We start from the raw sequence: 57,671 nt of genomic DNA, 5'->3' as shown, positions 1-57,671 counted from the left end.
GCCGGGACAACCGTTACGCGCGATGTGGCCGAGAACGAGCTGGTGTTAAGCCGCGTTCCGCAGGTCAGCAAGCAGGGCTGGAAACGCCCGGTGAAGCAGAAGTAACGGATTTATACCCCTCACCCTAACCCTCTCCCCACAGGGGAGAGGGGATTGTTCGGTGCGGTGTTTTTCTCCCTCGCCCCTTTGGGGAGAGGGCCGGGGTGAGGGGATAACATAATCCTCCCCCCACAAGCAGTACCCATAAAAATAACCCCACTCTCTACAAGGCTCGGGGCGCCCGGAAAGGGCAAATACAGGTCAGCGACAACGCATGGCATAACGCCATAATCAGGAAATATAACTATGTGTGGAATTGTTGGCGCAGTTGCGCAGCGTGATATTGCTGAAATCCTTCTCGAAGGTTTACGTCGTCTGGAATACCGTGGTTACGACTCAGCCGGGCTGGCTGTCGTTGATGCAGAAGGTCATATGACCCGTCTGCGCCGTCTCGGTAAAGTGCAGATGCTGGCCCAGGCTGCGGAAGAACATCCGCTGCACGGTGGCACCGGTATTGCGCATACCCGCTGGGCGACCCACGGTGAGCCATCTGAAGGCAACGCACACCCGCATGTGTCTGAACACATCGTGGTCGTGCATAACGGCATTATCGAAAACCACGAACCGCTGCGTGAAGAACTGAAAGCGCGCGGCTATACCTTCGTCTCTGAAACCGACACCGAAGTGATTGCTCACCTGGTGCACTGGGAGCTGGCAAAGGGCGGTACACTGCGTGATGCGGTGCTGCGCGCTATCCCTCAGCTACGTGGTGCTTACGGTACGGTGATCATGGATTCCCGCGACCCGTCCACGCTGCTGGCCGCGCGTTCCGGTAGTCCGATGGTGATTGGTCTGGGCATGGGTGAAAACTTTATCGCTTCCGACCAGCTGGCGCTGCTGCCGGTTACCCGTCGCTTTATCTTCCTGGAAGAGGGAGACATTGCCGAGGTGACACGTCGCAGCGTGACCGTATTCGACACAAAAGGCGAGCAGGTTAAGCGTCAGGAGATCGAATCAAACCTGCAATACGACGCGGGCGACAAAGGCGCTTACCGTCACTACATGCAGAAAGAGATCTACGAACAGCCAAACGCCATTAAAAACACCCTGACTGGTCGCATCAGCCATGGTGAAGTGGATCTGAGCGAGCTGGGCGCCAATGCCAACGAACTGCTGAGCAAAGTCGAGCACATTCAGATCGTGGCCTGCGGTACCTCTTACAACTCCGGTATGGTCTCGCGCTACTGGTTTGAATCCCTGGCGGGTGTGCCGTGTGATGTGGAAATCGCCTCTGAGTTCCGCTATCGCAAATCTGCGGTGCGTCGTAACAGCCTGATGATCACCCTTTCTCAGTCTGGCGAAACGGCCGATACCCTGGCGGCGCTGCGTCTGTCTAAAGAACTGGGTTACCTCGGCTCGCTGGCCATTTGTAACGTGCCGGGCTCTTCGCTGGTACGTGAATCCGATCTGGCGCTGATGACCAAAGCGGGTACCGAAATCGGCGTGGCTTCCACCAAAGCGTTTACTACTCAGCTGACCGTTCTGCTGATGCTGGTGGCGAAACTGGCGCGTCTGAAAGGCCAGGATACTTCCGTTGAGCATGATATCGTTCACGGTCTCCAGGCGCTGCCAAGCCGTATTGAACAGATGCTCTCTCAGGACAAACGCATTGAAGCCCTGGCGGAGGATTTCTCCGACAAGCATCACGCTCTGTTCCTGGGGCGCGGCGATCAGTATCCGATCGCGCTGGAAGGGGCGCTGAAGCTCAAAGAGATCTCTTATATTCACGCTGAAGCCTATGCGGCAGGCGAGCTGAAGCATGGCCCGCTGGCGCTGATCGATGCGGATATGCCAGTTATCGTGGTGGCACCTAACAACGAACTGCTGGAAAAACTGAAATCTAACATCGAAGAAGTGCGCGCCCGTGGTGGTGTTCTGTACGTCTTTGCGGATAAAGATGCCGGTTTCGCCAGCAGCGACAACATGCACATCATCGAGATGCCGCATGTGGAAGAGGTGATTGCGCCGATCTTCTACACCGTACCGCTGCAACTGCTGGCTTATCACGTCGCGCTGATCAAAGGCACCGACGTAGACCAGCCACGTAACCTGGCGAAGTCCGTCACCGTAGAATAATCTCCAGCCTACCCGAGGCTGCCAGTATTCTGGCAGCCTCATAGCCCTCCCCTCAGCGATTATTTCTTTTTATCGCAACCTGTTTCTTTTTTCATTTTTTCTTACATTTTTGCTCTATCTGCTCATTTCACCTATGTCTGCTTAAAAAAGAATCTGATTTAGCTATGACAAAGAAAAGATATTGATAAATTCTTAAAAAAATAGAGAAGAGATATCAATAGCATTTTTTAATTATGTTTTGTTCTTATTTTTAAGGGTTTTTTTATTTTTAATTTTTATTGTTCCATTTTAAAGATATTTCATGTGGGAAAACATATTTGTCATAGAGCAGGAATGAACTGTACTATCGCCACGCTTTAAAGGATGGTGTGTTTTATTTGAATGTATAAATGAGACGCATACAAATAATGTAAATTATGGAGAGTTTCATGAAATTAAACGTTATAGCCACTTCACTGGTTTTATCTTCCGTCCTGTTTTCAGGTGCGACATTAGCGGCTGACGGTACTGTTCATTTCCGTGGCGAGGTGATTGATTCTACTTGTACAGTCACGACTGATACCAGTAATCAGACTGTTAATATTGGTCGTGTATCGGTAAAAACCTTCGCGGGTATTGATTCCACCGCGTCTGTTAAAGATTTCCACATCCGTCTGGAAGGCTGCCCGGCAACCTATACTCAGGCGGCGGTACGCTTTGACGGGACGGAAGATAAAGATACCATCGGTAAAGGTTATCTTTCAATCGGTACGCCGGTGAACGAAGACGGTACGGACGGTGAGTTCACTGGCAGCGGCGACGCCATTGCGGCGACGGGCGTGGCGATAAAACTGTTCAACCTGAGCGATGATACCGCGATCCCTTTGTATAACAATTCTAAATACGTTGCCATTGCAGATGGTAAAGCGGATATGGGATTCAAGGCGAAATTCGTCCAGACTCTGGCAACAGTGACGCCGGGTACTGCGAATGCTGACTCTCAGTTTACTATTGAATACCTGAAATAATCAGCGGTTATGGATTCGGAGCCTGTTAAGAACTTATTTACAGGCTCCTTTATATATAAGGACATTGGATTATGCCAGGGCGTATAGTGAATGTATTATTAGCGTGTTGTCTTACGGGTATTTCTACAATGGCATCGGCAGGTGTGGTTATCGGTGGCACACGAGTGGTTTATTCGAGTGATAAATCCGACGCAACCATTACTGTCAAAAATAACGAAGCGGCTATCCCTTATCTTATTCAAACATGGGTTGACCCCTTCAGTAATACAGGGACCGCGAAAAAACCACCGTTTACCGTCATTCCACCGGTATCTCGTCTGGAGGCTGGGCAGGAAAAAATTCTGCGCATTATGAAAACCGAGGGCAATTTACCGCAGGATCGGGAGTCGGTGTTCTGGCTGAACATCAAAAATATTCCCCCGGCGAGCAATAAGCCGAACGCGATGGAAATCGCCATTAAGACACGTATCAAGCTGATCTGGCGTCCGGCCTCGTTGAACATTACCCCGGAGCGCGCCGCCACGCAGGTGAAGTGGCACAGAGAAAATCGGCAGCTGGTAGTTGAAAATCCCACGCCGCTAAATATCAACGTTATGAATGTGACAGTGGACGGCAAAGATGTGCCGCTCAATATCGTCCATCCCTTTGAAACCCTGCGTTTACCCTTACCGGAAGGCGTGAATGGCCATGCGCTGGTTTGGCGGTATGTGAATGATTTCGGTGCGATTAGTCAGGATTTAAAAGCAGCGCTTTAAGCAAAGGATGGTTTATTTATGGAGTGTTACCGTATTTTCATCGCGCTTGCTTCCGGGATGGTGCTTGGTTTATCCGGCGAGGTGGTCGCGAGGGATATGTTTAACCCTGCGCTGCTTGAAATCGATCATCCGGTGGACGTGGATATCCACCAGTTTAATCGCGCGAACAGTCTGCCTGCCGGGAACTATAAGGTCAGCATCTATGTAAACGGCGAATATGTTGACCGCCGGGAGGTGACCTTTGTCGAAGATACTGCCACCAGCAACCTGCATCCTTGCTTCTCAGACATCAAAACCGTGCTCGCTGAGCTTGGGGTCAAAGTGGCGGCTATCAAGGCCCTTAACGACATAGATGACAAAGCCTGTCTGGACCCCGCGCCGCTCGTTCCTGGCTCAACCTGGACGTTTGATACGGATAAACTCCAGCTTAACGTCACGTTGCCGCAAATCTATATTGATGTATCGGCGCGCGGCTATATCAATCCCTCACGCTGGGATGAGGGCATCAATGCGCTGATGGTGAACTACGATTTTTCCGGCTCCAGCACGGTGCATTCGAACGAGGATGATAACAACGATTTTTATTATCTGAACCTGCGCAACGGTGCCAACCTGGGGGCATGGCGTTTACGTAACTACAGTACGCTAAACGTGACCGATGGCGAGTCTTCGTATCATTCGATCAATACCTATTTACAGCGCGATATCGCCGCTTTACGCAGCCAAATTATGCTGGGGGATACATGGACCGCAAGCGACGTGTTTGACAGCACGCAACTGCGAGGGATGCGTCTCTACACGGATGATGACATGCTGCCTTCGAGCCTGACGGGGTTTGCGCCAGTGGTTCGCGGCGTGGCGAAAAGCAATGCGACCGTGATTGTGCGGCAAAACGGTTACATCATTTACCAGTCTGCCGTACCGCAGGGAGCGTTTGCGCTCAAGGATTTAAACACCACCAATTCGGGTGGCGATCTGGATGTTACCATCAAAGAAGAGGATGGCAGCGAGCAACATTTTACCCAGCCTTACGCCTCACTGGCGATCCTGAAGCGTGAAGACCAAACCGATGTCGATATCAGCGCGGGTGAACTGCGCGATCAAAACGATTTTCAGCCGACCGTTTTTCAGGCGCAGGTGTTACACGGTTTTCCTGCGGGTATTACCCTCTACGGGGGCGTGCAGGGAACCAGCGATTACACCTCCGCCGCGCTTGGCGTGGGGAAAGATATGGGTTCGCTGGGCGCCCTTTCGCTGGACGTAACGCATGCCCGCTCGCGGTTTGAGGACGATGACGAAAGCGGGCAATCTTACCGTTTTCTCTATTCCAAACGTTTTGATGAAACGAACACAACGTTTCGGCTGGTGGGCTACCGCTACTCCACAGAGGGCTACTACACCCTGAACGAATGGGCGTCCCGGCAGAATAACGAGAGCGACTTCTGGACGACAGGTAACCGCCGTAGCCGTCTGGAGGGAACATGGACGCAGACCTTTGGCGACGGGATGGGAAATATTTATCTTACCCTTAGCCGCCAGCAGTACTGGAAGACGGATGAAGTCGAGCGGCTGGTGCAGCTGGGCTACAGCAATAGCTGGCGCGCTATTTCCTGGAACGTCTCCTGGAACTACACCGATTCACTCACCTCGGCCCAAAATAGCACCGACACTGACGTCAGCGACAGTCAGGGCAGCGAACAGATTTTTATGCTCTCCCTCTCCATACCGTTGTCAGGCTGGCTGCATGACAGCTACGTCAACTATGGGTACACCCAAAACAACCACGGAAAAGGGATGCACCAGGTGGGGCTGAGCGGTAACGCGCTGGATGCGCACAACCTCTCCTGGAACGTTCAGCAGTCTTACGATGCGGATAACGAAGATTACAACAACAGCGCAGGGGTGGGCTATGACGGCACCTATGGTTCGGTAAACGCCAGTTACGACTATACCCAGGACAACCAGCGCCTCAACTATGGAATGAAGGGCGGGATTCTGGCCCACAGCGATGGCATAACTTTCTCTCAGGAACTGGGGGAAACCGTCGCGCTGGTTAAAGCCCCGGGAGCTTCCGGCCTGGCGCTGGAGAATGGTACGGGTAAGGCGACGGACTGGCGCGGCTATACGGTACAGACGCAGCTCAACGCCTACGATGAAAACAGAGTGGAGATCGACAGCGATTACTTTGCGAAGGCCAACGTCGAAATCGACAACAGTATCCTCAGCGTTATCCCGACGCGCGGCGCGGTGGTACGGGCGGAGTTTGTCACTCACGTGGGCTATCGCGTCCTGTTCAATGTGCGGCAGAAGAGTGGCAAACCGGTGCCGTTTGGCGCCATGGCCTCGGCTGATTTACCCCACGGCAGCGTAACCGGCATTGTGGGCGAAAATGGCGAGCTTTATCTGTCCGGCATGCCGGAAGAGGGGGCGTTTGTCCTGAAGTGGGGCGCAGATAACACGATGACCTGCCCGGTTAACTACCACTTTACCCCGCCAGAAGGCGTCGAACTGATACAAATATCGGCAGTATGCCAATAGGGAAATAAGATGAAATTCAGGACACCTCTGTTTTTAAGCGCGTTGATAATATTTATGACGCCAGTATGCAAAGCGTACACCACGGGCGACGGGATTTGTCACTCCGAAGGTGGCGCTTATATCTATAACCTTAATCTGAACGGGCAGTCGATCCCGGCGGATAAAAATAAAGCAGGTACAGAGATCAGGGATCTGGAAACGCTCAGTTCATCTGCGAGTTACAAAGCGCAATGCAACTGTCTTACGCATTACTCTACGGGCTTTCGCCAAATCTACTACACCGCACGATCGTCGTTAAGTGAAGATGTGGTAAAGAACGGGTATACCTATTTTACCCTTAATAACAACCTCAGCATCGCCACGTCGATACTTGTGCTCGGCAGAGATTATATACCGGTACCTTTCAGCGCAGAACCAAACGTAATGTCTCATAGCTCCTATTGTTATGCGCCTGGTGAGGAAGGGAGCGAACCAACACTCAATACCGGTTCAAAAATAAAAATATCATTCTTAATTAACAAGCCGTTTATTGGCCGGGTGAGTGTGCCAGGTACGATAGTCGCCGATCTTTATGGCGGGCTGGATGCGGCCTCCTCGACCTCCAGCACCGAAAAAATGGCAGAGATCAAAATCGCTGGCGATATCGTCGTGCCGCAAAATTGCGAGATAGCGCCCGGGCAGACGCTTGAGATAGATTTTGGCAAAATCCCGGCCCCGGAATTTTCCGCTACCAAAGGCACCGCCGTGACGAGTCACAAGGTAAAAAAGACGATTCAGGTACAGTGCACAGGCATGCTGGATGAGAATATTGTCTACTCCACTTTCCATGGAGACCCTGTCGACGCCGATGCCACGATGATGAAAGTCAACGGCAATGATGATGTAGGCATTGTGGTATACGACAAGTGGGATCGTCAGGTCAGCGTCAACGGCGGCAGGATGGACATGGATAGGGGAGAAAACAATAACGGCGCCGAAAACAATTCGCTTACCTTTTCCGCTGCGCCTGCAAGCGCAACGGGGGCGCAGCCAAAACCTGGAACGTTTGAAGCGTACGCAACGGTCACGCTGGAAATTGAACATTAATCACCCAACGGCTGTTTATGACAGCCGTTGTCATTTTTCCTCTTTTGCACCAGGCTTATCCCTTTCTATATGACAACTCTATGATGCTCCCCTGAACAAATAATCATTAATATCAGTGGCTTATTTTACACTCTCTCATTGTCATAAAACTGTCATATTTCGTACATTTATCTGTCACCTGTTTGTCCTATTTTGCTCATCGTAGCCACTTAAACAATGATTTACGAAATCCTTGCAGGAGACATTATGAAAGTTATGCGTACCACTGTCGCAACTGTTGTCGCCGCGACCTTATCGATGAGCGCTTTCTCTGCCTTCGCAGCAGCAAGCCTGACTGGCGCTGGTGCAACCTTCCCTGCGCCGGTGTATGCCAAATGGGCGGATACCTACCAGAAAGAGACCGGTAACAAGGTCAACTATCAGGGTATCGGCTCCTCCGGTGGCGTAAAACAAATTACCGCGAATACCGTTGATTTCGGCGCATCCGACGCTCCGCTGTCTGATGAGAAACTGAATCAGGAAGGCCTGTTCCAGTTCCCGACCGTGATTGGCGGCGTTGTGCTGGCTGTTAACATCCCTGGCCTGAAATCAGGCGAGCTGGTGCTGGACGGCAAAACCCTGGGTGACATCTACCTGGGCAAAATCAAAAAATGGGATGACGAAGCCATCACTAAGCTGAACCCAGGCGTTAAGCTGCCTTCGCAGAATATCGCGGTGGTTCGTCGTGCTGACGGCTCTGGTACCTCTTTCGTGTTCACCAGCTACCTGGCGAAAGTGAACGAAGAGTGGAAATCTAAAGTCGGTTCCGGCTCTACCGTTAACTGGCCAACCGGTCTGGGCGGTAAAGGCAACGACGGTATCGCAGCCTTCGTACAGCGTCTGCCTGGCTCTATCGGCTACGTAGAGTACGCCTACGCTAAGCAGAACAATCTGGCCTACACCAAACTGGTTTCTGCCGACGGCAAACCGGTTAGCCCGACCGAAGAGAACTTCGCCAACGCCGCCAAAGGCGCTGACTGGAGCAAATCCTTCGCTCAGGACCTGACTAACCAGAAAGGTGAAGACGCGTGGCCAATCACCTCTACCACCTTCATTCTGGTTCACAAAGAGCAGAAGAAACCAGAGCAGGGTGCAGAAGTGCTGAAGTTCTTCGACTGGGCATACAAAAACGGCGGCAAACAGGCTAATGACCTGGATTACGCCAGCCTGCCAGACAGCGTGGTTGAGCAGATTCGTGCTGCATGGAAAACCAACGTGAAAGACAGCAGCGGTAAAGCGCTGTACTAACAGGATATTTTTAACGAAGATGGCGGGTGGCGCGCAGCGATCCCGCCCTACGGTTTACTCTGTAGGCCCGGTAAGCGTCAGCGCCACCGGGCATATTCGTAAGACGTCTCATAAAGAAGAGTAATTTATGGCTGCAACCAAGCCTGCATTTAACCCTCCGGGTAAAAAAGGTGACATGATTTTCAGTGCGCTGGTGAAACTGGCTGCGCTGATTGTGCTATTGCTGCTGGGCGGCATTATCGTGTCCCTGATTTTCTCCTCCTGGCCGAGCATTCAAAAATTTGGTTTCGCCTTCCTGTGGACCAAAGAGTGGGATGCGCCGAACGATATTTACGGTGCGCTGGTGCCGATTTACGGCACGCTGGTGACCTCTTTTATCGCCCTGCTAATTGCGGTTCCGGTGAGCTTCGGTATTGCCTTGTTCCTGACGGAACTGGCGCCAGGCTGGCTGCGGCGTCCGCTGGGTATCGCCATTGAACTGCTGGCGGCCATCCCAAGTATCGTTTACGGCATGTGGGGCCTGTTTATTTTTGCTCCGCTGTTTGCAACGTACTTCCAGGAGCCGGTCGGTAACGTGCTTTCTGCCGTTCCGTTTGTGGGGGCGCTGTTCTCCGGCCCGGCATTCGGTATCGGCATTCTGGCGGCGGGTGTGATCCTCGCCATCATGATTATTCCGTACATTGCGGCGGTCATGCGCGATGTCTTCGAACAAACCCCGGTGATGATGAAAGAGTCCGCCTACGGCATCGGCTGCACCACCTGGGAAGTTATCTGGCGCATCGTCCTTCCGTTCACCAAAAATGGAGTGATTGGCGGCATTATGCTGGGCTTAGGTCGCGCGCTCGGTGAAACCATGGCGGTCACCTTTATCATCGGCAACACCTACCAGCTCGATAGCGCTTCGCTCTATATGCCGGGGAACAGTATTACTTCTGCGCTGGCGAACGAATTTGCCGAAGCGGAATCCGGGCTGCACGTCGCGGCGCTGATGGAACTGGGCCTGATCCTGTTTGTTATCACCTTTATTGTGCTGGCTATCTCCAAGCTGATGATTATGCGTCTGGCTAAAAACGAGGGGGCACGCTAATGGCGACTCTCGATATGCAAAATACCGCTCAGCTTGCGGAATCCCGTCGCAAAATGCAGTCAAAGCGCCGGATTAAAAACCGCATTGCGCTGACGCTTTCCATGGCGACGATGGCGTTTGGCCTGTTCTGGCTGATCTGGATCCTGATGTCAACCATCACCCGCGGCATCGATGGAATGTCCCTGGCGCTGTTCACGGAAATGACGCCGCCGCCGAACACGGCGGGCGGTGGTCTGGCAAACGCCCTGGCGGGTAGCGGCCTGCTGATCCTGTGGGCGACCGTTTTCGGTACACCGTTGGGCATTATGGCGGGTATCTATCTGGCGGAGTATGGGCGCAAGTCCTGGATCGCTGAAGTCATCCGCTTTATTAACGACATTCTGCTTTCTGCCCCGTCGATTGTCGTGGGTCTGTTTGTTTACACCATCGTAGTGGCGCAAATGGAACACTTCTCCGGCTGGGCGGGTGTGATTGCGCTGGCGCTGTTGCAGGTGCCTATCGTTATTCGTACTACTGAAAACATGCTGAAACTGGTGCCGGACAGCCTGCGTGAAGCGGCTTACGCGCTGGGCACGCCGAAATGGAAAATGATTTCGGCGATCACCCTGAAAGCGTCCGTCTCGGGGATCATGACCGGTATCCTGCTGGCTATCGCCCGTATCGCCGGTGAAACCGCACCGCTGCTGTTTACCGCCCTCTCCAACCAGTTCTGGAGCACGGACATGATGCAGCCGATCGCCAACCTGCCGGTGACGATCTTTAAATTTGCGATGAGCCCATTCGCGGAATGGCAGCAGCTGGCCTGGGCCGGGGTGCTGATCATCACCCTTTGCGTACTGTTGCTGAACATTCTGGCGCGCGTCATTTTCGCGAAGAAGAAACACGGTTAAATTTTTACGGCGCGGCAGCTCGCGGCGCCGAATGAGGAAATGAGTCAATGAGTATGGTTGATACTGCCCCGGGTAAGATTCAGGTTCGTGATTTGAACTTCTACTACGGCAAATTCCATGCCCTGAAGAATATCAATCTGGATATCGCGAAGAACCAGGTAACGGCATTCATCGGTCCGTCCGGCTGTGGTAAATCCACGCTGCTGCGCACCTTTAACAAAATGTATTCGCTCTATCCGGAGCAGCGCGCAGAAGGTGAAATTCTGCTGGACGGTGACAACATCCTGACCAATACCCAGGATATCGCCCTGCTGCGTGCGAAAGTGGGGATGGTATTCCAGAAACCCACGCCGTTCCCGATGTCGATCTATGACAACATCGCCTTTGGTGTGCGTCTGTTTGAGAAGCTCTCCCGTGCGGATATGGACGAGCGCGTGCAGTGGGCATTGACCAAGGCCGCATTATGGAACGAAACCAAAGATAAACTTCACCAGAGTGGGTACTCTCTCTCCGGTGGTCAGCAGCAGCGTCTGTGCATTGCGCGCGGTATCGCCATTCGCCCGGAAGTCTTGCTGCTGGATGAGCCGTGCTCAGCCCTGGACCCGATCTCAACCGGGCGTATCGAAGAGCTGATCACCGAGCTGAAGCAGGATTACACCGTGGTGATCGTGACCCACAACATGCAGCAGGCTGCACGTTGTTCTGACCACACGGCGTTTATGTACCTGGGCGAGTTGATTGAGTTCAGCGATACGGATGCGCTGTTCACCCGTCCGGCGAAGAAACAAACCGAAGATTATATTACTGGCCGCTACGGTTGATTTGCCTTAGTGCATGTGGAGAAACCATGGACAACCTCAATCTTAATAAACACATTTCCGGCCAGTTTAACGCAGAGCTGGAAAGCATTCGCACCCAGGTGATGACCATGGGCGGCATGGTCGAGCAGCAGCTTTCTGATGCGATCACGGCGATGCACAACCAGGACAGCGAGCTGGCGAAGCGCGTTATTGAAGGCGACCACAACGTCAATATGATGGAAGTCGCCATCGACGAAGCCTGCGTGCGCATCATTGCGAAGCGTCAGCCGACGGCGAGCGACCTGCGTCTGGTGATGGCGATCATCAAAACTATCGCCGAGCTGGAGCGTATTGGTGACGTGGCGGATAAAATCTGCCGCACCGCGCTGGAGAAATTCTCCCAGCAGCACCAGCCGCTGCTGGTGAGTCTGGAGTCTCTCGGTCGCCACACCGTGCAGATGCTGCACGACGTGCTGGACGCTTTCGCGCGCATGGATCTGGACGAAGCGGTCCGTATCTACCGTGAAGACAAGAAAGTTGACCAGGAATACGAAGGCATAGTGCGTCAGCTGATGACCTACATGATGGAAGATTCCCGTACCATTCCAAGCGTACTCACCGCGCTGTTCTGCGCGCGCTCAATCGAGCGTATCGGTGACCGCTGCCAGAATATTTGTGAATACATCTTCTACTTCGTTAAGGGTCAGGATTTCCGACACGTGGGCGGCGACGAGCTGGACAAGCTGCTGGCGGGTAAAGATCCGAAAGAGTGATTTTTACCCTCACCCTAACCCTCTCCCACAGGGTGAGGGGACCATTCGGTTTTCTCCCTCTCCCTGTGGGAGAGGGCCGGGGTGAGGGGAAAACTCAGCGAGTAATATCCCACCCGCGCGCCTTCCACAACGCTGGCAGTTGCGCCAGATCGGTAAAGGTCGTCACTTTTGGATGATCGATCGGCTTGTTGTGCGGATCGGCGCAGAAGTAAAACACCTCCATCCCCGCATCAATCCCTGACTGCGCGCCCGCAGACGAGTCATCCACCAGGATGCAGTTCTCCACGTTGACGTTCATCGCCTTCGCCGCGTGGAACATCAATGCCGGATCCGGCTTCCAGCGCTGGATATCGTAGCCACTGAACAGTTTTTCCGGGAAGTGGTGCAACATATTCAGCTTGCCGAGCGAGTGCTGCATTTTGCTGACCGGGCCGTTAGAGACCACGCAGATCGGCACCGTCATCGCATCCAGCAGCGTGTTAGCGCCAGCGATAACTTCCAGCTCGGCGTCGAAGAGGCGTGCGACCTCGGCGCGGTACACCGGTTCCAGATCCGCTTTCGCCAGATCCACCCCGTGCTCTTCGTTAATGATGTCGATGATCTCGTACAGCTTCACGCCCTTAAAGCGTTTAAACACCTCTTCGAGATCGAGCGTAATACCAAATTCCTGGAACATGGCGACATACGCGCGGGAACAAATGACCTCACTGTCGACCAGCGTACCGTCACAGTCGAAAAATACCGCTTCAATTCCGGACATGCCTTTCCCTTTTAACAAGTTTAACGTTTTCGTACGGCAGTTCACCGGGACGCAATCGTTGCCGTATAAGCAAAATCAATGAAAAAAGTATCCCGTAACCGCCACTATTGTCGCATTTTGGTATAGGATAGCGACGAATTTTCCCTCCTTGTTCGGAAATTGATGATGAGTCAACAACACACTACCCAGACGTCTGGTCAGGGGCTGCTTGAGCGCGTGTTCAAACTGCGCGAGCACGGCACAACGGCACGCACCGAAGTGATCGCCGGTTTTACTACCTTCCTGACGATGGTCTATATCGTTTTCGTTAACCCGCAAATTCTGGGCGTGGCTGGCATGGACACCAGCGCCGTCTTCGTGACCACCTGTCTGATCGCGGCGCTTGGCAGCATCCTGATGGGCGTTTTCGCTAATCTGCCCGTGGCGCTGGCCCCGGCAATGGGTCTGAATGCGTTCTTTGCGTTCGTGGTGGTTCAGGCGATGGGCCTGCCGTGGCAGGTCGGGATGGGCGCTATTTTCTGGGGCGCGGTCGGCCTGCTGCTGCTGACCATCTTCCGCGTGCGCTACTGGATGATTGCGAACATTCCCGTGAGCCTGCGCGTGGGTATCACCAGCGGTATCGGTCTGTTTATCGGCATGATGGGGCTGAAAAACGCTGGCGTTATCGTGGCGAACCCGGAAACGCTGGTGAGCATTGGTAACCTGACCTCTCACAGCGTGCTGCTGGGCGTGCTGGGCTTCTTTATCATCGCGATCCTGGCGTCGCGCAACATCCATGCTGCGGTGCTGGTCTCTATCATTGTGACCACGCTGCTGGGCTGGATGCTGGGTGACGTACATTACAACGGTATCGTCTCTGCGCCACCAAGCGTCTCTACCGTGATTGGCCACGTTGATCTGGCGGGCTCGCTGAACCTGGGTCTGGCCGGGGTGATTTTCTCCTTCATGCTGGTCAACCTGTTTGACTCCTCCGGTACGCTGATTGGCGTGACCGACAAAGCGGGTCTGGCGGATGAAAAAGGCAAATTCCCGCGCATGAAGCAGGCGCTGTATGTGGATAGCATCTCGTCCGTCGCTGGCTCTTTCATCGGCACCTCGTCTGTTACCGCTTACATTGAATCCTCTTCCGGTGTGTCCGTGGGCGGTCGTACTGGCCTGACGGCGGTAGTTGTGGGTCTGCTGTTCCTGCTAGTGATCTTCCTCTCTCCGCTGGCGGGGATGGTGCCACCATACGCGGCAGCTGGCGCGCTGATTTACGTCGGCGTGCTGATGACCTCAAGCCTGGCGCGCGTGAAGTGGGAAGATTTGACGGAAGCCGTTCCGGCGTTTATTACCGCGGTGATGATGCCGTTCAGCTTCTCGATCACCGAAGGTATCGCGCTGGGCTTTATCTCTTACTGCGTGATGAAGATCGGTACCGGCCGCTTCCGCGAACTCAGCCCGTGCGTGATTATTGTTGCGCTGCTGTTTGTGTTGAAGATTGTGTTTATTGATTCACACTAAAATGCTGGTGGTGTCAGGTGGCGCTTCGCTTACCTGACCTACGGGCAAAGTTCCCTCTCCCTGTGGGAGAGGGTTAGGGTGAAGGCTTACGCCTTCACCCGCTTAATATAATCCCCAAACGCGGTCAGCTGGCCAGAGAGATGGTCACGCGTACTCTGATCCACCACTTCACCCGTCTGCGGGTCGACCTTGTTCTGAATCACGCCGCCCATAAATTCCGGCTTGTTCATCACCATCGCATCCAGGAACACCAGGATCTGACGCAGGTGATACTGGCAGCGCGCGCCGCCAATGGCGCCCATTGAGCTGGTCTGGATCAGCACAGGTTTACCAGACAGCGGCTGCTCCGGTAAACGGGACAGCCAGTCAATGGCGTTCTTCAGACCACCCGGCACCGAGTAGTTATACTCAGGCGTCACAATCACCACGCCGTCAGCCTGACGGATCTGCTCGGCTATCGCTTCCACGCTTTGCGGGAACCCTTCTTCCTGCTGAACGTCAGCATCATAAAGCGGGATGTCGCCAATGGACGGCAGGGCACTGATCTCCATTCCCGCAGGCGCCAGCTGCGGCAGCGTACGGGCAACCATCCCGTTAAAAGAACCTTTGCGCAGGCTTCCCAGTAACGTAACAACTTTCAACGTATCAGACATGATTACTCCTGTTTCATCATGATGACCCTGGACGGATCAGCTATGGGTGTATGCTTTTTCTGCCGGTAAACTGGTTAATCGCATCAGGCGCGCGGCGGGCTCGTTGGCGCGCTCAGGGACATCCGGAAGACTACGCCAACCGCGAATACTGTCAAATTCCCAGATTTTCAGCCGTTCGATGGCGGGGCTCACCGCAACGGACCAGATCAGTACGTCCTCAGCGTCGCTGAGCGCCTCTACCAGCGAGGCTTTTGTCGCGCGCAGGCGTCCGGAGCCGGGGAGCAGCTGCAACAGGCTGGCGTCGTCTGACGCCGCGCCGTTCAGTTTTCGGATGCTCTGGCGAAGGGTGATGAGCTGCGCTCTGGCTTCAACAGGGTCGTTCTGGTTACGTATCCACAGCTTTTCATTGCTGGAGAGCGGGTATTCATCGAGCGCGTTAGCACCATGGAAGCTACGCGTGACGCGTTGCAGCTCCATATCCAGGCCACAATCACCTTCAGTCGTCAGCGCGACGCCAACAATGTTGCCGGTGTACGCAATGGAAAAATGGGGGAGTGCCGGGTCCGCAAAAACCGGGCGACCTTCTGGCTGGGTGAGTATGTCCGGTAGTTCGCTAGTGCCGTAGAGCATAAAAAGCAGTTCTGCGAGGAGCGCTCTGGAAGCTAAAAACCGCGTCCTGCGGTGTTCAGGTAGTTTGAGCGCCTCACTGTGACAGGCTGAAGAAAGTCTGGCCGATACGAGATGCCCTTCCGTTAATGTTCCTCGTGCAAAGTGCGTAGCCATTTTTCGCTCCTTGATAATGGTCGTAGTCGGTTAAACGGTTACATGATTATCGCTTAACTTAGCTTCTGTTTTAATCAGTAAATGGAAATAAGAGAAGCCTGAGCACCGAACTTTACATTATCTTAGGCAAAAACCTGATCTGGTGCGGTATACAGCGCTTTAATCGTCTCACGCAGCCAGAGGATTTTCGGATTATGGCTGTTCCGTTTATGCCAGATCAGCGTGAAGGGTACGGTGAGCTTTTCTGCCTGCGCCTCATCGATGGGAATGGGCAGACACACCAGATTACGCTGGTGGAGTTGGTTGTAGTGATGGCAGTAGTGCGGCGCAGTGGCTATGTAGTTGTGATCCGGCTGGGCCGCCATAAACATCGACTGTTCAAAACCGGGCAAACTCATGGCGATGTTACGCTCCCGGCCCATCTCCCTTAGCACCTCGTCGAGCGCCCAGGTGTCACTGCGTTCCCAGAAGATGCTGATATGCGGGTAGCGCAGAAACGTCTCCAGATCCCACGCTTCCTGGAGCGCGGGATGATCCTCGCGCAAATACACGCACGGACGGTCACTGAACAGGATTTCGTAGTCGATAAACCACGGCATCAGCTTTAGCAGTTCGCGCGAGCGAGGGTGCGTTTCACGCCCGGTGAAGCCCAGATCCACTTCTCCGCGCGTAATGGCGTCCAGCGAATCGTAATCCCATTGCCGCAGTTTCACCGTCGCCTGTGGGTAGCGCTCGTTCACCTGCTCCAGCAGGGTATTAAAGCGGATCAGCATCAGCGGTGTTTCGGCGGCGAGCACAAACTTAAGCCCGCCTGGAGAGCTATGGTGGAATTTATCGAGGATCTGGTTGCCAATCTGCATCCAGTCGGCCAAATCCTGTTCCAGACTCACCGTCAGCGGCGTGGGTAGTAGCCCTAAAGGCGTTTTCACAAACAGCGGATCGTCGAACCAGTCGCGCAGCTTCGCCAGCGATTTACTCACCGCGGACGGCGTCACGTTCATCCGCTTCGCGGCTTTGGTGACGCTGCGCTCCTGCAACAAAAGTTGCAGGCAAAGTAAAAGATTAAGATCGAGACTGCTGATGGGCTTCTTCATAGTGCGCCGCGGGCTGGATGACCATAAGTAAGGTAATGCAGAGTATGCTACAGCCAATCAGAACCCCGATCAGCATATTCAGCGCGTTAAGGCCGATCACCGCCGCCAGCCAAATCCATAGCGAAGAACCGCAAACCTGCGCAATGCCCAGCACCGAGCTGGCCACGCCTGCCCGCAGCGAGAAGGGGCCAAGCGCCTGACTCATCGCCACACCAAAGCCGACGGAGAATCCGGCGCAGATCAGAGTAATGCCCACCAGCATTACAGCGTGTGAGGTGGCGGTCGCCAGGATCACGCCTGCGGCGAGAAACAGCGTCTGTGAGGTGAGCATCAGCGTGCGCTGGCGGAAGATGTTGAGCGCAAAGGGCGTTGAGAATGAAACCGCCATGCTCACCATCGCGGTTAGCGCCATCACCGTCGAATACTCACCGCGATCGAAGCCCATCGTCTCCATCAGCAACACCGGGGAAACGTTTACATAGGTGAGGATCACCGCCACGCTAAGCGTGGTGATTGCCAGCCGACTCAGGAAAAAGCGATTCACCAGCTTTTCAGCCGGATGGAGGGTTGCGGTGTGATATGGCTGTTGCGAACCGGGATGGGTCTCTTTCAGCACCGTCACGGACAGGATAAAGACGATGGCGCCCATGGCTGCCATGGTCCAGAAAAGACTCTGCCACGGAAATTTAAGCATAATCAGGTAGCCTACAACCGGTGCCAGCACCGGGATGATGCAGGTAATGCCGTTCAGCATCGACAGCACCTTGGCGCGGCGCTGGGCGCTCAAGGTATCGCGCAGAATGGCAAAGGCCACCACGTAACAGCCGCCTGCGCCAATGCCCTGGATAAAACGTCCTGACAGGAACATTGTGCTTTCCTGAGCCACTGAACAGAGTACTGATGCCAGCGCAAAGATAACTGCACCCGTAATCGCGACGGGCTGGCGGCCTGCTTTATCCGCGATTTTCCCGGCAAATACCATCGACGACGCCATTCCCGCGAGGTAGGCCGAAAACGCGATGTGCAGTTGCGCCTCGCTGGCACCCAGATCGCGGGCAATATGCGGTAGCCCTACCAGATACATATCAATGCCGGACGGATAAAGCAGAACTAATGCGAAACTACAAAACAGAAAACGCGCCATACACCCCCCATAGATGCAGGCATGCAGGATAGGGGGTGAAAGGGGATTAGGCGAGTTGCCATTTGGACAATGGTGATTTCCCTGGAGGAAATCACCCTGTATTAACGTGAATTACTTACCGATACAGAAAGTGAAAAAACATTAATTATCAATTAATTATAATTAAATTGGCGTGCATTTGGGGTAATTTCGGTTATTCACCTAAGTACGGTTACTTTGTACTGCCAGAACATATTATATTAAAAAATGCGTTCTGCGTCAGTGTTCAAGGTATTGAGGAACCAATATGCCAACCTATGCAAAATCGTTAGTAACTTCTAAGAAAGGTATTAACTACGTAAGAGGAGTTATCGAGGGAGTTGGCTGCTTGTTTCAAAAGATTGAGCAGGAAAATGATCTTGGGATAGATGCGATTTGCGAGTTGATAAACTCAAATGGTCAGCCAGAAAACCACCTTTTTGCTTTGCAGATCAAGTCTGGTGACTCTTACTATGATAGTTCTAAAAACTCCTGTTCATTTAGGATAGGAACTCATAGGGATTACTGGACAAATTATAAGGTCCCCCTTTTTGCTGTTGTTTACATACCATCTCTCGACACGGCTTATTGGACAGATATTAAGAAATTTCTGAAGAGTAACGTTCACGCTAGCTCCATTAGTTTCGATTTGAGTCGTGCCAATCACTTTGATGAAGAGAAGTTCATTTCTTACTTTAAGCCCTTGGTTACTGGGAGAGGGCCAAATATTTCTCTGGAAGACAGTTTAAGACTTGTTAGAAGCAGTAATGATGACGAGGCTTGGCTTGGTTTAACAACGTTATTTAGGCGATTTCCTAATACATACCAAACCTGGGATGAGTTGGTTAGAGCTTTCAAAATAAGAAGTATTGCCAAAATTCCTAGATTACTCATTTATCTTCTAGCCCATATCCCTTGGCATGGCGATATTTCATACAGTGGCGAAGATATAAAGTCAGAGATTAGATGTTATGCCGCTGACTTGTTTAATTCGTTTGATGAAGGTGACATACGTAAGTTACTGTCCATGATCGATGACAACGGAATACAGAGGGGAGCTATCGGGCAATCGGTCGAAGCTGTAATTAACTGTGTAGGTAGTGCATCACAGTATCTAATCAGAATTATCAGGAATGGCTGCGACAGTATGGAACTAAGAGAATCAGCAGCGTTCATTTTGGCCGTCGATAAAGGTGTTGAGGCTATACCGTACCTTCGAGAGTTAGCATCTAGTGGCAGCGAGATATCCAGTTTGATTATTCAGGATATCGCTGAACATGGTGGGTTTTACCCATACTCTTAATGCTTTTGATTTTCACCTCAACGATACCCATCTAATCTATCAATAATTAAGTGCAAAAAGTCCGCAACCCAAATTGGATGCGGACTTTTTTTTGTCCAGAAAACCACCGTTTATTGAACAGTTAGAACACTTACCTATGGTGTCATTTTCAGAAGACGACTGCACCAATTGACGGGGCGTAACGCCAGATGTGCAGGCGACTCCTGACAACGCAATATCAGAAGTCATCTGCACCAATCTCGACTATGCTCAATACTCGTGTGCACCAAAGCGAGGTGTGAGCATGGCGTCAGACACATCATTGATTGCCGAGCAAGGCGTGGCCACCCTGCCCGATGCGGCTTGGGCGCAGGCCCGGCAACGGGCGGAAATCATCGGGCCGCTGGCAGCGCTTGATGTGGTCGGGCATGAAGCCGCCGATGCCGCTGCTCACGCGCTTGGCCTGTCCAGGCGGCAGGTGTATGTCCTAATCCGCCGTGCCCGGCAAGGTGCTGGGCTTGTGACGGACCTGGCTCGCAGCCGATCCGGCGGCGGAAAAGGCAAGGGACGCTTGCCGGAATCAGTTGAGCGCATCATCCGCGAGTTGCTGCAAAAGCGCTTCCTGACCAAGCAGAAGCGTAGCCTGGCAGCGTTCCACCGCGAGGTCGCGCAGGCTTGCAAAGCGCAAAAGCTGCGGGCGCCGGCGCGCAACACCGTGGCTCTGCGGATCGCCGGCCTCGATCCGCTCAAGGCCACTCGCCGCCGGGAAGGTCAGGATGCGTCCCGCAGCCTGCAAGGTGTCGGTGGTGAGCCTCCCGCCGTGACCGCGCCACTGGAACAAGTGCAGATTGATCACACGGTCATCGACCTGATCGTGGTGGACGAGCGCGACCGGCAACCGATTGGCCGTCCGTATCTGACCATCGCCATCGACGTGTTTACCCGCTGCGTGCTCGGCATGGTCGTCACGCTGGAAGCGCCGTCATCTGTTTCGGTCGGCCTGTGCCTTGTGCATGTCGCCTGCGACAAGCGTCCCTGGCTGGAGGGTCTGAACATAGAAATGGAGTGGCCGATGAGCGGCAAGCCCAGGCTGCTCTACCTGGACAACGCGGCCGAGTTCAAGAGCGAAGCGCTACGCCGAGGCTGCGAGCAGCATGGCATCCGGCTTGACTATCGCCCGCTCGGGCAGCCGCACTACGGCGGCATCGTGGAACGGATCATCGGCACGGCGATGCAGATGATCCACGACGAATTGCCAGGGACGACCTTCTCCAACCCTGACCAGCGCGGCGACTACGATTCCGAAAACAAGGCCGCCCTGACGCTGCGTGAGCTGGAGCGCTGGCTCACATTGGCGGTCGGCATCTACCACGGCTCCGTGCACAACGGCCTGCTCCAGCCGCCGGCAGCGCGCTGGGCCGAAGCTATCGCGCGGACCGGCGTGCCAACCGTCATCACTCGCACCACGGCTTTTCTGGTCGATTTTCTGCCCATCATCCGCCGCACGCTGACCCGCACCGGCTTCGTCATCGACCACATCCATTACTACGCCGATGCGCTCAAGCCGTGGATAGCTCGGCGCGACCGCTTGCCTGCGTTCCTGATCCGGCGCGACCCGCGCGACATCAGCCGCATTTGGGTGCTGGAGCCGGAGGGGCAGCACTATCTGGAAATTCCATACCGCACCTTGTCGCACCCGGCTGTCACCCTCTGGGAACAACGACAGGCGCTGGCGAAATTGCGGCAGCAAGGGCGCGAACAGGTGGATGAGTCGGCGCTGTTTCGCATGATCGGCCAGATGCGCGAAATCGTGTCCACCGCGCAGAAAGCTACGCGCAAGGCGCGGCGCGACGCGGATCGACGCCAGCATCTCAAGGCAACGGCAGTTCTTTTCAAAACCACGCCACCACCGGACGCGGACATGGCTGACCCGCAGGCAGACAACCAGCCACCTGCCAAACCGTTCGACCAGATTGAGGAGTGGTAGCCGTGGAAGAATATCCCATCATCGACTTGTCCCACCTGATGCCGGTGGCCCAGGGCTTGGCCCGTCTTCCGGCGGACGAACGCATCCATCGCCTTCGCGCTGACCGCTGGATCGGCTATCCGCGAGCAGTCGAGGCGCTGAATCGGCTGGAAGCCCTGTATGCGTGGCCGAACAAACAACGCATGCCCAACCTGCTGTTGGTCGGTCCAACCAACAACGGCAAGTCGATGATCGTCGAGAAATTCCGCCGCACCCACCCGGCCAGCTCCGACGCCGACCAGGAGCACATTCCGGTACTGGTCGTGCAGATGCCATCCGAACCGTCGGTAATCCGCTTCTACGTCGCGCTACTTGCCGCGATGGGCGCGCCATTGCGCCCGCGCCCACGGCTGCCGGAAATGGAGCAATTGGCGCTGGCACTGCTACGCAAGGTCGGCGTGCGCATGCTGGTGATCGACGAATTGCACAACGTCCTGGCCGGCAACAGCGTCAACCGCCGGGAATTCCTCAACCTGCTGCGTTTCCTCGGCAACGAGCTGCGCATCCCGCTGGTCGGGGTCGGCACACGCGATGCCTACTTGGCGATCCGCTCGGACGACCAGTTGGAAAACCGCTTCGAGCCGATGATGCTGCCGGTGTGGGAGGCCAACGACGATTGCTGCTCACTGCTGGCCAGCTTCGCGGCTTCGCTCCCGCTGCGGCGACCCTCGTCGATTGCCACGCTGGATATGGCCCGCTACCTGCTCACGCGCAGCGAGGGCACCATCGGCGAGCTGGCGCACCTGTTGATGGCGGCGGCCGTCGCTGCCGTGGAGAGCGGTGAGGAAGCGATCAACCATCGCACGCTCAGCATGGCCGATTACACCGGTCCCAGCGAGCGGCGGCGGCAATTCGAGCGGGAACTGATGTGAAGCCAGCGCCACACTGGCCACTGCATCCGGCTCCCAGGGAAGGCGAAGCCTTGTCTTCGTGGCTCAACCGCGTGGCCCTTTGCTATCACATGGAGGTGTCCGAGCTGCTGGAGCACGATCTTGGTCACGGCCAGGTTGATGACCTGGACACCGCGCCACCACTGGCGCTGCTGGCGATGCTCTCCCAGCGGAGCGGCATCGAGCCGGACCGGCTGCGTTGCATGAGTTTCGCCGGCTGGGTGCCTTGGCTACTGGACAGCCTTGATGATCAGATTCCAGACGCATTGGAAACCTATGCGTTCCAGCTCTCGGTGCTGCTGCCGAAACTCCGCCGTAGGACGCGATCCATCACGAGCTGGCGTGCCTGGCTGCCCAGCCAGCCGATACATCGCGCCTGCCCGCTCTGTCTGAACGACCCGGCAAACCAAGCCGTACTGCTTGCATGGAAGCTGCCCCTGATGCTGAGCTGCCCGCTGCATGGCTGCTGGCTGGAATCCTATTGGGGCGTGCCTGGGCGGTTTCTCGGCTGGGAGAACGCCGACACTGCGCCGCGCACCGCCAGCGACGCGATTGCGGTGATGGACCGGCGCACCTGGCAGGCACTGACGACCGGCCATGTGGAGCTGCCGCGCCGACGCATCCACGCTGGATTGTGGTTTCGGCTACTACGCACGCTGCTCGATGAGCTGAACACCCCGCTTTCGACGTGCGGAACCTGCGCGGGGTATCTCCGCCAAGTCTGGGAAGGCTGCGGGCATCCGCTGCGTGCTGGGCAAAGTCTGTGGCGACCGTATGAAACCCTGAACCCGGCAGTACGGTTGCAGATGCTGGAGGCGGCGGCAACGGCAATCAGCTTGATTGAGATGAGGGATATAAGCCCGCCGGGCGAGCATGCAAAGCTGTTCTGGTCCGAACCCCAAACCGGTTTCACCAGTGGCCTGTCGGCGAAAACGCCGAAGCCCGAACCCGTCGATCACTGGCAACGGGCAGTCCAGGCCATCGATGAGGCCATCATTGAAGCGCGGCACGACCCCGAGACGGCACGCTCGCTGTTCGCGTTGGCTTCCTATGGTCGGCGCGACCCCGCTTCCCTGGAACAGTTGCGCGCCACCTTCGCAAAGGAAGGCATCCCCCCGGAATTCCTGTCACATTACGTGCCTGATGGACCCTTTGCATGTCTTAGACAGAATGACGGGTTAAGTGACAAATTTTGACGACCAGAACTTTCCGGTGCACACTGTCACATAATCGAACGTATATGTGACAGGTATGACATGCTAATCGGCTACATGCGGGTATCGAAGGCGGATGGCTCCCAGGCCACTGACTTGCAGCGCGACGCGCTGATCGCCGCCGATGTCGACCCGGCGCATCTTTACGAAGACCAGGCATCCGGCAAGCGCGAGGATCGTCCCGGCTTGGCGAGCTGTTTGAAGGCGTTGCGTTCAGGGGATACCTTGGTCGTATGGAAGCTCGACCGGCTCGGGCGCGACCTTCGGCACCTGATCAACACCGTGCACGATCTGACTGGGCGTGGCGTCGGTCTCAAGGTGCTGAGCGGCCACGGTGCGGCCATCGACACGACGACCGCTGCTGGCAAACTGGTCTTCGGCATCTTCGCCGCACTGGCCGAATTCGAGCGCGAGTTGATCGCGGAGCGCACGATTGCCGGCCTAGCCTCGGCCCGCGCGCGCGGGCGGAAAGGCGGCCGGCCGTTCAAGATGACCGCCGCCAAGCTGCGGCTGGCGATGGCGGCAATGGGTCAGCCAGAGACCAAGGTCGGCGACCTGTGCCAGGAACTTGGCGTCACGCGGCAGACCCTGTATCGGCATGTTTCACCCAAGGGTGAGCTACGTCCAGATGGCGAGAAGCTACTCAGCCGAATTTGATGCCGGCATGAGGCAACGTAGCGACAGCGTGGTTTGTCTCAATGGGAAGCGCTCATGATCGATCTTTGAAGGCCCGCAGCAGTCGTGTCACAGACAGGACGAACAAACCGGTCAGCGTGAGGGCTGCGATACCCCAGTACTCTCCGATGAACGCGCCGGCCGTCGTGCCGGCCAGCACAATGGCGAGAATCGGCAAATGGCAGGGACAGGTGAGCACGGCCAGCGCGCCCCACAGGTAGCCGTTGATCGGTTTGTGCGTCTCGGACGGCAAGCGCTCGGGGCTGTTCATGGCAGACTCTCCGCGTGCTGTGCCGGCTCGGTCGGCATGGTGGCCAACTGCACCTCCAGATCGGCCAACGCTTCGCGCCGACGCTCGACGAACTGGCGCAGAACGGCAAGCTGCGCGGCCGCTTCATCGCCGTCCGCAGCATCCAGCGCCCGGCACAGCCGCGCCAGCGCGTCCAGGCCGATGCCCGCCTCGAAGGCCGCCCGCACGAAGCACAGCAGTTGCAAGGCGGCATCATCGAACAGGCCATAGCCGCCCGGGGTGCACGCCACCGGACGCAGCAATCCGCGCAGCAGGTAGTCGCGCACGATATGCACGCTCACCCCGGCATCAAGGGCCAGCCGGGACACGGTGTAGGCGCTCATTGAAAACCTCTTTTTTTATCCAGCGCAGCAGGAAAGCTGCTTCACGTCCTTGTTGAAGGTCTGCGCCGCAAGCTTCAACCCCTCGACCATTGTCAGGTAGGGGAACAACTGGTCGGCCAGTTCCTGCACCGTCATGCGGTTGCGGATGGCGAGCACCGCCGTCTGGATCAGTTCGCCCGCTTCCGGGGCCACCGCCTGCACGCCGATGAGCCGTCCGCTACCTTCCTCGATGACCAGCTTGATGAAGCCGCGTGTGTCGAAGTTGGCAAGCGCTCGCGGAACGTTGTCGAGTGTCAGCGTGCGACTGTCGGTCTCGATGCCATCGTGGTGCGCTTCCGCCTCGCTGTAGCCCACGGTGGCGACTTGCGGGTCGGTGAACACCACTGCCGGCATCGCGGTCAGATTGAGGGCTGCGTCGCCGCCGGTCATGTTGATCGCGGCACGGGTGCCGGCGGCCGCTGCCACGTAGACGAACTGCGGCTGGTCGGTGCAGTCGCCGGCCGCGTAGATGTTCGGGTTGCTCGTGCGCATGCCTTGGTCGATAACGATGGCCCCTTGCGCATTGACAGTGACCCCCGCCGCGTCCAGCGCGAGGCTGCGCGTATTCGGTGCCCGACCGGTGGCAACCAGCAACTTGTCAGCGCGCAATTCACCGTGTCCGGTGGTCAGCACGAATTCGCCGTTCACATGGGCGACCTGGCTGGCTTGCGTGTGCTCCAGCACCTCGATGCCCTCGGCGCGGAAAGCGGCTGTCACGGCCTCGCCGATGGCCGGGTCTTCCCGGAAGAACAAGGTGCTGCGTGCCAGGATCGTGACCTGGCTGCCGAGCCGGGCAAAGGCTTGCGCCAGTTCCAACGCCACCACCGACGAACCGATCACGGCCAGGCGTGCGGGAATGGTGTCGCTGACAAGCGCTTCGGTGGAAGTCCAGTAGGGTGACTCTTTCAGGCCCGGAATCGGCGGCACGGCCGGACTGGCACCGGTGGCGACCAGGCAGCGGTCGAACGTTACCTCGCGCTCGCCACCCTCGTTCAAACGGACGACCAGGCTCTGGTCATCCTTGAAACGCGCTTCACCGTGCAAAACGGTGATGGCTGGATTGCCGTCCAGGATGCCTTCGTATTTGGCGTGCCGCAGTTCATCGACACGGGCCTGCTGCTGGGCCAGCAGTTTGCTGCGGTCAATCGCAGGCACAGTTGCCGCAATACCGCCGTCGAACGGACTTTCCCGGCGCAGATGGGCAATATGGGCAGCGCGGATCATGATCTTGGACGGCACACAGCCGATATTGACGCAGGTGCCGCCGATGGTGCCGCGTTCGATCAGCGTGACCGTCGCGCCTTGCTCGACGGCCTTCAGCGCCGCCGCCATCGCGGCCCCGCCGCTGCCAATGATGGCGATATGCAAACCGGCGCCCTCAAGTGCATCACGGATTTTTGGTTCATCTTTGAAATCACCAACCCGGATCGAGCCTTGATAACCCAATGCGGCGATGGCGGCCAGCAGTTGGTTGTGGCTCACGGCGGTGTCTGCCATGACTTGCGCGCGGCTTTCTAGATAGGACACCACAGCGGCATTCACGCCGGGAATCTTTTCCAAAGCATCTTTGACATGGGTGGCGCAGGATGTGCAGGTCATGCCATTCACGGTGATTTCGGTCATTTTTTTACTCCATTGAATTTCGGGGTGCAGCAGGCATCGGCTTGGCGTTTTCGTTGGATGGCGTAGATGGTCAAGCCGATGAAAATCGCCAGCGCAGGCAGCAGCACATAGTCCAGATAGCCGGTCAGCGCGGACAAGCCGACCACACCGAGCAAAATGACCAGAACAGGGGTGAAGCAACACAGCGCCACGAGGGTTGTGCCAATGATGCTGACCCGCAGCAGTGTCTTCTGGTCTTTCATGATCAGTTCTTGACTGATGATGGGTAGCCCGCATCCTCGGTAGCCTTGGTCAGTTTCTGCACGCTGGTCTTGGCATCATCGAAGGTGACCACCGCTTCGCGCGTCTCGAAGGTCACGTCAACTTTACTGACGCCATCGACCTTGGAAATCGCCTTCTTGACAGTGATCGGACAGGCCGAGCAGGTCATGCCCGGTACGGACAGCGTAACGGTCTGGGTGGCGGCCCACACGGGGGCAACAACGGCAGCGAGGGCAAGGGCGGAAAGCAGCTTTTTCATGGTGAACTCCTGTGATCAATAGAAAAATGGCACGACGTAGGGAAATCCGAGCGCGACCAAAACCAGCACGGCCACGCCCCAGAAAATGAGCTTGTAAGTAGCTCGCACTTGGGGAATCGCGCAAACCTCACCCGGTTTGCAGGCGGCTGACGGCCGGTAGATGCGCCGCCAGGCGAAGAACAACGCCACCAGCGCCACGCCGATAAAGATGGGGCGATAGGGTTCCAACACCGTCAAGTTGCCGATCCAAGCGCCGCTGAACCCCAAGGCGATCAGAACCAGCGGCCCGAGGCAGCAAGCCGAGGCGAGGATGGCGGCCAGCCCGCCAGTGAAGAGCGCGCCGCGCCCGTTTTGAGGTTCAGACATATGTTTGTCCTTTCGAATCTGAATTGGATAGCTTAAGCTTACTTCCGTAGTTATGTACGGAGTCAAGCGATATGGAAAACAATTTGGAGAACCTGACCATTGGCGTTTTCGCTAGGACGGCCGGGGTCAATGTGGAGACCATCCGGTTCTATCAGCGCAAGGGCTTGCTCCCGGAACCGGACAAGCCTTACGGCAGCATTCGCCGCTATGGCGAGACGGATGTAACGCGGGTGCGCTTCGTGAAATCAGCCCAGCGGTTGGGCTTCAGCCTGGATGAGATCGCCGAGCTGCTGCGGCTGGAGGATGGCACCCATTGCGAGGAAGCCAGCAGCCTGGCCGAGCACAAGCTCAAGGACGTGCGCGAGAGGATGGCTGACCTGGCGCGCATGGAGGCCGTGCTGTCTGATTTGGTGTGCGCCTGCCATGCGCGGAAGGGGAACGTTTCCTGCCCGCTGATTGCGTCACTGCAAGGGAAGAAAGAACCGCGCAGTGCGGACGCGGTGTAGCCCGAGGGAACTACGCCTTAGCGTGCTTTATTTAATGAGATGGTCACTCCCTCCTTCCCAGTACTATGCTGAGGACAGGCTTTCATTCGGAGAACCATCATGGAAAACATTGCGCTTATTGGTATCGATCTGGGTAAGAACTCTTTCCATATTCATTGTCAGGATCATCGTGGGAAGGCCGTTTACCGTAAAAAATTCACCCGACCAAAGCTAATCGAATTTCTGGCGACATGCCCAGCAACAACCATCGCGATGGAAGCCTGTGGCGGTTCTCACTTTATGGCACGCAAGCTGGCAGAGTTAGGGCATTTTCCAAAGCTGATATCACCGCAATTTGTCCGCCCATTCGTTAAAAGCAACAAAAATGACTTCGTTGATGCTGAAGCTATCTGTGAAGCAGCATCACGTCCATCTATGCGTTTCGTGCAGCCCAGAACCGAATCTCAGCAGGCAATGCGAGCTCTGCATCGTGTCCGTGAATCCCTGGTTCAGGATAAGGTGAAAACAACTAATCAGATGCATGCTTTTCTGCTGGAATTTGGTATCAGCGTTCCGCGAGGTGCTGCCGTTATTAGTCGACTGAGTACCCTTCTTGAGGACAGTAGTTTGCCTCTTTATCTCAGCCAGTTACTGCTGAAATTACAACAGCATTATCACTATCTTGTTGAGCAGATTAAAGATCTGGAATCTCAGTTGAAACGAAAGTTGGACGAAGATGAGGTTGGACAGCGCTTGCTGAGTATTCCCTGCGTTGGAACGCTGACTGCCAGTACTATTTCAACTGAGATTGGCGACGGGAAGCAGTACGCCAGCAGCCGTGACTTTGCGGCGGCAACAGGGCTGGTACCCCGACAGTACAGCACGGGAGGTCGGACGACATTGTTAGGGATTAGCAAGCGGGGCAACAAAAAGATCCGAACTTTGTTGGTTCAGTGTGCCAGGGTATTCATACAAAAACTGGAACACCAGTCTGGCAAGTTGGCCGACTGGGTCAGGGAGTTGTTGTGTCGGAAAAGCAACTTTGTCGTCACCTGTGCTCTGGCAAACAAGCTGGCCAGAATAGCCTGGGCACTGACGGCGCGACAGCAAACTTACGAAGCATAAAGGCAGAAATACACCAGTTTAAACAATCATTCATCTGGTTTTGCGAATACTGATATTGATGATACAAACGGCCCACCGGCCTGTTGAGGAACCTGTAAAACGGAAAGGCTCGCTGAAGCCGTATATTTTCTGGAGGTTCATCAGGCGCGGAACTCATCGAGGCGCGGGAATAAAATCCCATTCAGACGCCGGATAGATTCAAGCAAGCCAACTTATCGTCAAAATCGGTGTTGCAAAAACGGGAGTGACCATAGATTCCGTTTTCTGAGGCGACTCCAACGTCAGAAAAGACCGTGCGGTCGACTTTTGATATTTCGTGCTGTCGCCTTCTGAAAGTGACACCTAATATCATCTGCGCCAGATCATAAACCTGTCAGCATATTAGATTGTGATGAATTTCAGTTAGAGGGGGTTGTTATATTTTCTGTACGATGCCATCGAAAGCCGGTTGAACTCCTATCATGTATGCTCTAGTCGATGCCGTTTCGTTCTACGCCTCCGCTGAAAAAGCCTATGATCCGAGTATTCGTCGTGCGCCAGTAGTTGTGTTAACGAATAATGATGGTTGTGTATGTGCAATATGCCCTATTGCACGAAAACTCAAAATTCCTAAATTTGAGGCGTATTTTAAGATCAAGGATTATTTATCACAGCACAATGTTGTTGTTCGCTCATCAAATTATGAGTTATACGCATCCTTGTCAGGTAAAATGATGAATATAATTGGCCGCTTTTGTGACGATCAATACATATATAGTATCGATGAAAGTTTTCTGAAATTTAAGCATATAGATAATGACTGGCAAGGGCTTGGTGAGCAAATTCGACTTGCTGTTTGGCGCGAAGCTAAATTGCCTGTTGGGGTTGGCTTTGGTGCGACACTCACTTTGGCTAAAGTAGCTAACCATGCTGCTAAAAAGTTGCAAGGCTTTAATGGCGTAGCTGTGATTGAAAATGAGGCTCAGGCTGAGCAAATTCTTAAACAAATGAAATTAAATGACGTTTGGGGTGTGGGATCAAGGTTATCTAAAAGATTAGAGCTAGTGGGTTTAAAAAATGCTTATGAGTTATCCCGGCAAGACCCTAAAAGCATGAGAAAATTCCACAATGTACTGCTGGAAAAAACGGTCAGAGAATTAAATTTTGAGGCTTGTTTAACTTGGGATGAAACCAGACAATTAAAAAAAGAAATATTTTCAACCCGATCTTTTGGTCAGAAAGTCACAGATATAAATGCACTATTATCCGCATTTAGTACACATGCAGATATAGTTGGAAGAAAATTGAGGAAACAAGGTTCAACGGTCAAAAAGCTACTAATATTTGCTCAAAATTCCCGGTTTGATACAGAATATAAAAATTGCTCAATAATTTATGATTTTCCTATTGCGACAGCTGACACTAGAGTTATCGCGTCAGCCGTAACTGAGATTATCCATAAATTATTTATACCGGGACTTAAATATGCTAAATGTGGGTTAGGTGCAATTGATCTTGGCTCTGCTGCTTATACTCAATTTGGGTTGTTTGATCCTGTAAAGGATAATTCTGAGTTGATGAAATGCTATGACCAGATAAATACCAGATTTGGCAGAGGTATTTTTTTAGCTAGTTCCGAAATAAGTAAAGATTGGAAAATGAGAAGATCTATGATGTCACCAAGATATACGACCCATTGGCCAGATATTCCTAAAATATATTGTGATTAAGGAAATTAAATGAACAATAAACATATTATCAGCTTGATTATTTTGGCTATATTTTCAAGTAGCGCTATTTCGAGTGAGTTTATTATATGTAATAAAGGGAAAATAGAGGTAGGTGATCATTATGATAAATTTATTCAATATTGTGGTCAGCCTAAAAATTTCAGTGGAGGGATGACGAAATTGGGTAAAAACGGTATCGTAATGTCGTTTAAAAAAATACAACAAAAATATGATGATGGCAGTAGTGCAAGCTATATTTTTTTAGATGATATACTTGCATTTATAACTTCTGAATAAATCTGAATTAAAGAAATGCACTGACAACAGAATCTAATCTTTTTGTTTTGTATGCCAAATAGACTTCTTGAAAACCATCATTCAAATAATTATCCCTGATAACTTAATATTCTTAAGGGTATTTGACTGTTTCGTCGATTCCATTTAAAACGTTTTATGTACAAAAAATGTCTGGTCATCAATATCAAAGATGAGCGAAGCAGACGGTCGGATAAAACACGTTTTTGCCCCAAAATGAGTTTAGTCGAGCGTCGAAAATGAGCGATAAGCGGAAACTCGCTCAAACACGTTTTTGGACAGAAACACGTTAGAGTATTTATTCGGTAACGCCTGGCACAGCGGATCGCAAACCTGGCGCGGCTTTTGGTACAAAAGGCGTGACAGGTTTGCGAATCCGTTGCTGCCACTTGTTAACCCTTTTGCCAGATTTGGTAACTATAATTTATGTTAGAGGCGAAGTCTTGGGTAAAAACTGGCCTAAAATTGCTGGGGATTTCAGGAAAGTAAACATCACCTTCCGGCTCGATGTCTATTGTAGATATATGTAGTGTATCTACTTGATCGATCAGGCTTTTGTATATCTCCCCACCACCTGAAACAATGACATGATCCGTTATTTTCTTTAGGTTGGTTAAAGCATCTTTAATTGATGGAAAGATCAATACGTTCTCATTGTCAGATGTAAAACTTGAACGTGTTACGACCGCATACTTTCGGTTGGGTAATGCTCCCATTGATTCAAAAGTCTTGCGTCCAACCAACAGCCATTGGTTATAGGTAATAGCTTTAAACAGGAGCTGTTCACCTTTGGCACTCCATGGAATATCAGGGCCATTCCCGATAACTCCATTCTTCGATATAGCTACCATTAGTGATAGTTTCACAATTCTTCCTCAGAGGTTAACAGCTTAATCATCAGAAGTGTGTATAGAACTTTTCAATATTGAGTCTAACAACATCATTCCAATAAGCTTTAAATTAATCATTTCATGAACTTAAGCCTAGATTAACTAAAATGCAACAATAATTTTAGGGCAGAAACCAAGCCAATCGTCAAAGCGAGCCTAATATAGGGTCGTTATGTAAACTTATTATTATAAAAATCAAATAAAATCAGACTGTTAATTTACATCATCTCCATGAAACCAATACCTTGTTAAAAACAAAGCGAGAAATAATTTGAGTTTTTGGCGTATCGTTATTATAACTGTATAAATAAACAGCAATCAAAGTTGAAGGATTTATTGATGGCTAAATCTCAATTTATCGAGTCAATGAGAACTGAGCTCAGAACCAAGCATTATAGTTATGCAACCGAAAAATCTTATTTGCACTGGGTTCGTACTTTTATTCGTTTTAACGATTATAAACATCCAAAGGATATGGGAAATTCAGAAATTGAGCGCTTTTTAAATCATCTTGCGGTCAATCGGCAAGTCAGTGCTGCGACTCAAAATCAAGCGCTTTGTGCAATCATATTTATGTACAGAAATGTGATTAAAAGAGAAATTAACGATCTTGCATATTCGTTTACCAAAAGACAAAAAACTATCCCAACAGTATTAAGTACCCAAGAAGCAATGTTAATTATTTCCAATTTGTCGGGTAAGTATCGAATCATAGCCAGTTTGTTATTTGGTGCTGGTTTAAGAATAAATGAGGCTCTAAAATTAAGAATTAAAGACATTGATTTTCACAATAAAAGTATTTTTATCTTCCGCGGTAAAGGGAATAAAGATCGCTGTACATTGTTGCCCGAAAATTTAATTGTCTTTTTACAGGCTCAAATTGAAAAAGCTAAACAGTTACATCAACAAGACATAAGAGATGGTTTTGGCCTTACCTCAATGCCTATCAGTTTGATCAAAAAATACAAGTCTGCGGCCAAAGATACTGCTTGGCAATATATCTTCCCATCAAGTGTTCGCTGCGCACATCCACAAGACGGCTATATTTGTCGTCATCATATTCACGAAACTGCATTTCGAAAACAACTCAGACTCGCAGTCAAGAATTCGGGAATACATAAACGGGTAACGGCTCATACTTTTAGACATTCATTTGCAACTGAGCTACTGCGTTCTGGCGCTGACATTAGGACGGTTCAAGAACTACTTGGTCACAATGATGTAAAAACAACTGAGATTTACACGCATGTCATTGGCTCTAAATTTGGCTATGCTCGCAGTCCGCTTGATCTGGCGTACTGAAGTCTTAAATCTTCTAATAGTAAATCCGTTGTCTGTTTTTAGTCTGAGAGCCAACGTTCAATAAAAAGCGAACTAAGATCTGTTATTCGCTCATTTTTGAAATTGATGACCAGATATTTTTTGTACATAAAACATTTTAAATGGAATCTACGAAACATTCAAAATACGAAATTAATACATATAAAAAAGATTAATATCATAATGTTAAGGCTAGTATTAAATCCAAATCCGGTAACTCCGCCTTTTTGCCCTTTGTGTACAATACTTGTTCCATTTGGAGAGGTGTGCTTCACACCTCTTAACGAAGTTTTATATAGTGAAAAAATATTTGCACTTTTTACTGTAAAACTAAGGTATAGCCTAGTTTTACATTTCGTAAATATCATTAAAGTGTAAATTTAGAGTCTATTTTTTGATTTATTGACAGTTGTAAATAAAAGTCTAGTGTCATTTTCAGAAGACGACTGCACCAGTTGATTGGGCGTAATGGCTGTTGTGCAGCCAGCTCCTGACAGTTCAATATCAGAAGTGATCTGCACCAATCTCGACTATGCTCAATACTCGTGTGCACCAAAGCGAGGTGAGCATGGCGACGGAGGCTCTGTTGCAAAGATTGGCGGCAGTCAGAGGTAGGCTGTCGCTCTGCGCCGATCAGGCGGCTGCTGCGAAATGGTGGTTGAGCATGCCCATGGCCTCCGTCAGCGCCGAGGGCCCAATGCCAAAAGCTCTCTCCACAAGGCGCACCTCGCCCCTGATGCCGGGCTGCAGGCACCAGGGGCGAGCCTGTCCTTTGCGCAGGGCTCGCATGACTTCGAATCCCTTGATCGTGGCATAGGCCGTGGGGATCGATTTGAAACCGCGCACCGGCTTGATCAGTATCTTGAGCTTTCCGTGATCGGCCTCGATCACGTTATTGAGATACTTCACCTGCCGGTGGGCCGTCTCCCGGTCCAGCTTTCCTTCGCGCTTCAATTCGGTGATCGCTGCACCATAGCTCGGCGCTTTGTCGGTATTGAGCGTGGCAGGCTTTTCCCAGTGCTTCAGGCCTCGCAGGGCCTTGCCCAGGAACCGCTTCGCTGCCTTGGCGCTGCGGGTCGGCGACAGGTAGAAATCGATCGTGTCGCCCCGCTTGTCGACTGCCCGGTACAGGTAGGTCCACTTGCCCCGCACCTTGACGTAGGTTTCATCCAGGCGCCAGCTCGGATCAAAGCCACGCCGCCAGAACCAGCGCAGCCGCTTCTCCATCTCCGGGGCGTAGCACTGGACCCAGCGATAGATCGTCGTATGGTCGACCGAAATGCCGCGTTCCGCCAGCATTTCCTCAAGGTCGCGATAGCTGATCGGATAGCGACAATACCAGCGCACCGCCCACAGGATCACATCACCCTGGAAATGGCGCCACTTGAAATCCGTCATCGTTCCGTCCGTCCAATCTCCGCCAAGCATGCTCAAGCTTCACGATTTTTGCAACAGAGCCCACACGAGTATTGAGCATAGTCGAGATTGGTGCAGATCACTTCTGATATTGAACTGTCAGGAGCTGGCTGCACAACAGCCATTACGCCCAATCAACTGGTGCAGTCGTCTTCTGAAAATGACATTTGGTATCTCTCATAAACGGATGTTTTTGAGAGAACTATCTTCGGCCTTCACACGCACGAAAGGCGGCGAAGCTCCGCCGTTAATCCGTCCGCCGGAGATCTCGCCCAGGCAGGCTGAAGGCCGAGCAAGCCTGACAGGCCCGAAAAGCCCGGCACGGGCGTCGGCGGCGATGACGGCGGCGGCATTATCCAGGGTTGATGATGGAAGTGGAGGATATCGACAACCTCTCGCGCAACCAAGACATCGCGGTCGGACTGCAAGTGATCTTGAAGCCACGGGCCCGTCCCACCCCGACATGGACCTCGATGCCCGAACGGACGTTAGATTTCGAGTTCTAGGCGTTCTGCGATGAAGGTTGGATCCCAGCCGGGATTGAAAGTGTCGACGTGGGTGAATCCGAGCCGCTCGTATAGGCCACGCAGGTTCGGGTGGCAGTCGAGCCGCAGCTTGGCGCACCCCTGCGTTCGCGCGGCATGGCGGCAAGCCTCGATCAGCGCGGAGCTGACACCCCGGCCCGCATGTGTCCGTCGCACCGCGAGCTTGTGCAGATATGCGGCCTCCCCCTTGAGGGCGTCGGGCCAGAACTCGGGATCCTCGGCCGACAAGGTGCAACAGCCGACGATGCCGTCGCTGCAACTCGCGACTAGGAGCTCGGATCTCAGGACGAAGGTCTCCGCGAATGTCCGGTCGATCCGCGCGACGTCCCAGGCGGGCGTTCCCTTGGCGGACATCCACGCCGCAGCGTCGTGCATCAGCCGCACAACCTCGTCGATATCACCCGAGCAGGCGACCCGAACGTTCGGAGGCTCCTCGCTGTCCATTCGCTCCCCTGGCGCGGTATGAACCGCCGCCTCATAGTGCAGTTTGATCCTGACGAGCCCAGCATGTCTGCGCCCACCTTCGCGGAACCTGACCAGGGTCCGCTAGCGGGCGGCCGGAAGGTGAATGCTAGGCATGATCTAACCCTCGGTCTCTGGCGTCGCGACTGCGAAATTTCGCGAGGGTTTCCGAGAAGGTGATTGCGCTTCGCAGATCTCCAGGCGCGTGGGTGCGGACGTAGTCAGCGCCATTGCCGATCGCGTGAAGTTCCGCCGCAAGGCTCGCTGGACCCAGATCCTTTACAGGAAGGCCAACGGTGGCGCCCAAGAAGGATTTCCGCGACACCGAGACCAATAGCGGAAGCCCCAACGCCGACTTCAGCTTTTGAAGGTTCGACAGCACGTGCAGCGATGTTTCCGGTGCGGGGCTCAAGAAAAATCCCATCCCCGGATCGAGGATGAGCCGGTCGGCAGCGACCCCGCTCCGTCGCAAGGCGGAAACCCGCGCCTCGAAGAACCGCACAATCTCGTCGAGCGCGTCTTCGGGTCGAAGGTGACCGGTGCGGGTGGCGATGCCATCCCGCTGCGCTGAGTGCATAACCACCAGCCTGCAGTCCGCCTCAGCAATATCGGGATAGAGCGCAGGGTCAGGAAATCCTTGGATATCGTTCAGGTAGCCCACGCCGCGCTTGAGCGCATAGCGCTGGGTTTCCGGTTGGAAGCTGTCGATTGAAACACGGTGCATCTGATCGGACAGGGCGTCTAAGAGCGGCGCAATACGTCTGATCTCATCGGCCGGCGATACAGGCCTCGCGTCCGGATGGCTGGCGGCCGGTCCGACATCCACGACGTCTGATCCGACTCGCAGCATTTCGATCGCCGCGGTGACAGCGCCGGCGGGGTCTAGCCGCCGGCTCTCATCGAAGAAGGAGTCCTCGGTGAGATTCAGAATGCCGAACACCGTCACCATGGCGTCGGCCTCCGCAGCGACTTCCACGATGGGGATCGGGCGAGCAAAAAGGCAGCAATTATGAGCCCCATACCTACAAAGCCCCACGCATCAAGCTTTTGCCCATGAAGCAACCAGGCAATGGCTGTAATTATGACGACGCCGAGTCCCGACCAGACTGCATAAGCAACACCGACAGGGATGGATTTCAGAACCAGAGAAAGAAAATAAAATGCGATGCCATAACCGATTATGACAACGGCGGAAGGGGCAAGCTTAGTAAAGCCCTCGCTAGATTTTAATGCGGATGTTGCGATTACTTCGCCAACTATTGCGATAACAAGAAAAAGCCAGCCTTTCATGATATATCTCCCAATTTGTGTAGGGCTTATTATGCACGCTTAAAAATAATAAAAGCAGACTTGACCTGATAGTTTGGCTGTGAGCAATTATGTGCTTAGTGCATCTAACGCTTGAGTTAAGCCGCGCCGCGAAGCGGCGTCGGCTTGAACGAATTGTTAGACATTATTTGCCGACTACCTTGGTGATCTCGCCTTTCACGTAGTGAACAAATTCTTCCAACTGATCTGCGCGCGAGGCCAAGCGATCTTCTTCTTGTCCAAGATAAGCCTGTCTAGCTTCAAGTATGACGGGCTGATACTGGGCCGGCAGGCGCTCCATTGCCCAGTCGGCAGCGACATCCTTCGGCGCGATTTTGCCGGTTACTGCGCTGTACCAAATGCGGGACAACGTAAGCACTACATTTCGCTCATCGCCAGCCCAGTCGGGCGGCGAGTTCCATAGCGTTAAGGTTTCATTTAGCGCCTCAAATAGATCCTGTTCAGGAACCGGATCAAAGAGTTCCTCCGCCGCTGGACCTACCAAGGCAACGCTATGTTCTCTTGCTTTTGTCAGCAAGATAGCCAGATCAATGTCGATCGTGGCTGGCTCGAAGATACCTGCAAGAATGTCATTGCGCTGCCATTCTCCAAATTGCAGTTCGCGCTTAGCTGGATAACGCCACGGAATGATGTCGTCGTGCACAACAATGGTGACTTCTACAGCGCGGAGAATCTCGCTCTCTCCAGGGGAAGCCGAAGTTTCCAAAAGGTCGTTGATCAAAGCTCGCCGCGTTGTTTCATCAAGCCTTACGGTCACCGTAACCAGCAAATCAATATCACTGTGTGGCTTCAGGCCGCCATCCACTGCGGAGCCGTACAAATGTACGGCCAGCAACGTCGGTTCGAGATGGCGCTCGATGACGCCAACTACCTCTGATAGTTGAGTCGATACTTCGGCGATCACCACTTCCCTCATGATGTTTAACTTTGTTTTAGGGCGACTGCCCTGCTGCGTAACATCGTTGCTGCTCCATAACATCAAACATCGACCCACGGCGTAACGCGCTTGCTGCTTGGATGCCCGAGGCATAGACTGTACAAAAAAACAGTCATAACAAGCCATGAAAACCGCCACTGCGCCGTTACCACCGCTGCGTTCGGTCAAGGTTCTGGACCAGTTGCGTGAGCGCATACGCTACTTGCATTACAGCTTACCAACCGAACAGGCTTATGTCCACTGGGTTCGTGCCTTCATCCGTTTCCACGGTGTGCGTCACCCGGCAACCTTGGGCAGCAGCGAAGTCGAGGCATTTCTGTCCTGGCTGGCGAACGAGCGCAAGGTTTCGGTCTCCACGCATCGTCAGGCATTGGCGGCCTTGCTGTTCTTCTACGGCAAGGTGCTGTGCACGGATCTGCCCTGGCTTCAGGAGATCGGAAGACCTCGGCCGTCGCGGCGCTTGCCGGTGGTGCTGACCCCGGATGAAGTGGTTCGCATCCTCGGTTTTCTGGAAGGCGAGCATCGTTTGTTCGCCCAGCTTCTGTATGGAACGGGCATGCGGATCAGTGAGGGTTTGCAACTGCGGGTCAAGGATCTGGATTTCGATCACGGCACGATCATCGTGCGGGAGGGCAAGGGCTCCAAGGATCGGGCCTTGATGTTACCCGAGAGCTTGGCACCCAGCCTGCGCGAGCAGCTGTCGCGTGCACGGGCATGGTGGCTGAAGGACCAGGCCGAGGGCCGCAGCGGCGTTGCGCTTCCCGACGCCCTTGAGCGGAAGTATCCGCGCGCCGGGCATTCCTGGCCGTGGTTCTGGGTTTTTGCGCAGCACACGCATTCGACCGATCCACGGAGCGGTGTCGTGCGTCGCCATCACATGTATGACCAGACCTTTCAGCGCGCCTTCAAACGTGCCGTAGAACAAGCAGGCATCACGAAGCCCGCCACACCGCACACCCTCCGCCACTCGTTCGCGACGGCCTTGCTCCGCAGCGGTTACGACATTCGAACCGTGCAGGATCTGCTCGGCCATTCCGACGTCTCTACGACGATGATTTACACGCATGTGCTGAAAGTTGGCGGTGCCGGAGTGCGCTCACCGCTTGATGCGCTGCCGCCCCTCACTAGTGAGAGGTAGGGCAGCGCAAGTCAATCCTGGCGGATTCACTACCCCTGCGCGAAGGCCATCGGTGCCGCATCGAACGGCCGGTTGCGGAAAGTCCTCCCTGCGTCCGCTGATGGCCGGCAGCAGCCCGTCGTTGCCTGATGGATCCAACCCCTCCGCTGCTATAGTGCAGTCGGCTTCTGACGTTCAGTGCAGCCGTCTTCTGAAAACGACACCCGTGACAACTCCTCTTCCTAAATACGCAATGTCAAAAGCATTTGCAGCTCTGTTCAATGTAGATTTAATTGGGGATGATTTAGAGGCTTTAATTCGTAGCTGGCAGAACTCTCATCTTAATGCTGCCGCTTTAAGTCGAATTCGATTACTTGGTGCGCATGCCACTGCCGCAGCATCAGATCAGATAACCGCGACATTACCTAATTCTGGGTTAGTAATGCTTGAGTCTGGTCCGTCAGGCGTAATAGGTAAGGCGGTGATCGAACAATTCGCTCGGAAGTTTTTAAAGACGCCAGCCGTATTATGGTTGTCTCAGTCAGGGGAAAAGGTTGGTATTGATCTTGCGAGTAGGTTAAAGCTCAAAATTGACCCTTCAAAAACGTTACCTGACGTTATTTTAGTTGATCTTGGGACCAAGACTGACGGTAGTGACATGTTATTTGTTTTTATTGAAATTGTTGCTTCAGATGGTCCAATTAACTCTATGCGTAAACAGAAGCTAACTGAGATAGCTATTGAAGCTGGCTTCTCTGCCCAGAATCTTGCTTTTGTAACTGCATTTCAAGATCGTTCAGCCGCTCCATTCAAAAAAGCAATGTCAGAACTCGCGTGGGGAACTTATGCGTGGTTTTGTTCTGAGCCAGATAATTTAATTGAGCTAAGAGATGGCAGTTCTATAATCTTGTCAGAGCTTTTATGATTTTTAATACAGAACAGTATAATACCTCTATACTGTTCTTAGTTATCTAATATAATACTGAATCTTTTTAATATCATTAGAAATGTTATCATTGTAGAAATAAATAATGAATAGCAAAAAAATGAACATGTAATAAAAAAGTAGTAACTAAACCCAGTGTTGATTTTCGAATCGTAGAAGGAAATTACTGCTGAAAGTATTACAATTAGTATTGATGTAAGGATTGCATAGCAAATGTTGTGACATAATTCTTTGTAAAGATTTATGTGCTTCAAGTAAGAGGTTATTTTATCTGCGATAGTCTCATTATCTTTTTTATCTATGAGCTTACTCTTTTGATCATAAACCATTACGACAGCACTCATTAATAATGCTGTTGTTATAGCTCCGAAATTAACCATTATGCCAACTACTGAGCTCGGCATTACTTTGAATAAAAAGCATATTGTTCCAGAAGCTATGATTGGGAATATAAGATGAAAGAAAATATCTGATTTAGATAAACTATCTGAATCTTCATTTTTAAAACTGGAGATGTGATTCTTTATCAAGAAAAATATATTTATTTTATTCATATACAATATCCTTTGCCGTATATTTCACAAATATAATCATTTATCTCTTCTTTTACACAGTTATGTAGGTCGGCTTGATTAGGTTCGTTGGTTATTGGATTTATATTCAGACTTGCATCATCCAACGTTACAGATACGCCTTTTGCTATTATATTTCTTAAATCATAAATTTTATTTTTTCCATTCACCTGTGCTGTTATTTTTATTTTATCACTATTTGGCTCTAAAATATCTATTAACTTATTTTGTGAAGGAGATTTTCCGAGATAATCATTGATATAGCCCATTGAATAACCTTTGTTTTTTATTACAAAGTCGGCGGTCATTCTGTCACCAATTAATCGCATGGCATCTGCGGTGTCTTTACTTGTTTTATAGCCAATAGCTTTTATTTCTATTACAGGGGAGTCTTTAATAGTTTGAGGTATATCTTTGTGTAGTAATGGTAGTATTCTCGCTTCCAATGAAGGATTGTGCGCTTTAAACCCAAGTTCTACTGTGCTTTTTATTGGAGTTCTTGCATTTAATCGAGATGTTTCATGGAATGCAAAAATTCCAGTATCTAAGCTATCCGGTAGATAGATAAAAATATATCTTTTTTTCTCAGTGACTTCATCATGAGTTACTTTTTTATGATTTGTTGATGATAGAGTCTTCTGTCTAACAGTGTAGTTTTCTCCATAACGGCCCGCATTTACATAGCCATATATAATTCTTTTTGAATCATCAAAAGTTAAGTTTCCTGTTGGTATAGATACAATTAGTTTTGAATCTTGATCTTCCAGAGGGATGTTAACTTTGCTTTGGAGTATTTTTTTTGTAATTTCATAGGCGCTCAGTTTGTTATCACCATTTAACTCTCCAAGCTTGTATGATTTTCTTGATCTTTGCTTAGTTAAAACTCTGAATGATGACATGTGTACTGAGTGCATTATTATACCTTTTATTACTGATTCTCATTACTGTTTGTGAGTTGTGTGTTAAATATTTTTCGCACCTATAACTTAGGTTGGTGCTTGTAACTTCGATACTTCAGTTGGCGGTTGATTGTTTAAATTAGATTGATCTAAATAACCAAAACGCCACCGAAAAGCAGCTTGCTGATAAAAAATGTTGAGCTTTACATTCATAAGCAATCGAAAAACAATCTAAAAGCCACTTCTCAAGCAAACTTCATGGTTACTATATCTGTACTGCATCAAAAAGCCATCCAAAAACGACCTAAAGGTTATCAAATTACGATGTTATGCTCGACTTGACTACTGTATCCATTTGATTAGTATATAAAGTGTTTTTGGTAGCTGGCCTTCAAACAGCATTCTGCAAAACTAAGGCGATTGCCTTCATTTCTTAACCCTCAGGGGGACTGTCCCCTATGGGCATTCCTCCATCTGTAACAATCTCCCCGGAGGAAGACTCGATGTTTATCATCTTTATACTTGCAGCGTTATGCTGCTGCCTGTGCTTGTGTATTGCACAAGTTAAAAGGCTTCCATACCGCGATTTTGCTCAAAGCAATATCGTGTCCTTGGTACTCGATTCCGAGCTGCCAAACCAAAGAGGACCACCCTCAAAATCAGGACGAGTGTTGGAATACCCAACTTGCTCGATGCTCCACCCCGTCTCTGTCGCCGTAGGCGTAAACAGAGACGGGGGTAGAGCCCCCGACGGAAGCCTTGAGCCTCAAGGGCTCTAGGCTTTCGCACCGCGCACGAATGTGCGCGAATTATACCGCCTTCGGCGGTTGGCGCGCTTCGCGCTTTCCTTTCCAAAGAATGACACGACAGTACCAGCCGGATCTGCTGGCAGTTTGTTCCGTCGGAACAGACCAGCCAATGGAATGAGCAGTTCGCTCCATAGCAGTACAGTTCGTAATTAATGACCGTGGACATCGGGTTTAACTGTCCTGTGTTTGGGCAAGATCCCAACGTTGGCCTTAGCATGCAGAGCTAATTAAAAAACTGCGTTTCACTTACCACTGGATACGGACGGGCCAACAAAATAACAATTTTGATTAACAGAGTTAGGGGGAACAATGCGTTCAGAGCGGACTAATCCGGATTCACGGAATTTTGGCCTTCGTAGCCGAGATATAAACAAGGCTGCCCTGAACGCTCTCAAGGAGGGGATGAAGAGTTTTCAGTCCATAGCCACTATTCATGACCGATGGAGCGTTTTTAGCGCTTGGATTAAGTCCGAACAGGGCATAAAGGACATGCGGGATATAGAAAAGGCTCATTTGGTCGCTTATGCGGCGCACCTTAATGATCGCTACGAGCGGGGAGAAATTGCGCCATCCACGGCGCAGAACTACCTGAGCGCAGTGAATCGGGTGATGGAGATTGCGCGTGGCGACCGACAGGTACGTGTAGATCCTGTCTCCGAGGGGGGACTTCCAAAGCGCTCAGGTATCGCCACTGGCGACCGAAGTGTTTCGGAAGCTTCCCATAATGCCGCAATGGGGGCAGCCTCCGAGCGCCTTGGGGCTTTGCTGGAACTACAGCGTAATTTCGGTCTGCGGTTCGAGGAATCGGCCAAGCTGGATGCAGCCAGAGCACTAAGAGAGGCCGAGAAAACTGGCTCCGTGAGCATAAAAGATGGCACCAAGGGTGGCCGGGCGCGCACTGTTCCGATCACCAGTGATGCTCAAATTACGGCACTCCAGCGAGCCGCCGCCATACAGGATGGCCGCAGCATGATCCCCGCCGAGAAGAATTATCGTGAGTTTCGGCAAGAAGCCTACCGGGAGATCGGCCGCCATCCGGTGAACTTCCACGGCGAACGGCACCACTACGCTCAAACGCGCTACAAAACTTTGATGCGTGCTGATTGCCCGGTAAAAGCAGGTGTTAAACATGGGCGAGAGCACTATGAATATTTAGCCAAAGAACTTGGAGTATCAATAGCTCACGCCAAAATGCTGGACAAAGAAATCAGAACTGAAGTGGCTTTGGAATTGGGTCACGGTCGCATCGATGTGACAAATAGTTATTTGGGGTAATTGATGGAAAAATGGGTAAGAGAAAGAAGCCATGTTTATGTGCGGCACGGAGGGAAGACTGCTCGGCGAGCGATGGTAAAAAGGCTAATTGCGGCTTTAAATGATATCGCTGCCAATGAAAAAGGGGTCAACGCACCATCACAAATCGGAAGAGCTCATATCCATCGGTATTACACTAGGCATCAAGGATTGAGTTCCACGACATTACGGGATCATTTTTATGCGTTCCGACTCTTGTGGGAATTACTTAACCGTCCTGGAGAACCTCCACGCCCAAAAAACACCGGCTCTGCTGATTAAAAGCCATCTATGCCTATGTCATATTCCTTAATCAGACCTTCCGTTCGCCGCATTACCGTTTGTAATTACCGTATTATCATAATTATCGTAATTACGATAAAAAGCAGGTGGAATGGGGGCTTCTGCATAATAAAAATAGTTCCTGCATTGTTTAATTGTGCCCAAAAAGGGCCAATACAGCGCGTGTCGATTCAGAACTGAGCTGTTAAATTTGAATTAACTTCAGCCCCGTGCTGAGTATGTGCGATAGCTGGTCGCCAAAAACAAACAGCATTTTATCAATTTATCCCGCAACCGGGGTTCACCGGTTCTGCGGTGTAACCCCTTCAATTCCATCTAATTGGAGGTGTTTATGTACTTTTCTACGTTCGTTTTGATCATGATTGTTACCGTGGGCGTCATTGCTTTCGGGGCTAACATTGTCGCCAAATTACTAAATAAGGCTTCGATTCTTGCATATCGATCATTGAGAAAAACGCGGCCCGTACGGGTCGTCAGTCCATTGGTAATTAATAGCAGTTCATTGTGTGGTGAATGGTTGAAAGCTGCCTCCGGTAGCAATCAACCTGGTGTCTCCGATGCTGTCGAATGCGCTCCGCTTGAGGGTGAGCTGGTTGCAGAACGCGCTGTAATAGGTTCCACCAGGAAATTATTGTCAGCTCAAAGTTGAGGGAGATTTAATGTATCGACTGATTCTAGTAAACAAAAAAAAGCGAACGCGAGAGTATCAGCCTTCTGATGCTGGTTATAGGGCAGCTCTCAAAGCCACGCGCAAGTTTTTGGAACAAAATCCCCAGGGAAATGCGGTGCTTTACGGGCATGGTGTTTGTGAGTCCTTCACTATACGCAACATGCCTGAAGCCTAATCCCTAATTAAATAACCCAACCGGGTACTTTGCCCGGTTGGGCTAAGTCCCGGCTATTAAACTTTCGGAGAATTAATATGTTGGGACAAAATCAAACAGAGATCCATCAATTCGATGTGTGTGGCCGCGTGTATTATCGTGGGGTTAACTACACTGAAAAAGAAGGTGAGTTGGCTGTTGAAACGGTAGAAGCTACTTCTCATGATGAAGCTGAAGCGATGTTTAAAAGCCTGCAGGTTGAGTATGCTTGTGAGTGTAATCGGACTGTTGAGCGAATCGATATCACTTTCACTATTGACTTGACGATAGCTGAAAGCGACAACGATGAACCGTACTTAGTGATGTAATTACTAAGAAAAGCAAAGGGCCAGCTTGTCTGGCCCTTTGCTACATATGGTGATAGGAATCTACTGAATCGGTTTCATGAGCCTGCTTGGCCGTTTGCTCATCCAAGAGGTGGAGTATCTCTGATGCCTTGCGTCTGGCCTCGGCTACAATTTCTGGCTTCTCCTGCTCCAAGATCTGGTCTAGTGTTTTTGCCACTGGTAAATCTCGCTAGTTTAGTTAGACTCTAAGTATATAAGGTTTTACAAGAGAGGTTCAGTTCCGTGGATGCCTTTACTATTGCAATGTTAAGTTTGCTCGCATTTTTTACCATTGTGACGTTCGGAAGTTTGTATTTATACAACAAACACAATCAAAACCGCTCTGATCAATAAATATATGTGTATTAAACGGCCCTGTTATCAATGCTGAATAATTCAGCAACAAACTGGTATTTTTACTTTCTCAATTAGATGATCGGACATAGCGTTAATTTCCTCATCGTCTAGCTTCGGGGCAAACAGGGGCGTTCCCCAGAATTGAACCTGTGGATAGTCTGAAAGCCTAAATACTCCATACGGCCATCGGTCCTCGTCACCCAACCACCGGCGTAAAGTCAGATCTATACCCCATCCATCCTTTAGCTCTATCCAGCAATGCGGATTGATTTGTGTCTTGCTATGTACTGTTTCAACAAACCCTACTCTGCACTGATGTGGAATGTCTGATTTGGCTAGAATGTTGCTGATCACGTAAGTCATCACATCACAACTGGCTTTTGAATCCTCCAGATTTAGCAAAGCCAGTTCCAGTTCTTCATGCCACAGACTCATTGTGCCTTCCTAAATAGCAATTGCTGGCCTTTTTCATAGATAACTGGATATGGTAAAGCTTTGCCATCCTGGAACACACTACTGGGCGGGAAATACATGACTGCCCATTCCGGCAGCGCTCGGCTCGTACTTTTGTAAAAATCGTCCATTGGAAATGATTTCACGTCGCTGACCTGGGTGAAAATCAATCGAGAATATTTGGTTGTGTTATTAGCGGCCAGATTAAAGCTATCAATATTACCATTGCCCACAAAGGCTGGTGTTTTCCAAGGATTCGGCATTGTAACGTTGTATGCAATTACGCAGTTTGAGCCATCACAGCCAAATTGCGGAGCCATTACTGCCCACATAATTAAGGGGTTTCCATCAATCTTAGGCGCTGTACTTTCCACTATTTTAGTTAAATCCAGGTTCATAGATTTCGCGGCTACCGCAACGGCATTATCAATTAGGTTTATATAGTTGCTATAAGCATCTTCTGAGGATTTAGCCATTGATGCAGGCATCCATGCCATCAAACTTGGCCTAGCGGATGGGTTATCCGGTGATGTAAGAATGCTTGCAGTGTTAAACATGAGAGTTTGCTGACCGTTCAATCCTCTTAATGGAGCATCAAGCGATGAGGCCAAGCTTGTGACATTTAGCGCTTTCATCAATAGAGACTGTTTATATGAGTTCCGCCCATCTTCTGAGTCTCTCAGATCTTGGTCATAAATACCCCCAGCTCTTGCCAAGTTTAGCGCTCTGGACATCTCTGGATTATAGGATTTTGGGGTTGTAGCACAGCCTGCGAGCATAATGGCGGCGAACAAGGCTGTAGCTGAACTTACGGAAGTTGACATATTCATTTTCATTTAAAGCTCCTCTTTTAGAAATAGAGTGCCATTGGTTTGTGAAAATGCAACAAGGGTTAAGTAAAACTTTTTAAAAATCATAAGTTTGTACGGACGTGACAAAGTTGCCGACATTATTCAATGATTAACTTTCACATGTGAAAGTTTTATTTGGACTGCCCAAATTGGACAGTTTGGCAGTTCGGTTTGTACTCATTTGCTCGGTAGGCTTTCGGGTGACACGAAACCTATTGGAGCAACAGTATGAGAGTCTCTCCCCCTTACATTAGAACACTATCTGCCTCTTGTTTAATCATCTTCTCTGTCGTCGCCACTCATGCCTCGGCTGAAGGGCTTCAGTCCGAGATGGATAGACTATTCAACGAAATGAGTAATACAACCAGACCGGGTATTCATCAGACACAACGCCGTGGAGTTATTGCGGGTGGGCGTGTGACCACCAAAGCGCGTATTTTTGATGAAAACCTAGTTAGCTTTGTCCCTCCATCCTGGAAAGCTGGGTGTGGTGGCGTTGATCTATTCGGTGGTTCTTTATCGTTTGTGAATGCAGATCAGATTGTTCAACTGATGCGAGCTGTGGCAGCAAATGCAAAGGGCTATGCTTTTCAACTAGCTCTGGATAATGTTTTTCCTGATGGTGCCAAATGGATAGAAAACTTTCAGAAGAAAGTTCAGGCTTTGAACCAGCATTTAGGCAATTCTTGTCAGTTAGCTCAGGGTATTGTTAACGATTCACTAAGTGCTTTTGACACAAAACTAAAGAACGATACTCGTACAAAAGCATCGACCAAAGGCTTATTTGAAGACATGTTTTCTGCAACGCAGGAAACGGATGGACAAACGGCAATCAAGACGCTGAAAGACAACTCGCAACAGGCCTACCAAGAGATGATAGGTAATATTGTCTGGAAGCAACTCAAAAAGAATAGTGTAAGCTCATGGTTCCTGTACGGGGATAACAGCCTGCTTGAAGCCATGATGTCTATAACTGGTGCCGTTGTCATTGGTGATTTAATTAATGATCCAAATCTTGCTGGAGCAGACAACAGTACTAATCCCATCGTCACCTTACCGGGGAATCGAATTACCCTTGGAGATCTCATTTCAGGTGGCTCTGTTAAAGTTTATTCATGTGACAGTGATACGGTTAACTGTATTTCTGCTGGTTCTGAGCTGAAGAGTGTTCAGCTCAGGGGTATTGGCAATCAAATGTCAGATTTACTTCTTGGTTCTGATTCTTCACCTGGATTGATTTATAAATATGCAAACAATGTTGGGGCGTTAAGTTCTGCCGAGATAGCTTTTGTATCAAATCTCCCCAGTAGCTTTGGCTCACTCTTCCGAAATCTTGCTGCTGTTTCCAGTGATACAGCAGAGCAGTTTGCTCAGCAAGCACAGACCATCATAGCGCTAGATATAACCTACAGGTTTATTGAGGAGATATACCGGGCAACAACTATTGCGTTAGCTAACAGTGATAATGCCTATCAACAAAAAGCTGTTGATGTACTTGATGCTTCTCGGGCTGTTGTCAGACAAGAGTATGACCAATTAATTGTGAGACACGGGAAGCTAAGTGATCTGATGGGGTATTACAACAGCTTACTTGATGTCACAAAGAAGCAGCGGCTTTTACTTGCGGCCCAAGCATCAGGGAAAAAGGAGTAACTAATGGATTTTAGTATTTATTCCGTCGGTGATGCCGCATTTCTAGAGCAAATAATGATTGCTGTGGCGATGGCTACTGGCACCGGTGATTTTGAACGCATGGTAAGTATTGGCCTTTTAATTGGCGCTCTTGTCATCTCATTTCAGTCGTTATTCCAGGGAGCTAAATCCTGGGATTTACATCAAGTTTTTGCTTGTTGGCTCGTGTATGCCATTTCCTTTGGATCCGGCGTTACGGTAACTATTGAGGACGCGTACAACGGACAAGTGCGAGTAGTGGATAACGTACCTGTTGGTCCAGCCGCCGCTGGTTCTATAATCTCAAGCGTTGGATTTGGTCTCACAAAATTATTTGAGGTTGCATATAGTCCTGTCGCGAGTGTGACTGAATCAAAGTTCATGGATTCTTTAGAGCTATTATCAAAGCTCAGAAATCACGAAATGGAGTCAGCACTATGGACTGTCTGGAATGATTCCCTAGGAGGCGGTGCTGTTGATATGAAGAAAAGCCTGACTAACTACATATCGGAATGCACAGCAATTAAATTTTCATTAGGTGAGTCAAATGAGGATCAAATCAACACAGAGAATTGGCGTACAGCTCTCAGATTTGATTCACAAATATATGGGACCCGATTGTTCCTGTCTCCATCAGGCCCGACAGATCCCAGTTGTACAGATGGCTGGATTCAGTTGAGCCAATCCTTTGAAACTGCATTCAATTCTGGCCTTTCGCAACAAGCCCTTGGCTATTTGCTGTCTACCACTGATGCTTTGAATGCTACATCTGACGCTTTGTATCGCCTGCAGGTTACGAATGTGGCCGCAGGTGATTTTATAAAAGCCAATTTTCTGCAACCTATCGTACAGCGTGGCTTTGCTCAGTACTACAGTGATATGAATGATCCGTACGCACAAATCATGCTCACTCAAGCTGAGTCTCAGCGAAATACGCAATATGCAGCCGAACAGTCTTTGTTTGTAAAATCGATTCAACCTCTTATGACCTTGGTAGAGGGGTTTGCCTATGCGATTACGCCCATAGCCGCATTTGTGATGGTGCTAGGTTCTAAAGGTTTGCTATTGGTTGGTAAGTATCTTCAAATGCTTATATGGGTACAACTTTGGTTGCCAATTATGTCGGTAATCAATCTATTCATTTACATAATGGGGCAGCAGGCGCTCGCAAAATATACCACAGGGAACTTATCCTCATTTGAAGGCGTTGCATATGCTGGGGCCGAAATTGAGCGTTGGATAGGGATAGGTGGAATGATGGCCGCAGCAACGCCAGTCCTATCGTTGATGTTAGTAACTGGCTCAGTATATGCCTTCAATAGTCTCGCCCAACGAGTGGGTGCGAGTGATACAGTCAATGAAAAACTAATGTCTCCAGACTTAGTGGACCGTGGTTCTGTTTTGAGCCAACAACCACAATTTAATCAATCCCGAATTGCTGGAACAATGACCTCTGGAGGTGAGTCGTTAGTTGATAGTATTAACTTAGGAAGTACCGTAAGTAATGCCCTTAGCAGTAGTTCTGCTGCTACTGCACAGGCCCAGAAAGGCTTTGCTAGCCAATTAAGTAATAGTGTGTTTTCTGGACATGGTTCAGAACAGACTTATTCACAACTACAATCATTAGGACAAACCCTGAGAGCGTCCGATTCAACTCAGGCTAAAAGTATTTTGTCCGCGGCGCAGAACTACGTTACTGATCGTGGGATAAATGCTTCTCACACGGATGCTGTGGCAGGAGCTATTGCTATGCGTGCTAGCGCTGGAGTGGATGCCGGAAAACTTGCTGCTGCTTTTACAGGACCGGTTGGTGCCGCTGTAAATGCCGCTAATCCGGTATCTATGAACGGTAGTTTAGATGTATCTGCGCAATCGCAGAGTCAGGATAGTAGACAGCAGCTTAGTTCTGATATTGACTCTTTATCTCGCGGACTCGGTTTTACAAAAGATGACAGTTCAGCATTAACGAGTGATTTGGCACGGCAAGTGTCTACTGATAAAGGTCAACGTTTTACCCAGAGTTTAGGTGAAGAGCAGAGAAAGCAGCTCATGCAATCCAGTTCTGATCTTTTGTCTTCGCAACAAACCTACCAAGAGTTATCTCAGGCTCAGCAAACTATCGGGACTACTAGCAACAATAATATTAGCGCGTTAGCTGACAAAGTTCTGAACAACTGGTCAGCCGGTAAGTCATTGTCAGATGGTGTTAGACAGTCATCGCCAGAGACAAGAGATTTTGCGCAAAGAAAAGCCCAGCATTACCAAGATTTAGGTATTGATTCCCAGAGGGCAATAGTTGGAGGGCAGTTGTTTGCTATGCTCAATTCCAACTCTCCATCTGAACAAGCAATTGCAGCCAGTGCAATAGCAAAGGCCACTGGTGGCAACAGTGGTATTGACTTTAATCAACCTGGTCAAAGTGCAATGTTGGTAAAGGATGCTCCGCGCTATGTCTCGCCAGTTGAAAATTCGAGCGCACTTTCGGCACCGGAAAGAATGAGCAATGAACAAAAGCTTTTAGCTGAATCAGGCAGTATTGGATCTGAAAATTCTGTTCGTGACGCTCATGAAAAGGGTATCCAGCAACTTGAGCAGAGTTATGGGACAAGCAGAAATGAATATCTTAATGACCGCTTGCCTGCGTTAAGAGCACAGATCATGGCATCCGATTTGGCCCCGTCAACATCCAGTGCTTTGTTTGCAGGTGCTGAGGGCGCAGGTCGTTTTGTACAGCAAGTTGTGGGTGGCGCAGGAGCCGCCAAAGAAGGGTTCGCAGAGAGTTTTGGGCAATCGATGTCTAAGTTAGCCCAGATGACTCCGGAACAACGAGATCAGTTTATTGAGGACACAAAGAAAGGGGACGATTACGTCAAGCAAGAGTATGGTCTTGGAGGCTTCCTGGCTGTAGGTGCTGCAAATCTGGGTAGGGATATCATTGGTGTGGGGATCAGTGGATTTGAAGCCGGTAAAGAATGGTTAACCGGTAAGTCAGATCTTTCAGAGGCAGCACAGGGAATGTCTGTTAGAGAAAGAGGGATGTTTTTTGCTTCTGCATTAGCAAGTGCAAGCGAGGCTGGAGCTGGAAAGGCTGCTGAGTTTGTTCAGCAATATGGTGACGAATTCAGGCAGATAGCAATGGATACTGCAAGATATGATTATGGTTTGAATAGTCAGGCAGGAGCAGAATTGTTTGCTGCATCGTTGATGGGCGGCGATTCATCGCGCTCTGGAGAACTAAGAGAAAATCTCAGAGAAGAGGTTGGTGATAACGCATTGGCAGATAAAATGGCTGCGATTATTGAAAGTTCTGCGGGGGCAGGTAAAGACCAAGCGGGCGGATATTTAGCGCCTGTTTCAAGATACTTATCTGTAGCCAAAGGAGGCCGTTAATGAGCAGACGAGCTGAATATAGACGCGCCATTAAAGAGCTTAAAGTGATGATATTACTGGGGGAAGGGAGATGGCTAAACGAAAAGCCAATCTCCTGTGGAAATAAAAAATTTATCGTCGATGGTTCGGTGTTGAACAATGTAATCAGAGAGCATCCGGAACTTAATAAACACATTTTGATAGGTTTTTTTTCGTCGCCTCAACGGTATCCGTTATTAAGATATAAAGATAGGCAGTTAACGTTAAGTCTATAATTAATAGAAACAAAGGCTCTCAGGAGCCTTTGTTTTTATTCAATCCATAGAAGCTTCCGGATACATCTACGTCACTTACCATTGGAGATCCTGTGGCAGGGTTGTATGTGACGTCTGCAAACAGATCTCGCCCAGATAATGTGTTCGTTTTACTCCCGGAACTACTGATTAGATTGGCTCTTTTACCAATCTTTAAAGATGCCAGCAGAGAAACTCCGACTACAAAAAATATGAGCGACCATAGGGCAAGAAGTTTGTACGAATAGAACAAACTTACGATTAAAAACAAAGAGAATAGCGCCTTTTTCATTTACGCCTCCTGATTAATATGTAACCGATTATAGATTATCGTTCAGAAATGCAAATCTTCATAGCACCATAAAATGATACTGTAAAAAAATACAGTATTTGGCGTTGCATTATCAAAAAGTCATGGTATTTATGATTGATGACAAAGTTAATCAGTGAATAAAGTAAGGAGGACTACTGATGTATGCCTTAGAGCCGTTAGAACGTGATGTTATTGGTAGCTTTGACAAGTTTGCCGTTCAATTGAGTGAAGAGAAGCCAGACCAAGATATTTTTGAGTTTGATTTGACTCTGTGGACACTACTGAAGCTTTTATCAGCCAATGCGCCATCCCAGGTTAGCAATCATTTTTCTCTTCCAGAAGATCTTGTTAATAAATTGGCGTCAACTCCTGACAGTTATCTTTCACAATTAGCGAGTGGAGTTCTTCTTAGCTTTAAACTTGAAACAGATCAAATGGAAGTGATCGATACTCTTGCCGGTAGCTACGATTCTGTCATATGCCTTAAAAATGTTGTGGACGACTTTGACGCAGCGTACTGGCTATTGCTTAATAAGTTAGCTAGTAGAAACTTGGACATGGCGATGCAAAGTTTTGGTGTATCTTCTGGTCTTGCTTCCTCAGTCGCCGCCTCCTCAAACAGCCAGTTAAGGTCGTTATCGCATAGGGTCGTTATTAGATTTTCATTGAGATTTGATATTGGCGTACTCGATCAATTCTTATCAGCAGCTCTTGCCGATACAACGCCGATTTTATTAAAAAAGATTCAGCAATCTTTGGTGTGGAGATAATCATGAGTGAATGTTTTACATCTGGTTCGTTATCTCGCTGGGTAAAGGCAAGGCACATGGCATTGGCGGGTTATATCACAAAGATAATTATCCTAGAGACTGGTTTGACTTATAAGCAAGTTCGCAGGCTGTACGCTGAGCTTGAATATTGCAGATATGATGTGAAGGATAAGAAATCCAGGACATTCCGTGGTGGAGCGACGCTGATCCACAGTCAGACATCTAAAATTCAAGCATCGCTTTTAATGCAGCTCTATTCAAATCTTGGAGGGGAAAAGGTTAAGCGTTCTGTAGATATTAGCGCTCTGAATAAAGCGTTTAGGATGTATCACGCTATCCGTAAAGAAGTACCAGGTATGAAGGGAGGAAAATGGGAGCCCTTCGACATTACAGATGCCTGGTGTCTTGCCTCTGAACTGCGCAATGGAGAGGCAATGATAGAGCATTGCGAGCAATGCCAATGCACTTTTTTTACGTCAATTAATCAGCGAACATGTGTTGAATGCCCATTCTGCCGGGTCTCAAAAGCTGCCTGAATACATCCGCGTATGCCGCAAAAGGGCAAATAGCGATGCTAATTTTTATGAGAGAGCGACATAGCATTATCCAAACTAAAAAGCTGGAGAAATGCTATGTCCACTATGCCGCCCATCATGACGAGGTTTGTTGCCTCGCTCCTATGTTTAACCATCTCAGTTCTTCCGATACATTCTTATGCTGGTAATCAGGAACCTAACATCGGAGCTGTTGGTCGTGATGCCAAACAATTTGGTTTATCTATTGCGAACGGAGTTAAGCAAAACTCTGCTCAGATTCAAGATGGTAAAATTTCTCTACCAGTCGGTAATGGTCAATCAACATCCATAAACATAAATGAACTGTTTCCTGGAGTTCAACCTGGTCAAAATACCGCAGAGTATTTCCCTGATGCAGCATCTCCAGAGGAGCTAGAACAGATATTTAGTGATGCTGATGCTATGGATCAGTTTGGTAATGAGGCAAAAGCCAATTTATTCCAAGACGCCAACAGCTCCAATCCCTCAATATCAGGTTCTGCATATCAAGTTCTCATGGATGCGGCCAATCGCTCACGCCCTGATTTCAGTAATGACCCGGTATTAAATCTAAGCAAAAAGACCTATGAGGATATGGACCTCATCGCAGGTGGCTTTGGGGATTGTTCTGCCGAAACAACCATTAATCAGAATACTATCAACGCCCACATTCCAGAGTATGAACGGTGTCAGCGTGTTGTAGATCAAAGCGCGGACTGTGAGGTTGTCCATGACTACGACGCCTCAGTTGTGAAGCACTATGATGGTCCATATAACCTCAAATCTTGAGGAGATGGCTGTACTGAGTTGTGGATTGGCCGAGTGGGTAACGACTACTGGAGTGGCAACTGTTCGATTTATGAGGAATACACGCGGGTCCAAGTCAGTAATCCAGACGCCATAGTGTCTGCAACGCTTGAGTACGCCAAGTGGGATGACTACATGCAAGTTTGGGTTGGTAAATCAGGTCAGGAAACTAAAGTATGGTCCGGCCCTGACGGCAATTTCCCTCCAGAAACGGCTGGCCGATGTGAATTGTCAACAAGTTGGGAGCGAAACCCTAATGTTGATGTCACTCCCTATTTCAAGAATGTGAAAGATGGTGATGTTGTTACGTTTAAGATCCGCGTTTCAGTAACTGGCGCAGGTGAGGGTTTTGGCCGCATAAAGCTACACTATGACCCATCAAAAGCCATTACCAAGGATGAGTGGGCTCCACAGAGCTGCATGGATTCAGCCAAAGGGGTTGTAGATGGTTTTGCGGAAGGCGAGATCACTTGTATAGATGACCCGACTGATGCTACAGGCTGCACAGTCATCAACGGGATCAAAGTTTGCGAATCCCAACTGAAACCGTCACCTTTCCCTGGCATTCCAAAGCTGTGCAAAAAGGTTCGAGTTAAAGCCGACTATGACTTTTATAAGGGGCAAATGGACTGCTGGACAGATCCTCAAGGTGAAACACACTGCCCTGTAAATACTGGTGGAAATCTAAACAGTTGCCAGATGTACGAGGATAATCCTCAGTGTGGATTTATTAGTTCTGAATGTATTGATGGAGCAGAGGGTTCCTCGGGTAAGTGTTATGTGTTTAAAGATACCTACGACTGCGGAACGGACATATCAATACCTACTTTAGAGAAAGAAACGACGTATCAATGTGGTGGACCCATTAGGTGTATGGGGGATGATTGTCTCGATATAACAAAGTCACAAAGCACTGATTTCGCTCGTGCATCTGCATTGTTGAATGCAGCTCAGTTCATGACTCAGGATATGAGTTGTACTGGTCAAAATGATGATGATAACCCCACTGGTGAAGAAAATGTGATGTGTTCAGCTTTTGCCGGTGAGGCTGGGGAATGCAAGATTGCTGTGGGTGGTGTCTCAGATTGTTGTGAAAAGCCGACGAATATTTCGTTTGCTGATTATCTCAATTTGATTATGGCCGTGCCTAAGCTAGACGGTGCCGTTATGGGACTCTCTGATGGCAGTGCCGTGAAAGGAGCATACCAAGTATTAAGAGACCCCGTAATGTCTGGCTGGACCGAAATAACACAGCCTTTTGCAAGTTATATAGAAAATATTAGTGGAGCGGTTGATAGTTTTCTCCAGCCTGTTCAACAGTTTGCCCAAGATACTATTGGCGCATTAAAGGAGCAAATTACCAAGCTGACTTCTGAAGCTCTAGGGAATGCTTCTGCGACGGGGGCCGCAGGCGTACCTGCCGGGGCTCCTGAATCAATGACTGAACAAATCCTCGGCCAACAAGGTGCCGCCATGCTAAGCACCGTTATGACTGTTTACACTGTCTATGTAGTGTCGATGGTCATGATCCAAATGATTTGGAAGTGTGAGGAAAAGGAATTCACTATGAATGCTAAACGAGCACTGAATAGCTGCACATACGTTGGATCTTACTGCAAGTCCAAAGTGCTGGGAGCATGTGTGGAGGAGAGAGAGTCCTATTGCTGTTTCAACTCGCCACTATCCAGAATTATCCAGGAGCAAGTTCGGCCACAATTGGGTCTTAACTTTGGTGATGTGCGCGCACCTCAATGCGGCGGAATTCCATTGGATCGAATAGCAGATATTGATTGGAGTAAGGTCAACCTAGACGAATGGTTGGGGATACTTCAGCAAAATGGAAAACTTCCTGATCCCGCATCGTTAAACTTGGATGCTTTAACGGGAGCTGGAAGTGATTTTAATATTGATGGTACTCGACAAGACGCCTCAGAACGTATCATGGAGCGGCTGAAAGGGATTAATGTGGACAAAATTAGAAACGACAAAGCGCGTGAAATCTTTCCTGACTTGGATGGCAATGGTGGTTGATGTTTATCAATGAGAAACTTTCACATGTGAAAGTTTTTGTGTTGGAATAAATCTTCAAGGTGCCCAAATAGGGCACTTACAGAGGCCATGTTTACGGGGGTTCACCCTCAAAATTTCTCCAGTAAATCAATGATGATGCTGGAGAAATTTATGCAGCAAACTTTAAATGAAAAAGATTACAGTCACCTGCAGATGATCTCTGTCTATGAGGTGACAGCCTTACTTAAAATATCTGTGCCAACGCTTCAGCGAATCCGCACAAACGACCCCTCATTTCCCAAACCATATAAGATCAGTGGCGATAAAACATTAAGATACAGATTAGATCAGTTGGAGGTATGGCTTGATTCCCGCAGGGTAAGTAATGAAGCCATTTAGCCAACTACTTGCTCAGTATCAGACTGATATTGAAATAAAACATAATGGTAAATCACAAGTCTTGAGTCGGGCTGATTCTGAATTAATAGATGCTTCTGTAAGGATTAATTCAGATCCACCCTCACCCAATGATTTCACTTTTATGCACTCAATTATGTGCCAGATCGGTTTACCTCGTTCAAGAGTAAATGGAGTTGAGTTTGAAAGGCGCTGCGGTGCTGCTGGTCTCTACGTTCGAGCGGGTAAAATATGGGATGGAAAACAGTTTGTTCAGCAGCCGGTTCCCTATGGGCCAATGCCCCGTTTGGTAATGGCATATCTGAACACTCAGGCCTTACGCTCTAAGTCACCGGAGATTGATGTCGGCAGTAGCGCTAGAGGCTTCCTTAAACAACTGGGCAAGGATTCATCAGGAGGGAAAAACGGAAGCTATACAAACTTCCGTAAACAGGTTATGGCGTTGTCTGCTTGTAGTATTACGCTTGGTTTTAGTACTGCTGACAAAGCGATCACTTACGATG

Annotated in this window: 57 protein-coding genes and 2 pseudogenes (2 of these 59 cut by a window edge); 37 read left to right on the top strand and 22 right to left on the bottom strand. The window is 50.4% G+C overall.

From position 1 onward, the window contains the following. The 11 genes from glmU to phoU all read left to right on the top strand — a co-directional run. Nucleotides 1–105: the final stretch of a bifunctional UDP-N-acetylglucosamine diphosphorylase/glucosamine-1-phosphate N-acetyltransferase GlmU gene (glmU, locus tag CU081_RS03995; protein ID WP_022652099.1), read on the top strand. The gene continues 1,266 nt to the left of window position 1, outside the view; only the last 105 of its 1,371 coding nucleotides appear in the window; its start codon lies beyond the left edge, outside the window; the stop codon is at nt 103–105. 240 nt (nt 106–345) lie between these two features. Then, nucleotides 346–2,175, top strand: coding sequence for a glutamine--fructose-6-phosphate transaminase (isomerizing) (gene glmS, locus CU081_RS03990; RefSeq protein ID WP_003861166.1), 1,830 nt, complete (start codon nt 346–348; stop codon nt 2,173–2,175). A gap of 428 nt (nt 2,176–2,603) precedes the next feature. Next, nucleotides 2,604–3,182, top strand: a complete 579-nt coding sequence (locus CU081_RS03985; RefSeq protein ID WP_003861165.1) for a chaperone-usher fimbrial major subunit — start codon at nt 2,604–2,606, stop codon at nt 3,180–3,182. Between the two features lie 128 nt (nt 3,183–3,310). Further along, on the top strand, nt 3,311–3,937 hold the full coding sequence (locus tag CU081_RS03980; protein WP_050583629.1) for a fimbrial chaperone: 627 nt from the start codon (nt 3,311–3,313) through the stop codon (nt 3,935–3,937). Nucleotides 3,938–3,955: 18 nt separating this feature from the next. Beyond that, entirely contained in the window at nt 3,956–6,475 is a 2,520-nt protein-coding gene (locus CU081_RS03975) for a fimbria/pilus outer membrane usher protein (RefSeq protein ID WP_044704571.1), read from the top strand. A gap of 9 nt (nt 6,476–6,484) precedes the next feature. Beyond that, nucleotides 6,485–7,561 (top strand): fimbrial protein StgD, encoded by a 1,077-nt coding sequence (stgD, locus tag CU081_RS03970; RefSeq protein WP_022652103.1) that lies wholly within the window; start codon nt 6,485–6,487, stop codon nt 7,559–7,561. A 246-nt stretch (nt 7,562–7,807) separates the two neighbouring features. After that, nucleotides 7,808–8,848 carry a phosphate ABC transporter substrate-binding protein PstS gene (gene pstS / locus CU081_RS03965; protein WP_022652104.1) on the top strand — a complete coding sequence of 347 codons (1,041 nt, stop codon included), beginning with the start codon at nt 7,808–7,810 and terminating at the stop codon, nt 8,846–8,848. A gap of 127 nt (nt 8,849–8,975) precedes the next feature. Beyond that, nucleotides 8,976–9,935, top strand: a complete 960-nt coding sequence (pstC, locus tag CU081_RS03960) for a phosphate ABC transporter permease PstC (protein WP_003861158.1) — start codon at nt 8,976–8,978, stop codon at nt 9,933–9,935. After that, nucleotides 9,935–10,825, top strand: coding sequence for a phosphate ABC transporter permease PstA (gene pstA, locus CU081_RS03955; RefSeq protein WP_003861156.1), 891 nt, complete (start codon nt 9,935–9,937; stop codon nt 10,823–10,825). The genes pstC and pstA overlap by 1 nt, the downstream gene beginning before the upstream one ends. 47 nt (nt 10,826–10,872) lie before the next feature. Beyond that, the gene (gene pstB, locus CU081_RS03950) at nt 10,873–11,646 is read left to right on the top strand and encodes a phosphate ABC transporter ATP-binding protein PstB (protein ID WP_003861154.1); all 774 of its coding nucleotides are present in this window, start codon (nt 10,873–10,875) and stop codon (nt 11,644–11,646) included. 26 nt (nt 11,647–11,672) lie between these two features. Then, a complete protein-coding gene (gene phoU, locus CU081_RS03945; protein ID WP_003861153.1) occupies nt 11,673–12,398 on the top strand; it encodes a phosphate signaling complex protein PhoU in 726 nt (241 codons plus the stop codon). Between the two features lie 94 nt (nt 12,399–12,492). On the opposite strand, the gene yieH is transcribed toward phoU, so the two are convergent. Further along, on the bottom strand, nt 12,493–13,158 hold the full coding sequence (gene yieH, locus CU081_RS03940) for a 6-phosphogluconate phosphatase (protein ID WP_003861151.1): 666 nt from the start codon (nt 13,156–13,158) through the stop codon (nt 12,493–12,495). Nucleotides 13,159–13,323: 165 nt separating this feature from the next. Here yieH and adeP point away from each other — a divergent pair, with 165 nt between their 5' ends. Continuing rightward, nucleotides 13,324–14,661: an adenine permease AdeP gene (adeP, locus tag CU081_RS03935; protein WP_003861149.1), complete on the top strand. Its 1,338-nt coding sequence runs from the start codon at nt 13,324–13,326 to the stop codon at nt 14,659–14,661. An 86-nt stretch (nt 14,662–14,747) separates the two neighbouring features. Here the strand turns inward: adeP and CU081_RS03930 are convergent, their stop codons facing one another. The 4 genes from CU081_RS03930 to CU081_RS03915 all read right to left on the bottom strand — a co-directional run bounded on the left by CU081_RS03930 (nt 14,748) and on the right by CU081_RS03915 (nt 18,335). Beyond that, nucleotides 14,748–15,314: an NADPH-dependent FMN reductase gene (locus CU081_RS03930; RefSeq protein ID WP_003861147.1), complete on the bottom strand. Its 567-nt coding sequence runs from the start codon at nt 15,312–15,314 to the stop codon at nt 14,748–14,750. Nucleotides 15,315–15,350: 36 nt separating this feature from the next. Continuing rightward, nucleotides 15,351–16,097: a 4'-phosphopantetheinyl transferase family protein gene (locus CU081_RS03925; RefSeq protein WP_003861145.1), complete on the bottom strand. Its 747-nt coding sequence runs from the start codon at nt 16,095–16,097 to the stop codon at nt 15,351–15,353. 122 nt (nt 16,098–16,219) lie between these two features. Then, nucleotides 16,220–17,191, bottom strand: a complete 972-nt coding sequence (gene yidZ / locus CU081_RS03920; protein WP_022652106.1) for an HTH-type transcriptional regulator YidZ — start codon at nt 17,189–17,191, stop codon at nt 16,220–16,222. After that, entirely contained in the window at nt 17,160–18,335 is a 1,176-nt protein-coding gene (locus CU081_RS03915) for an MFS transporter (RefSeq protein ID WP_003861141.1), read from the bottom strand. The genes yidZ and CU081_RS03915 overlap by 32 nt, the downstream gene beginning before the upstream one ends. A 286-nt stretch (nt 18,336–18,621) precedes the next feature. Here CU081_RS03915 and CU081_RS03910 point away from each other — a divergent pair, with 286 nt between their 5' ends. The 5 genes from CU081_RS03910 (at nt 18,622) to CU081_RS03885 (ending at nt 24,422) form a co-directional block, all read left to right on the top strand. Beyond that, the gene (locus tag CU081_RS03910; RefSeq protein WP_001143643.1) at nt 18,622–19,656 is read left to right on the top strand and encodes a DUF4365 domain-containing protein; all 1,035 of its coding nucleotides are present in this window, start codon (nt 18,622–18,624) and stop codon (nt 19,654–19,656) included. Between the two features lie 283 nt (nt 19,657–19,939). Beyond that, nucleotides 19,940–21,622, top strand: coding sequence for a Mu transposase C-terminal domain-containing protein (locus CU081_RS03900; RefSeq protein ID WP_058647355.1), 1,683 nt, complete (start codon nt 19,940–19,942; stop codon nt 21,620–21,622). Between the two features lie 2 nt (nt 21,623–21,624). Next, on the top strand, nt 21,625–22,533 hold the full coding sequence (locus CU081_RS03895; protein ID WP_000393453.1) for a TniB family NTP-binding protein: 909 nt from the start codon (nt 21,625–21,627) through the stop codon (nt 22,531–22,533). Continuing rightward, on the top strand, nt 22,530–23,747 hold the full coding sequence (locus tag CU081_RS03890; RefSeq protein WP_000801210.1) for a TniQ family protein: 1,218 nt from the start codon (nt 22,530–22,532) through the stop codon (nt 23,745–23,747). Before CU081_RS03895 ends, CU081_RS03890 begins: the two co-directional genes overlap by 4 nt. A gap of 60 nt (nt 23,748–23,807) precedes the next feature. Continuing rightward, on the top strand, nt 23,808–24,422 hold the full coding sequence (locus CU081_RS03885; protein WP_058647322.1) for a recombinase family protein: 615 nt from the start codon (nt 23,808–23,810) through the stop codon (nt 24,420–24,422). 52 nt (nt 24,423–24,474) lie between these two features. On the opposite strand, the gene merE is transcribed toward CU081_RS03885, so the two are convergent. The 6 genes from merE to merT are packed head-to-tail and all read right to left on the bottom strand — an operon-like array spanning nt 24,475 to nt 27,621. Next, the gene (gene merE, locus CU081_RS03880; RefSeq protein WP_058647321.1) at nt 24,475–24,711 is read right to left on the bottom strand and encodes a broad-spectrum mercury transporter MerE; all 237 of its coding nucleotides are present in this window, start codon (nt 24,709–24,711) and stop codon (nt 24,475–24,477) included. Continuing rightward, nucleotides 24,708–25,073 carry a mercury resistance co-regulator MerD gene (gene merD, locus CU081_RS03875; protein ID WP_058647320.1) on the bottom strand — a complete coding sequence of 122 codons (366 nt, stop codon included), beginning with the start codon at nt 25,071–25,073 and terminating at the stop codon, nt 24,708–24,710. The genes merE and merD overlap by 4 nt, the downstream gene beginning before the upstream one ends. A gap of 15 nt (nt 25,074–25,088) precedes the next feature. Next, entirely contained in the window at nt 25,089–26,711 is a 1,623-nt protein-coding gene (gene merA / locus CU081_RS03870; protein WP_442876246.1) for a mercury(II) reductase, read from the bottom strand. 20 nt (nt 26,712–26,731) lie between these two features. Continuing rightward, nucleotides 26,732–26,977, bottom strand: a complete 246-nt coding sequence (gene merF / locus CU081_RS03865; protein ID WP_058647318.1) for a mercury resistance system transport protein MerF — start codon at nt 26,975–26,977, stop codon at nt 26,732–26,734. A 2-nt stretch (nt 26,978–26,979) separates the two neighbouring features. Further along, nucleotides 26,980–27,255: a mercury resistance system periplasmic binding protein MerP gene (gene merP, locus CU081_RS03860; protein ID WP_000735441.1), complete on the bottom strand. Its 276-nt coding sequence runs from the start codon at nt 27,253–27,255 to the stop codon at nt 26,980–26,982. Between the two features lie 15 nt (nt 27,256–27,270). Next, nucleotides 27,271–27,621 (bottom strand): mercuric ion transporter MerT, encoded by a 351-nt coding sequence (merT, locus tag CU081_RS03855; protein WP_001294667.1) that lies wholly within the window; start codon nt 27,619–27,621, stop codon nt 27,271–27,273. Nucleotides 27,622–27,692: 71 nt separating this feature from the next. Here merT and merR point away from each other — a divergent pair, with 71 nt between their 5' ends. From merR to CU081_RS03830, 4 genes are all read left to right on the top strand, one after another. Continuing rightward, entirely contained in the window at nt 27,693–28,127 is a 435-nt protein-coding gene (merR, locus tag CU081_RS03850) for an Hg(II)-responsive transcriptional regulator (RefSeq protein WP_000429838.1), read from the top strand. Between the two features lie 99 nt (nt 28,128–28,226). Next, complete coding sequence (locus tag CU081_RS03845) at nt 28,227–29,231, top strand: IS110-like element IS5075 family transposase (protein WP_000427614.1); 1,005 nt, start codon at nt 28,227–28,229, stop codon at nt 29,229–29,231. A 461-nt stretch (nt 29,232–29,692) separates the two neighbouring features. Beyond that, entirely contained in the window at nt 29,693–30,940 is a 1,248-nt protein-coding gene (locus tag CU081_RS03835) for a Y-family DNA polymerase (protein WP_058647331.1), read from the top strand. Between the two features lie 9 nt (nt 30,941–30,949). After that, complete coding sequence (locus tag CU081_RS03830; RefSeq protein ID WP_058647330.1) at nt 30,950–31,237, top strand: hypothetical protein; 288 nt, start codon at nt 30,950–30,952, stop codon at nt 31,235–31,237. Nucleotides 31,238–31,647: 410 nt separating this feature from the next. Here the strand turns inward: CU081_RS03830 and dfrA1 are convergent, their stop codons facing one another. Then, nucleotides 31,648–32,121: a trimethoprim-resistant dihydrofolate reductase DfrA1 gene (gene dfrA1 / locus CU081_RS03825; protein ID WP_000777554.1), complete on the bottom strand. Its 474-nt coding sequence runs from the start codon at nt 32,119–32,121 to the stop codon at nt 31,648–31,650. A 363-nt stretch (nt 32,122–32,484) separates the two neighbouring features. On the opposite strand from dfrA1, the gene CU081_RS03820 reads away from it, so the two are divergent. After that, a complete protein-coding gene (locus tag CU081_RS03820; RefSeq protein ID WP_058647329.1) occupies nt 32,485–33,447 on the top strand; it encodes an integron integrase in 963 nt (320 codons plus the stop codon). A 446-nt stretch (nt 33,448–33,893) separates the two neighbouring features. Beyond that, nucleotides 33,894–33,959: pseudogene (locus tag CU081_RS26225) on the top strand (EAL domain-containing protein); the annotation flags it as partial. A 139-nt stretch (nt 33,960–34,098) separates the two neighbouring features. On the opposite strand, the gene CU081_RS03800 reads toward CU081_RS26225, so the two are convergent. The 6 genes and pseudogenes from CU081_RS03800 to aadA1 all read right to left on the bottom strand — a co-directional run bounded on the left by CU081_RS03800 (nt 34,099) and on the right by aadA1 (nt 38,133). Next, nucleotides 34,099–34,863: an IS6-like element IS6100 family transposase gene (locus CU081_RS03800; protein WP_001389365.1), complete on the bottom strand. Its 765-nt coding sequence runs from the start codon at nt 34,861–34,863 to the stop codon at nt 34,099–34,101. A gap of 117 nt (nt 34,864–34,980) precedes the next feature. Then, nucleotides 34,981–35,049, bottom strand: a pseudogene (locus tag CU081_RS26220) (EAL domain-containing protein); the annotation flags it as partial. A gap of 320 nt (nt 35,050–35,369) precedes the next feature. After that, on the bottom strand, nt 35,370–35,870 hold the full coding sequence (locus tag CU081_RS03790; protein ID WP_000376623.1) for a GNAT family N-acetyltransferase: 501 nt from the start codon (nt 35,868–35,870) through the stop codon (nt 35,370–35,372). A 127-nt stretch (nt 35,871–35,997) separates the two neighbouring features. Then, complete coding sequence (gene sul1 / locus CU081_RS03780) at nt 35,998–36,837, bottom strand: sulfonamide-resistant dihydropteroate synthase Sul1 (RefSeq protein WP_000259031.1); 840 nt, start codon at nt 36,835–36,837, stop codon at nt 35,998–36,000. Then, entirely contained in the window at nt 36,831–37,178 is a 348-nt protein-coding gene (locus CU081_RS03775) for a quaternary ammonium compound efflux SMR transporter QacE delta 1 (protein ID WP_000679427.1), read from the bottom strand. The genes sul1 and CU081_RS03775 overlap by 7 nt, the downstream gene beginning before the upstream one ends. A gap of 163 nt (nt 37,179–37,341) precedes the next feature. Further along, nucleotides 37,342–38,133 (bottom strand): ANT(3'')-Ia family aminoglycoside nucleotidyltransferase AadA1, encoded by a 792-nt coding sequence (gene aadA1, locus CU081_RS03770; RefSeq protein WP_001209508.1) that lies wholly within the window; start codon nt 38,131–38,133, stop codon nt 37,342–37,344. Nucleotides 38,134–38,278: 145 nt separating this feature from the next. Here aadA1 and intI1 point away from each other — a divergent pair, with 145 nt between their 5' ends. Both intI1 and CU081_RS03760 read left to right on the top strand, forming a co-directional pair. Further along, nucleotides 38,279–39,292 carry a class 1 integron integrase IntI1 gene (gene intI1, locus CU081_RS03765; protein ID WP_000845039.1) on the top strand — a complete coding sequence of 338 codons (1,014 nt, stop codon included), beginning with the start codon at nt 38,279–38,281 and terminating at the stop codon, nt 39,290–39,292. A gap of 205 nt (nt 39,293–39,497) precedes the next feature. Then, a complete protein-coding gene (locus tag CU081_RS03760; RefSeq protein ID WP_228123640.1) occupies nt 39,498–40,196 on the top strand; it encodes a BsuBI/PstI family type II restriction endonuclease in 699 nt (232 codons plus the stop codon). Nucleotides 40,197–40,767: 571 nt separating this feature from the next. Here CU081_RS03760 and CU081_RS03750 read toward each other — a convergent pair. Then, complete coding sequence (locus tag CU081_RS03750) at nt 40,768–41,703, bottom strand: hypothetical protein (RefSeq protein WP_000556384.1); 936 nt, start codon at nt 41,701–41,703, stop codon at nt 40,768–40,770. A 1,196-nt stretch (nt 41,704–42,899) separates the two neighbouring features. Between CU081_RS03750 and CU081_RS03745 the strand changes: the two genes are divergently transcribed. The 3 genes from CU081_RS03745 (at nt 42,900) to CU081_RS03735 (ending at nt 45,285) form a co-directional block, all read left to right on the top strand. Further along, nucleotides 42,900–43,772 (top strand): integrase domain-containing protein, encoded by an 873-nt coding sequence (locus CU081_RS03745; protein WP_031951562.1) that lies wholly within the window; start codon nt 42,900–42,902, stop codon nt 43,770–43,772. A 652-nt stretch (nt 43,773–44,424) separates the two neighbouring features. Continuing rightward, a complete protein-coding gene (locus CU081_RS26105; RefSeq protein WP_000273953.1) occupies nt 44,425–44,742 on the top strand; it encodes a hypothetical protein in 318 nt (105 codons plus the stop codon). A 273-nt stretch (nt 44,743–45,015) separates the two neighbouring features. Beyond that, the gene (locus tag CU081_RS03735; RefSeq protein ID WP_000901447.1) at nt 45,016–45,285 is read left to right on the top strand and encodes a hypothetical protein; all 270 of its coding nucleotides are present in this window, start codon (nt 45,016–45,018) and stop codon (nt 45,283–45,285) included. A gap of 414 nt (nt 45,286–45,699) precedes the next feature. Here the strand turns inward: CU081_RS03735 and CU081_RS03730 are convergent, their stop codons facing one another. Both CU081_RS03730 and CU081_RS03725 read right to left on the bottom strand, forming a co-directional pair. After that, a complete protein-coding gene (locus tag CU081_RS03730; protein WP_000060801.1) occupies nt 45,700–46,095 on the bottom strand; it encodes a hypothetical protein in 396 nt (131 codons plus the stop codon). Continuing rightward, on the bottom strand, nt 46,092–46,949 hold the full coding sequence (locus CU081_RS03725; RefSeq protein WP_000783472.1) for a hypothetical protein: 858 nt from the start codon (nt 46,947–46,949) through the stop codon (nt 46,092–46,094). The genes CU081_RS03730 and CU081_RS03725 overlap by 4 nt, the downstream gene beginning before the upstream one ends. A gap of 345 nt (nt 46,950–47,294) precedes the next feature. Between CU081_RS03725 and CU081_RS03720 the strand changes: the two genes are divergently transcribed. From CU081_RS03720 to CU081_RS03710, 3 genes are read left to right on the top strand one after another with little or no spacing between them, the layout of a single operon-like run. Further along, entirely contained in the window at nt 47,295–48,617 is a 1,323-nt protein-coding gene (locus CU081_RS03720) for a conjugal transfer protein TraH (protein WP_226343065.1), read from the top strand. 3 nt (nt 48,618–48,620) lie between these two features. Beyond that, a complete protein-coding gene (locus CU081_RS03715; protein ID WP_000347733.1) occupies nt 48,621–52,025 on the top strand; it encodes a conjugal transfer protein TraG N-terminal domain-containing protein in 3,405 nt (1,134 codons plus the stop codon). Further along, nucleotides 52,025–52,279: a hypothetical protein gene (locus CU081_RS03710; protein WP_000091004.1), complete on the top strand. Its 255-nt coding sequence runs from the start codon at nt 52,025–52,027 to the stop codon at nt 52,277–52,279. Before CU081_RS03715 ends, CU081_RS03710 begins: the two co-directional genes overlap by 1 nt. Before the next feature lie 19 nt (nt 52,280–52,298). On the opposite strand, the gene CU081_RS03705 is transcribed toward CU081_RS03710, so the two are convergent. After that, nucleotides 52,299–52,589: a hypothetical protein gene (locus CU081_RS03705; RefSeq protein WP_000709417.1), complete on the bottom strand. Its 291-nt coding sequence runs from the start codon at nt 52,587–52,589 to the stop codon at nt 52,299–52,301. Nucleotides 52,590–52,768: 179 nt separating this feature from the next. Between CU081_RS03705 and CU081_RS03700 the strand changes: the two genes are divergently transcribed. From CU081_RS03700 to CU081_RS03680, 6 genes are all read left to right on the top strand, one after another. Then, nucleotides 52,769–53,380 carry a hypothetical protein gene (locus tag CU081_RS03700; RefSeq protein WP_000271073.1) on the top strand — a complete coding sequence of 204 codons (612 nt, stop codon included), beginning with the start codon at nt 52,769–52,771 and terminating at the stop codon, nt 53,378–53,380. A 2-nt stretch (nt 53,381–53,382) separates the two neighbouring features. Then, nucleotides 53,383–53,916, top strand: a complete 534-nt coding sequence (locus CU081_RS03695; RefSeq protein WP_032471366.1) for a FlhC family transcriptional regulator — start codon at nt 53,383–53,385, stop codon at nt 53,914–53,916. Between the two features lie 96 nt (nt 53,917–54,012). Then, nucleotides 54,013–54,723 carry a hypothetical protein gene (locus CU081_RS26815; protein WP_442876235.1) on the top strand — a complete coding sequence of 237 codons (711 nt, stop codon included), beginning with the start codon at nt 54,013–54,015 and terminating at the stop codon, nt 54,721–54,723. Nucleotides 54,724–54,756: 33 nt separating this feature from the next. After that, entirely contained in the window at nt 54,757–56,772 is a 2,016-nt protein-coding gene (traN, locus tag CU081_RS03690; RefSeq protein WP_442876234.1) for a conjugal transfer mating pair stabilization protein TraN, read from the top strand. 150 nt (nt 56,773–56,922) lie between these two features. After that, nucleotides 56,923–57,150, top strand: a complete 228-nt coding sequence (locus tag CU081_RS03685; RefSeq protein WP_223805430.1) for a helix-turn-helix transcriptional regulator — start codon at nt 56,923–56,925, stop codon at nt 57,148–57,150. Beyond that, nucleotides 57,137–57,671 carry the 5' portion of a replication protein RepA gene (locus tag CU081_RS03680; RefSeq protein ID WP_000802152.1) on the top strand. Its footprint extends 419 nt past the window's final position, so 535 of the gene's 954 nt are visible here — the first part of the coding sequence; it begins with the start codon at nt 57,137–57,139; the stop codon falls past the right edge of the window. The genes CU081_RS03685 and CU081_RS03680 overlap by 14 nt, the downstream gene beginning before the upstream one ends.

It is taken from the genome of Enterobacter sp. CRENT-193 (genome assembly GCF_002787395.1).
In the GTDB taxonomy this organism is placed as follows: Bacteria; Pseudomonadota; Gammaproteobacteria; order Enterobacterales; family Enterobacteriaceae; genus Enterobacter; species Enterobacter hormaechei_C.
The sequence above is the reverse complement of the archived record's forward strand: the minus strand, read 5'-3'. Positions and strand labels throughout refer to the sequence as shown.

Coding starts and splice junctions, on each gene's coding strand:
- glmS (WP_003861166.1), top strand. CDS start 346: ATGTGTGGAATTGTTGGCGCAGTTGCGCAGCGTGATATTGCTGAAATC.
- CU081_RS03985 (WP_003861165.1), top strand. CDS start 2,604: ATGAAATTAAACGTTATAGCCACTTCACTGGTTTTATCTTCCGTCCTG.
- CU081_RS03980 (WP_050583629.1), top strand. CDS start 3,311: ATGGCATCGGCAGGTGTGGTTATCGGTGGCACACGAGTGGTTTATTCG.
- CU081_RS03975 (WP_044704571.1), top strand. CDS start 3,956: ATGGAGTGTTACCGTATTTTCATCGCGCTTGCTTCCGGGATGGTGCTT.
- stgD (WP_022652103.1), top strand. CDS start 6,485: ATGAAATTCAGGACACCTCTGTTTTTAAGCGCGTTGATAATATTTATG.
- pstS (WP_022652104.1), top strand. CDS start 7,808: ATGAAAGTTATGCGTACCACTGTCGCAACTGTTGTCGCCGCGACCTTA.
- pstC (WP_003861158.1), top strand. CDS start 8,976: ATGGCTGCAACCAAGCCTGCATTTAACCCTCCGGGTAAAAAAGGTGAC.
- pstA (WP_003861156.1), top strand. CDS start 9,935: ATGGCGACTCTCGATATGCAAAATACCGCTCAGCTTGCGGAATCCCGT.
- pstB (WP_003861154.1), top strand. CDS start 10,873: ATGAGTATGGTTGATACTGCCCCGGGTAAGATTCAGGTTCGTGATTTG.
- phoU (WP_003861153.1), top strand. CDS start 11,673: ATGGACAACCTCAATCTTAATAAACACATTTCCGGCCAGTTTAACGCA.
- yieH (WP_003861151.1), bottom strand. CDS start 13,158: ATGTCCGGAATTGAAGCGGTATTTTTCGACTGTGACGGTACGCTGGTC.
- adeP (WP_003861149.1), top strand. CDS start 13,324: ATGAGTCAACAACACACTACCCAGACGTCTGGTCAGGGGCTGCTTGAG.
- CU081_RS03930 (WP_003861147.1), bottom strand. CDS start 15,314: ATGTCTGATACGTTGAAAGTTGTTACGTTACTGGGAAGCCTGCGCAAA.
- CU081_RS03925 (WP_003861145.1), bottom strand. CDS start 16,097: ATGGCTACGCACTTTGCACGAGGAACATTAACGGAAGGGCATCTCGTA.
- yidZ (WP_022652106.1), bottom strand. CDS start 17,191: ATGAAGAAGCCCATCAGCAGTCTCGATCTTAATCTTTTACTTTGCCTG.
- CU081_RS03915 (WP_003861141.1), bottom strand. CDS start 18,335: ATGGCGCGTTTTCTGTTTTGTAGTTTCGCATTAGTTCTGCTTTATCCG.
- CU081_RS03910 (WP_001143643.1), top strand. CDS start 18,622: ATGCCAACCTATGCAAAATCGTTAGTAACTTCTAAGAAAGGTATTAAC.
- CU081_RS03900 (WP_058647355.1), top strand. CDS start 19,940: ATGGCGTCAGACACATCATTGATTGCCGAGCAAGGCGTGGCCACCCTG.
- CU081_RS03885 (WP_058647322.1), top strand. CDS start 23,808: ATGCTAATCGGCTACATGCGGGTATCGAAGGCGGATGGCTCCCAGGCC.
- merE (WP_058647321.1), bottom strand. CDS start 24,711: ATGAACAGCCCCGAGCGCTTGCCGTCCGAGACGCACAAACCGATCAAC.
- merD (WP_058647320.1), bottom strand. CDS start 25,073: ATGAGCGCCTACACCGTGTCCCGGCTGGCCCTTGATGCCGGGGTGAGC.
- merA (WP_442876246.1), bottom strand. CDS start 26,711: ATGACCTGCACATCCTGCGCCACCCATGTCAAAGATGCTTTGGAAAAG.
- merF (WP_058647318.1), bottom strand. CDS start 26,977: ATGAAAGACCAGAAGACACTGCTGCGGGTCAGCATCATTGGCACAACC.
- merP (WP_000735441.1), bottom strand. CDS start 27,255: ATGAAAAAGCTGCTTTCCGCCCTTGCCCTCGCTGCCGTTGTTGCCCCC.
- merT (WP_001294667.1), bottom strand. CDS start 27,621: ATGTCTGAACCTCAAAACGGGCGCGGCGCGCTCTTCACTGGCGGGCTG.
- merR (WP_000429838.1), top strand. CDS start 27,693: ATGGAAAACAATTTGGAGAACCTGACCATTGGCGTTTTCGCTAGGACG.
- CU081_RS03845 (WP_000427614.1), top strand. CDS start 28,227: ATGGAAAACATTGCGCTTATTGGTATCGATCTGGGTAAGAACTCTTTC.
- CU081_RS03835 (WP_058647331.1), top strand. CDS start 29,693: ATGTATGCTCTAGTCGATGCCGTTTCGTTCTACGCCTCCGCTGAAAAA.
- CU081_RS03830 (WP_058647330.1), top strand. CDS start 30,950: ATGAACAATAAACATATTATCAGCTTGATTATTTTGGCTATATTTTCA.
- CU081_RS03820 (WP_058647329.1), top strand. CDS start 32,485: ATGGCTAAATCTCAATTTATCGAGTCAATGAGAACTGAGCTCAGAACC.
- CU081_RS03800 (WP_001389365.1), bottom strand. CDS start 34,863: ATGACGGATTTCAAGTGGCGCCATTTCCAGGGTGATGTGATCCTGTGG.
- CU081_RS03790 (WP_000376623.1), bottom strand. CDS start 35,870: ATGGACAGCGAGGAGCCTCCGAACGTTCGGGTCGCCTGCTCGGGTGAT.
- sul1 (WP_000259031.1), bottom strand. CDS start 36,837: ATGGTGACGGTGTTCGGCATTCTGAATCTCACCGAGGACTCCTTCTTC.
- CU081_RS03775 (WP_000679427.1), bottom strand. CDS start 37,178: ATGAAAGGCTGGCTTTTTCTTGTTATCGCAATAGTTGGCGAAGTAATC.
- aadA1 (WP_001209508.1), bottom strand. CDS start 38,133: ATGAGGGAAGTGGTGATCGCCGAAGTATCGACTCAACTATCAGAGGTA.
- intI1 (WP_000845039.1), top strand. CDS start 38,279: ATGAAAACCGCCACTGCGCCGTTACCACCGCTGCGTTCGGTCAAGGTT.
- CU081_RS03750 (WP_000556384.1), bottom strand. CDS start 41,703: ATGCACTCAGTACACATGTCATCATTCAGAGTTTTAACTAAGCAAAGA.
- CU081_RS03745 (WP_031951562.1), top strand. CDS start 42,900: ATGAAGAGTTTTCAGTCCATAGCCACTATTCATGACCGATGGAGCGTT.
- CU081_RS26105 (WP_000273953.1), top strand. CDS start 44,425: ATGTACTTTTCTACGTTCGTTTTGATCATGATTGTTACCGTGGGCGTC.
- CU081_RS03735 (WP_000901447.1), top strand. CDS start 45,016: ATGTTGGGACAAAATCAAACAGAGATCCATCAATTCGATGTGTGTGGC.
- CU081_RS03730 (WP_000060801.1), bottom strand. CDS start 46,095: ATGAGTCTGTGGCATGAAGAACTGGAACTGGCTTTGCTAAATCTGGAG.
- CU081_RS03725 (WP_000783472.1), bottom strand. CDS start 46,949: ATGAAAATGAATATGTCAACTTCCGTAAGTTCAGCTACAGCCTTGTTC.
- CU081_RS03720 (WP_226343065.1), top strand. CDS start 47,295: ATGGATAGACTATTCAACGAAATGAGTAATACAACCAGACCGGGTATT.
- CU081_RS03715 (WP_000347733.1), top strand. CDS start 48,621: ATGGATTTTAGTATTTATTCCGTCGGTGATGCCGCATTTCTAGAGCAA.
- CU081_RS03710 (WP_000091004.1), top strand. CDS start 52,025: ATGAGCAGACGAGCTGAATATAGACGCGCCATTAAAGAGCTTAAAGTG.
- CU081_RS03705 (WP_000709417.1), bottom strand. CDS start 52,589: ATGAAAAAGGCGCTATTCTCTTTGTTTTTAATCGTAAGTTTGTTCTAT.
- CU081_RS03700 (WP_000271073.1), top strand. CDS start 52,769: ATGTATGCCTTAGAGCCGTTAGAACGTGATGTTATTGGTAGCTTTGAC.
- CU081_RS03695 (WP_032471366.1), top strand. CDS start 53,383: ATGAGTGAATGTTTTACATCTGGTTCGTTATCTCGCTGGGTAAAGGCA.
- CU081_RS26815 (WP_442876235.1), top strand. CDS start 54,013: ATGTCCACTATGCCGCCCATCATGACGAGGTTTGTTGCCTCGCTCCTA.
- CU081_RS03685 (WP_223805430.1), top strand. CDS start 56,923: ATGCAGCAAACTTTAAATGAAAAAGATTACAGTCACCTGCAGATGATC.